Here is a 56,039-nt window from a genome sequence, read left to right as displayed (position 1 = left end):
ATCGCTCGAGGCGATAGCTTTTTCTTATTGCTCAATGATATCGATTGATTCGATGACGATGTCTTCAAGCGGTTTATCATTTGCACCTTTTTCAACAGCAGCGATTTTATCGACGACGTCCATGCCTTCGTCAACCTGGCCAAAGACGGTGTGCATCCCGTCAAGCCAAGGCGTTCCGCCCATTTCTTTGTAAGCGGCAGTGATTTCTTCTGGATAATCGGAGGCGCTGCCTTCTTCAATTTCTTTTGCTTGGACAATAAAGAATTGGCTGCCATTCGTTCCCGGCCCTGCGTTTGCCATCGACAAAGCACCCCGGAAATTGAATAGCCGATCGCTGAATTCGTCTTCGAACGGCTCGCCATAAATGCTTTCGCCTCCGCCCCCTGTGCCGGTCGGATCACCGGTCTGCAACATAAAGTCCTCAATGACTCGGTGGAAAATGACGCCTTCATAATAACCGGATTCGGCGTGCCCAAGGAAATTCTCTACTGCTTTTGGCGCGATTTCCGGGAATAGCCGGATGCGGATCGTGCCTTCGGATGTATTCAAATCCACAACCGTTTCTTCCGTTATGCCTGGTTCCAGCTGTGGATAGCCTTGTGGCTCTTCTTCAGAATTCCCGCAAGCCGCTAATGCAACTGTACAGACTAGAAGTAGTACTAACCATATACTCTTTTTCATTTCGTTTCACCCCGCTTTATTCTAGCACAGAACAATTCAGAATACAGTGGTAATTTATTCTGCTTTTTTCGGGTAACGAACTATTATATAATATAGGAAGAGATTTGGTTTTCAGAAAGAAGGGGTTCCAACTGGATACTCAAAAAAGAAATTTCTACATTATCATGTTCACCAATTTCCTGGTCGCCGGCAGCACGACGATGATCATGCCGTTTTTGTCGCTGTACATTGAATCACTCGGCAATTTTTCGGATGAATATGTGCAGCGTTGGTCAGGGTTGGTGTTTGGCGTGACCTTCGTTGCCGCATTGTTCATGTCCCCGGTATGGGGGCGCATCGCAGACAAATACGGTTTCAAACCGATATTGATCATCAACGGCTTCGGGATTGCCACTAGCATCTTTTTGATGGGGACGGCCGATTCGGTGCTCGGATTATTCATGATCCGTTTGTTCATGGGGGTCGTGACGGGATTCATCCCAACTTCACTAGCTTTCGTCAGTTCCCAGACGTCCAAGGAGACCGCCGGCAAAACGCTCGGCACGCTTCAAATGGGCAGTGTGTCAGGCACTTTATTCGGGCCGGTAATCGGCGGCTTGATGGCGGATGCGTTCGGTTTCACGTACACCTTCCTCATTACCGCAAGCATCATTGGCATCGCCGCCTTGTTCGTCGTCTTCGGGTTGAAAGAAATCCGCAAGCCGAAACGAAAAGGGGCCCATGTCTATGCGCGCAGCACCGTGATCCATGGCATCTTGCACCACCGCCTATTGCTCAATGTCATGATTATCACAGCATTGATCCAAATCGGCAATTTTAGCATCCAGCCTTTATTGTCTTTATATGTAGCGGAATTGACAGAAGGCACCGCTCAAGTGGCCTTTCTTGCAGGCGTCACCTTCAGCGCGACAGGCGTTGGCAATCTGCTGTTCGCTAGGCTTTGGGGACGGCTCGGGGATTCGGTCGGCTATGAGAAAATTCTCGGCTTGCTGTTACTGCTCGCATTTGTGTTCATCATCCCGCAAGCTTTTGTTACCGAACTATGGCAGCTCATCGTTTTGCGCCTATTCTTCGGCGTAGCAGTCGGCGGCATGATCCCGACTACGACTGCCCTGATGCGCCGTGAAGCACCAATCGATATTCAAGGCGAAGTGATGGGTTATAACACCAGCTTCCGGTTCCTCGGCAATATCGTCGGGCCGATGTTTGGCGGCATCATCAGCGGCTTTATCGGAATTTCTTCCGTTTTTATCGTAACCGGCTCATTATTTGTTTTTGCTTTCGCTTTCCTTTGGTATACGAAAAAACAACCAGAACAGGATTTCGAGGATGTTCTCCTGGAACAGGAATTAAAACATTCTTAGCTTCAGTCAAAAAGACCGGTTGAATGAGTGACACTCCTTCAACCGGTCTTTTTTTGTGCATTTTTAAATTCGCAATAGTCAGATTACAGAGTTTCTTCCTATTACAAAACGCTAGAAATCTTCACGCCGCTTCTCTTTGCCGCGAGGGTGTTCGGTGCAAAACCGCTCTAAATGCGTTATACTTTTTAATTAGAAACTCATCACGTACCACTTTGGAAGGAGGATTCATTTGTCTCTTGTATTTCTGATTTTTATACCGATCCTTGCAGCACTGTTTATTCCGCTGCTATTCAAACGACTCGGCCAGATTCACACAGGCTGGTTCGTTTTGCTGGTTCCGGCAGCGCTGTTCTTATACTACGCCACCCGCCTTCCTTCAGTTATGGAAGGTGGCACTTATGTATCTGAACTTTCCTGGATCCCTTCCCTCGATATCGCTTTTGTTGCATATCTAGATGGGTTGAGTTTATTGTTCACTTTGCTGATTACTGGAATCGGCGCGCTCGTCGTGCTCTACTCGATTTTCTATTTGGACAAGCACCGCGAACAATTACATAATTTTTATGTATATCTGTTGATCTTCATGAGCGCCATGCTTGGCGTCGTTCAATCGGATCACCTGATTACGCTGTACTTGTTCTGGGAATTAACTTCAATTTCCTCGTTCCTATTAATCGCCTATTGGTATACGCGTGACCGCTCCAGATTTGGCGCGTTGAAGTCGATGATGATCACCGTCTTCGGCGGGTTGATGATGCTTGGGGGATTTGTGCTGCTCAGCATCATGGGCGGCACGTATTCGATTCGCGAATTGATCGCCCAAGCCCCAGAACTGGCACAGCATGATTTCTTCATCTGGGCTTTGGTTCTCGTGCTGCTCGGCGCATTTACGAAATCAGCACAATTTCCGTTCTACATCTGGCTGCCGGACGCGATGGAAGCACCAACGCCTGTCAGTGCTTATCTCCACTCCGCGACCATGGTTAAAGCGGGCATCTATTTGGTTGCCCGCTTGACGCCTGTCTTCGCCTTGTCCGAAGTATGGATGTGGTTAGTTGCCGGCGTCGGGTTGTTCACTATGGTGTGGGCATCATTCTTCGCCTTGAAGCAGAAAGACTTGAAAGGAATTTTGGCCTTCTCGACTGTATCCCAGCTAGGTCTTATCATGTCTCTGCTTGGTGTCGGCGCAGCAGCCTATCATGTAGAAGGCGCAGCTGATACTTACTTGAAATACGCAGCGTTTGCGGCAATTTTCCATCTGATCAACCACGCAACCTTCAAAGGAAGCCTGTTCATGATTGCCGGCATTATCGATCATGAAACAGGGACGCGCGATATCCGGAAACTCGGCGGTTTGATGAGCTTGATGCCTGTCAGTTTCACGGTCGCCTTGATCGGCTCCTTGTCGATGGCGGGCCTCCCGCCTTTCAACGGCTTCCTCAGTAAAGAGATGTTCTTGACGGCGATGCTGTCGCTGCAGGAATTCAATATGTTCTCGATGGACGTCTGGTGGGTATTGTTCCCGATCATCGCTTGGATTGGCTCGGTCTTCACGTTCATCTATAGCTTGTATTTCGTGTTCCATACATTTGCCGGCAAACATCAGCCGGAAGAATTGCCGAAACAAGCGCACGAAGCACCAATTGGCATGCTCATTTCACCAGTGTTCCTGGCCGCGCTAGTCGTATTGATTTTCTTCATCCCGAACTTAATTGGGGATTGGCTAGTGAAGCCAGCCGTTGCCGCAATCCAGCCGTTTCTTTACGATTCGCCGCAGAATGTGGATATCCACGTTTCTGCATGGCATGGATTCAATACCGAATTGTTCATGACGCTCGGCATTTTTGCAATCGGCGGCTTAATGTTCTGGACGCTTCGCAAATGGCAGCATCTATACGATGTTTATCCAGATTCAATTTCACTGAACCGTCTCTACGATGAAATGATGCTGCTCAGCTACGGAGGGGCCAACCGCTTCTCCCGGATTTATATGACAGGCTTTATCCGGTCCTACCTTGTCTATATGTTCAGCTTTATGACGTTCATCGTTTTGCTGACCTTGTTCTTGAACGAAGCGTTCCAGATCGATTTCAGCAATTTGGCGCCAATTGGCGTTTACGAAATCGTCATCCTGCTGGCATTGGTCGGCGCAACCTTGACGATTCTCGGTTCCAAGTCCCGCTTGACCGCGATTATCGCACTCGGGGCTGTGGGTTATTCGGTGGCACTGCTGTTCGTCATCTTCCGCGCACCTGACTTGGCGTTGACACAACTGGTTATCGAAACCATCTCGGTTGCCTTGTTCTTGCTGGCGTTCTATCATTTGCCGCAGATCAGCCGTAAAGAAGAGCGCATGAAATTCCGTTTCGGCAATGCACTTGTCGCACTTGGCGTCGGTGTCACGATGACCTTAGTTGCCTTGTCGGCACATTCACAAAAATCTTTGCCATCGATTTCTGAATTCTACAAAGAAACCGTGTATAAAGAAGCAGGCGGCGGGAATATCGTCAACGTCATTCTTGTCGATTACCGCGGGTTTGACACCTTGTTCGAGATTGCAGTACTCGGCATTGCGGGCATCGGGATTATTACGATGATCCGCCTTCGCCTCACGAAAAAGGAGGGTCAGCATGAGAACAAATGATGTCATGCTTCAAACCGCCACGAAAGTGGTGACCTTCATCATCTTGATGTTCGCTGTCCATATTTTCTTCGCTGGACATTATACACCAGGCGGAGGATTTGTCGGGGGATTATTAACCGCAAGTGCCATCGTCTTGTTGATGCTTGCGTTCGACATCCCCACCGTCAAGAAAATTATCCCAATCAATTACGTGGTGTTATCCGCTGTCGGCTTGTTGATTGCTATCGCAACCGCCAGCGCATCGATCGTTTTTGATGTCCCATTCTTCACGCACGCCTATGATTATTTCGATTTGCCATTGTTTGGCGAAACTTCCCTGCACTCGGCATTGCTATTTGATATAGGCGTCTATTTGGTTGTTGTAGGAGTAACGATGACCATTATTCAAACGATTGGAGAGGATGAATAATGGAAATAGTCATGTCGGTTGCCATCGGCTTATTGTTCATGGCAGCTGTATATTTAATGCTATCGAAAAGTTTGATTCGCATCATTATCGGCACAGGCCTTTTGAGCCACGGCGCCCACCTATTGCTATTGACAATGGGCGGCCTCGGCGGCACAGCGCCGCCCGTTGTGGCTGATGGGGTAACGGTTAGCGATTATGCCGACCCTCTGCCACAGGCGCTGATCCTGACAGCGATCGTTATTTCGTTCGCCGTCACGTCATTTTTCCTGGTGCTCGCTTACCGCGCCTACCAGGAACTTGGCACAGACAATATGGAGCTATTGAGAGGTACAGAAGATTATGAGTAATTTAGCTTTGTTCCCCGTAGTCATTCCATTGATTTTTGCCGCCATCTTGATGCTGTTCCCGAAAAAGTTGCACATGCAACGCGCAGTGGCGATTGGCGGCGTTGCTGCGACACTCGCCTCAGCGCTTGTGCTATTCTCGAAAGTTTCTAACGACGGCGTCCAAGCTGTCACGCTCGGCAGCTGGCCTGCCCCGTTCGGCATTTCCATGGTATCCGATATGTTCTCGGTACTGTTGGTACTGAGTTCCACCATCGTCACGCTGTTCGTATTGTTTTACAGCATCCCAACGATCGGTGTAAAACGCGAGCAGTCGTTCTATTACCCGGCCGTGTTGTTCTTGATGACCGGAGTGAACGGCGCCTTTACAACAGGTGATATCTTCAACTTATTCGTCTTTATTGAAGTGTTGTTGATGGCTTCTTATGCATTGATCGTTCACGGCGGTGAAAAACCGCAACTGCGCGAATCAATTAAGTACTTGCTGGTGAACATCATTTCATCGGCCTTATTCGTTTCCGCAGTCGCTTATCTATACTCTGTTACCGGTACGCTCAATATGGCTGACTTGGCTGTTAAGATCCCACAGATCGAAGCAGTCGGCATCCTAACGGTCATTGCCGTCTTGTTCCTGGTCGTCTTCGGTTTCAAAGCGGCGATTTTCCCATTGTACTTTTGGCTGCCAGGTTCTTATTTCGCACCGCCCATGGCGATTCTTGCCTTGTTCGGCGCATTGCTGACGAAAGTCGGCGTCTACGCCATCATGAGAACCTATACCTTATTCTTCACAATGAATACAGGTTTTACCCACGAATTGTTGGCGATCATTGCGATTTTGACCATCCTGGCTGGCTGCGTCGGCGCGCTTGCTTATTTTGATGTAAAAAAGATCATCATCTACAACATCATCATCGCGGTCGGCGTTATCCTATTCGGCATTTCGCAAATGAACGCAGCAGGCGTCGAAGGCTCCATTTTCTATTTGGTGCACGATATGCTTATTAAAGCGGCATTGTTCCTTCTGGTCGGTATCTTAACCGTCATTTTCGGAACCAGCGATTTGCGCAAGATGGGCGGGTTAATCAAGAGCTATCCGCTCTTTGGCTGGACCTTCCTTGTTGCAGCATTCGGTCTTGCCGGCATTCCCCCGCTCAGCGGATTCCCCGGCAAATTGTTGATCGTCCAAGGCGGTTTCGAAGGCACCCATTTCTGGGGCAGCCTTGTGATTCTGGCGACTAGCTTGCTCGTGTTGCTAAGCGTTGTCCGTATCTTCATCTATGCATTCTGGGGCGAACCGGTGAAGATTGTCACGATCGACCGAAAACATTATCTATCGATGTTCGTCCCAACAGCTATACTCGTCGCCTTGACTGTATTCCTCGGCGCCGGTGCGGAACTCTTCATGCCGTTCGTTTCGGACGCGGGTGAAGTGCTGCTGAATCCATCGCTCTATATTGATGCGGTATTAAAGGAGTAGGTCTTAATGTCTTTACAAGTTCTATTGAATTTCTTTTTGGCGCTCGTCTGGATGTTCATGACCGTGTCTTTCACTCCTTCCGGATTCGTCATCGGCTTTTTGATCGGCCTCGGCATCATTATCTTGATGCGCCGGTTTTTCTCAAAACGATTGTACATCCTGCGCGTCTGGGCGTTAATCTCACTGTTCCTGTTATTCCTACGTGAACTTTTCATGTCAAGCATCCAGGTGCTGTCGATCGTTGTAAGCCCAAATATGAACATCAAACCGGCCATTTTTGAAATGGAGACGGAACTCGATGACGACTGGCAAGTAACCTTGCTGTCGGCCTTAATTACATTAACTCCAGGCACTTTGGTTATCGGCATTTCTGAAGACCAAAAACGCCTGTATATCCATGCCTTGGATTTCGAAGACATTGACTCGGCCGTTTTATCCATAAAAAATACGTTTGAACGGGCGATATTGGAGGTGAGCCGGTCATGATGATGTTTTACTGGGTTGCCCTGTTCATTGTCAGCATTTCCTTTGCTGGCCTGTTGTTCCGCCTCGTCAAAGGCCCTACAGTCGCAGACCGCGTAGTCGCACTTGATGCGATCGGCGTGACACTGGTGTCGATCGTTGCTTTGTTGTCACTCATCATTGAGACGGAATTTTTCCTGGAGGTCATACTATTGATGAGCATCCTGTCCTTTATCGGAACGGCCGCCTTTGCGAAATTCCTGGAGAGAGGGGAGATTTTCAATCGAGATCCTCGTTGATATCCTAATCATCCTTTTAATCAGCACTGGCGTCCTCTTCAGTGCCGTCACTGCCCTCGGGCTCATCAGGCTACCGGACGTCTACACACGGACACACGCAGCCTCTAAGAGTTCGACACTCGGTGTGTTATCGATTCTGCTCGGTACCTTCGTCCATTTTTGGTTTAATGAAGGCATCTTCAACACGCAGATGGTTATTGCCATCGCCTTCCTGTTCATCACGCAACCCGTCGCTGGCCATTTGATCGGCCGTGCCGCTTATATGACAGGCATTAAAGTCGCGGAAGAAACAGTGCGCGACGACATGGGTCCAGCGATTGAAAAACGCAAAAATAACCAGCAAGAAGAACTTGAAAATGAATAAAAAAACTGCAGCCGATTTGGCTGCAGTTTTTTTTATTCATTGTTACCAAGCTTTTCCACAAATGACGCAAGTGTGCGCACCATGGCGCCAGTGCCTCCCTGTGGGCCCAAATCATGCGCTGCATCGGCGTGTGAAGTTCCGGCGATATCGAGGTGGATCCATGGGGTGTCGCCGACGAATTCGCCGACAAAGCCGCCACCGAAAATCATATGGCCGTCGCGCCCGGGCGAATTGTTCAAATCAGCGACATCGCTTTTGCGCAGGCGTTTTTTGTCGTTTTCGGTAAGCGGCAATTGCCAGACAAACTCACCCGTTTTCTTCGAGACGTCTACCAACTTGCTATAAAACGAGTCATCGTTCGTCAACGCACCGGTTTTGTCTTTGCCGAGTGCGACGATGACGCCGCCCGTTAATGTCGCTACGTCGACCACTTGGCTTGCGCCGAGCTGCTTGGCGTACGTGACAGCATCCGCCAATACCAAACGCCCTTCTGCATCTGTATTGAGGATTTCAATGGTCTTGCCGCTCATTGAGGTGATGACATCGTCCGGCTTGAAGGCATTGCCTGACACCATATTATCAGTGGATGCAATGACAGCTACTACGTCCTTATCCGGCTTTAGCTCCCCAATGACACGCATTGCGCCGAGTACAGCCGCTGCTCCGCCCATATCCCCTTTCATGCCAACAATGCCATCTTTCGGCTTGAGCGAATAACCACCCGTGTCAAAGGTGATGCCTTTACCGACAAGTGCAAGCGGTGCTTCAAAACTGTCTGTCGCTTTGTATTTCATCACGATCAGACGCGGTTCTTCGACAGAACCTTGGTTGACTGCAAGCAATGCACCCATGCCGAGCTCTTCGATTTCATTGCGTCCAAGGATATCCGTTTCAAATCCGTAAGTTTCGCTAAGCTCTTGTGCATATTCAGCCATTGCTGTTGGCGTTAAGATATTTGCCGGCATATTGACGAGCGTTCTTGCTTCATTGACTGCCTCGGCATGGACTGTGCCAACGAAAGCCGCCTGGCGGATGGCATCGGCCGGCTGTTCCGTCAAAAAACTCAGTGATTCGAGCGGATGATCCACTTCATTGGAGTTGGTTTTATAATCGGCAAAGCGGTAAGCGCCCATTTGAATGCCTTCAGCAGCTACGTGCGCAACTTGTTCGCTGTTCACTTCTCCATTTTCGAAAGATGCTGTGTAAATGGCAGCATGGCGAATTTTTTCTTTGACCAATTGCTTTCCAGCGATGCCGAATGAACGGCGCAAATCATCTTCCGTCAGTTTTTTACGGTCACCGATCCCAACAAATAACACACGCGGGATATCGCCTTGCAAAGTAGGATAAATGCTCAGCGAGCTTGAATCGAAGGATAACCCACCTTTAATCCAGTCGGCAAGGCGACCGTCAAAGCGCTGCTCCAAGCCTTTCCAGCCATCCGCGTTTTCGGGATGGCGGCTCAAGCCGACGATTAGAATTTCTGCTTCATTTTGTTGTTCTGGTTTTAATACATTGATTTCCATAAGTATCCTCCTTTTAACTGCATCTCCAGTGTAACATTCCTTCGGCTTCCGGAATAGCTTGACTGAGCGCGTGCCGCCCCAGGCGTATGTTATACTTTCTGTACGGAATTTTAAGTAGAAGGGGCTGCTTGCCAAATGGAACTGTTATCCAATACGCCATTAATGATTGCGCTGTTTGCAATTTTTTTCGCCCAATTCGTTAAAATTCCCATTCAATTTGCAGTCACTCGAGAGTTGAATTGGGGACTTTTCACATCGACCGGCGGAATGCCGAGTTCTCATTCCGCTGCGGTGACTTCATTAACAACCGCAGTAGCCTATGAGGCAGGCATTTCATCTACGGTCTTCGCGGTATCCGCCTTGTTTGCGGTGATTACCATGTACGACGCAACAGGGGTACGTTTTCAGGCTGGGCAACAAGCATTGACGATCAACCGCTTACGCCAGGATTTGAATAATTTTATGGAAGAAACCCGTAAATGGCCATCGAAGAAAGAAGAAGAGAAAATCGAGGAGCTCAAAACATTGCTTGGCCACAAACCGAGCGAAGTGTTCATGGGGGCGCTGACAGGAATCGCGCTGTCTGTCGTCTTCTACAGCATGCTCTAGAAAAAAAGCCGGTCCGCAATTTGCGGTCCGGCTTTTTCGATAATCGGAATCAAAACATTTGATACCCCATCTTGCGCAATATTTTCATGACAAATCCAGAAGTGACTGCCCCGAGGAAACCAGCCGTCAGAACGGCAATATCGCTCCCCGTCAACGAACGGATCGTGTCTCCGAGCATGGCAAAGGATTCACCTGGGGCTGTAAAATAATCAAACACGCCGACATCGTCAATAACCAGCAAAATGACAACCGGGTAGACAATTGCCATCAGCCACGTCATGCGCAACAGCATGTTCAATAGAAAGCCGATACCGAAAAACATCACATAAAAAAGCAACATGGAAATGATCAATTGGACAATGGTAAATGAACTGTTCATGGACTCTAACCTCCGTTATTCCTTTCCTCAGTTTACCCGAAACACAAGGCCCTTTCAATGTGGAGGAACAGTATTCATGACTTTGTCACAGAAGGGATCCCGATATAAAAAAGAGCAGCTGCGATAGCTGCTCTTTTGTGTGTTCACAGTTTATTTGTTTTTTCCGGATCCTGAACAGCAGGAGCACGTTTCGGAGCCACCTAACCGTAATTGGAAATATCCTTGGCCCGCGCAGTATGGGCAATGGTTGCCAGTTGCTCTTTTCTTGAAGACTGTCATTCGAAACACCTCCTCTGTTGTTTTTAATATTCTGATAATTGGTAATATATCACGTATCGCAAATAGCTGCAAATAAAAAAAGATGTTTGTAAACGGATACAAACACCTTTATCTCCATTATTCTCTTTTATTCTTTGCTATTCTACTTTTTTCTAAATTGTCTGTTAATTAGCATTTAGTATTTATGCCTGAAAAATAATTTATAGTCGGTGTAGCCAAAAATATGACCGGGATCAACATCTTCGATTGGTTCGAACCCTTCCTCTACTATGTATGAAGCCATTTCATGGAGCATGACCGAGGCATCTTGATCTTCCGATAAGTCTTGTGGAGTGCGCCATGCAGCTTCATAAAGCTCTTCTTGCTGTGCTAGGACGGGTTGTTCGTCTTCGAGCGGGCGCAGCAGGAATACCGCCATATTGTCGCTGATTCTCTCCTTGATCACTCCCGAGCGAAAACCGATCATGCCAAGCACCGCACAATCGATTCCGGTCTCTTCTTTGACTTCCCTTAAGGCCGCTTGATCGACTGTTTCATCCTTTTCAACAAATCCTGCTGGCAAAGACCATTTGCCGTGCAGCCCGCCGTAGCGCTTCTTGACGACGAGCCATTCGTTCTGCTGGTTTACGACCAGCCCGGCAGCGCCGAGCCAGACATCGCCCCTTTTGCTTCTCGACATGGTTTTCCACTCCTTTCCTTACTATCATGTGAAAAAAAGCCCCCCGCACTGGGAGGCTTTCATTTTTATAGTACCTTGAATTTACCTTTTTTCAAGACCAATCCAGGTCCACCGATCATGTACAATGCTCGGTTATCGATCATTTTCTTCATGAACGACGCGCGCTTGCCAGTCACTTTCTTGCCGAAGACAACGCCAATCGCATCTTCTTCGCCAAGTGAGCAGACAGTTCCTTTCAAATCAGGAACAAACTCTTCTGTCGTCCCGTCGCCTGCAAGTGCTTTGATGTTTTTCGCAATGCGCTCGCCTTGCTGCATCGCAATTTGTGCAGTTGGCGGGTACGGGCGATTTGTTTCTTCATTGATCATCAATGCGCAGTCACCAACGATGAATACATCAGAATAGCCTGGTGCACGCATGTCTTTTTCAACTTTAATGCGCGCGCGCATGCTTTCGATGGATGTTTCTTCAATTAAGCGGTTGCCGCGGACGCCTGCTGCCCAAACGACAGTTCCGGCATAGATGAATTCAAACTCATCATCGTTTTTCTTGATCTTCACGCCTTCAGGAGTCGCTTCGACGACCGGCGTTCCGATAGAAAACTCAATGCCTTTCGCTTGAAGATGGCCGACTGCATAGTCTACCAATTCCGGATCGAATCCTGGCAAGACCATCGGTGCAGCTTCTACACAGATGACACGTACTTTTTCACGCGGCACATCATACTCTTTGCAAAGTTCCGGCACACGGTTTGCAAGTTCCCCAAGGAATTCGATTCCAGTGAAGCCGGCTCCACCGACAACAATTGTCAAGCGGCTGTCGTTCTTCACTTCTTCAGTAGACCAAGTCGCAAATTGGAATTCGATATGCTCGCGGATGTAACGCGCAGCTTTTACATTGGCAATCGACAATGCATATGTGTCGAGTCCTTCGATTCCAAAAGTTTCCCCTTCAAAGCCAAGCCCGATGACAAGGAAGTCATATGTGAATTCCCCATTGTCAGTCGAAACTTTCTTGCTGTCTACGTCGATGCCTTCGACAGTGGCTTGAACAAAGTTCACTTTGCCCGTATCGATGACGTCTGCGATATCATAGCGCACTTGTTCCGGAAGCAAAGTTCCTGCTGCCGCTTCGTGAAGCCATGTGCTTTCATAATGATATTCGTTTTTGTTGATAAGCGTAATGTCCGCAGCGTCTGTCCCAAATTCTTTTTGCAGGTTCACTACAGTAGTCAGTCCACCATAGCCTGCACCTAATACTAATATTGACGGTCTTTTCAACACAATCGCAACCACCTTCAAGTCATTTTATGTACCGGAAATAAATAAACAGATTCCAGTAAACACCTATCCTCTATATTAGCCCTTTTGCAAATGCTTTTCAACAGTTGAATGCCCTTACACGGGATGCGCAGCCAAAACGAAAATTAAAAAAACCCGCTTTTGTCACAAAGCGGGTTGTTACATCAGCAGTTTTCAGGAGTCCCTGCTTTTTTTGCGGTGCGGAAACTCGTCCCGCAGCCACATGAGGCGATAGCGTTCGGATTGTCGATGGTAAATCCGCCGCCCATCAAAGACTGTTTATAGTCCACCACGGTCCCTTTCAGGATTGGGGCATCTTCTTTATTAATCAAGATGCGGATGCCGTGCTGTTCGTATTGATCATCTGTTTCTGCCGCTTCCGGTTCGAAACCCATGCCATACGTCAAACCGCTGCAGCCGCCACCTTTAACAGCCACTCGCAGGAAAGATCCTTCTTCTTCGTTATGACGCATCATTTCTTTCACTTGGAAAGAAGCGGCTTCTGTAATTTCTACAACTTGTGTCATCTACGTTCACCCTTTCTTTTCCACTTTACTACCCATTTAGGGCAGACATAAAAAGGGACCTGTAGAAGGCCCCTGGACATTAAAAGACTTGTTCTACTTCAACGACGCCAGGAACTTCCTCGACAAGCGCGCGTTCGATGCCCGCTTTCAATGTGATGGTCGAACTTGGGCAGCTGCCGCAAGCACCGAGTAGGCGCAATTTCACAATGCCGTCCTCTACATCCACCAATTCACAGTCTCCCCCGTCGCGCAAAAGGAATGGCCGTAATTTATCTAAGACTTCCATTACTTGATCTTCCATCATAGCTTCAGTCATTTCTATCGACTCCTTTCATTACAATCATTATAATGTGAATAAGCATAAAAAGCCAATAATGAATTTTCAGGAGGCCAATATTCATGACAAAAAAACCGAGCATCGAAGTTTATGGAACCGACCAGATCTGTGCCAGCTGTGTAAATGCCCCTTCATCCAAGGATACCTACGAATGGCTCGAGGCAGCCATCTCGAGAAAATACAAAGACCAGCCATTTTCAATAAGCTATATCGATATTGAGAAACCGCTGCAAAATGCCAAGCAGCAAGAATATGCGGAGCGCATCTTGGAAGATGAATTTTTCTATCCACTTGTGCTGATCGAAGGTGAAGTGGTCGGTGAAGGCTATATTCAATTGAAACCTGTTTATCGCGAACTCGAAAAACATGGCTTTGCCGCTGCTGAATAACTAAAAAAAGCGCTCCGGGAGCGCTTTTTTCTTTACCCATTATGCCATTTGTACATCCACAAGACGCCCGATTTCATCAAACGCGCAATGCGCCCAGTGACAGTGCGGTCTGCGAGGTAGGCAAAGCCTTGTTTTTTCCCAAGCGAGCCGAGGAAGCCTTTCAGCTTGATCTCCGGCATCGTTTCAGGCAATTCCTCGCCTTTCCATTTCATGCGCAGCACTTTGACGATTTGTTCGGCTTGCTCTTCTGCAAGCTGTGCAGAAGGCGCCATTGGAAGTGCAGCACAATCGCCGACGACATAAACGTTCTCATCGTTCGGCAATTGATGGTATTGATTGATAATGACACGACCGCTGCTGTCGCTGTCCAAATTCAAGTCGCGTACAGGCTTGACAGGCTGGATGCCCGCCGTCCAGACGACTGCATCAACGGGAATCGTTTCTTCATGGTTGTGGAGCAAGTTCGGTTCTACTTTTGTAATATTCGAATTGGACACGACATCGACGTTGTTGTTATCGAACCATTTCTTGACGAAGTTACTCAGCCGCTCCGGGAAGTCGCGCAAAATTCTCGGGCTGCGGTCAAACAGCTTGATTTGCAGATCTTTGCGGCTTTCGCGTAGTTCACTGGCAAGTTCGATGCCGCTAAGCCCTGCTCCGACCACCCCAACAGTAGCCCCTGATTTCAATCCAAGCAAGGCTTCATAGGTTTTACGGGAGTTGCCGATGGTCTGGATGCTATACGTGAACTCATCCGCTCCCGGGACACCGTGATATTTATCAATGCACCCGAGCCCGATGACCAATTCATCATAAGCGATGCGCTGGCCGTCTTCCAAAAAGATGCATTTTTCTTCCAAACCGATTTCTCGAATTTCGCCATTGACGATTTTCAAGCGTTCGTGCTCAGGAAACGGGACACGCACCTCGTGGTCAGATTCTGTGCCTGCAGCGAGTGCGTAAAATTCTGTTTTCATGCTGTGAAAAGGCGTGCGATCGATGAGGATAATTTCCATGTCCTGCGGGAAATTATTCGGCAAGAGCCGAAGCAAGACCCGCATATTGCCATAGCCGCCACCTAGTAAGACTAGTTTTTTCATATAATTCTCCTTTAGCCCGTCATTCTGCTGTTGATTCCAAATATGAGTATAGCTGATTGTGATAACTTTCACAATCATTTCTCGGCAAAATCAATTAATTGACGGTTGAACGGAAACACGGTAGGATTTTCTAGTAGTGAGGTGAGCTGGAATGAATCCGATAATTGAATTTTGCATGAGCAATCTTGCCAATGGTTCAGAAGAGTCTTTTGCAAAATTAGAACAGGACCCGAATCTGGATGTACTCGAATATGGTTGTTTAAGCTATTGTAGCCAATGTGCTGAATCCTTATTTGCACTTGTGAATGGTGAAATTGTGGAAGCGGACACCCCCGAAGAGCTAACCCAGAAAATATATACATTCATAGAGGAAAACCCGTTGTTTTAAGCCGCCTGTTGAGCGGCTTTTTTAATGCTTCCAAAAGCTGAGGTTTTCTAGCATATGTGTCGCAGGATGGTCTTTTTGTAACACCGCATCCATCGGGGTCACACCGGTATTGACATGCACCGTATCGATGCCAAAGCGGATCCCCGCCTGGATGTCGGTATCGTAATTATCCCCGATCATCACCATCTCCTCTTTTCCAAATCCCCATTCATGCTGGATAGCTTCGAGCATATGGATTTCTGGTTTGCCAATAAACACCGGGTCGATGTCTGTCGCTTTCGACACCACGGCAGTTATAGCCCCGTTGCCCGGAAGAAATCCTTGTTCTGAAGGGAATGCCAAGTCCTGGTTGGTCGACAAGAAGACAGCACCCTTTTGCACCTCAAGACAAGCACGCGACAGCTTGTCATACGAAATCTGCAGATCGAGTCCCATCAGCACGATGTCTGCCTGCTGATCAACGCACTCAATTCCTTCTGCATCAAGTGCCTCCTTCAAGCCATCTGAACCGATCAGGTAAACTGTGCGGCCAGGATACCAGCGCTTGATGTATTTTGCTGCCGCTACTGCTGAAGACATAATACGCGATTTATCGGCATGGACCCCGATTCGTTTTAGTTTCTCGTATAATTGGTCCTGTGTTTTAGAAGCGTTGTTCGTCACATAAAAAGCCTCAATGCCGTCATCTTGTAAGCGACTGACGAATCGGGCAGCCTCTTGTACAGGTGCCTCGCCCCGATAAACCGTGCCATCCAGATCCAGGCAATAGGCCTTGTAGCGCTTAATTTTTTCCATTTTCGTTCTCCGGAATAAACGCAGAGACCGGGCCGAGTTCATGTTCAAGATAATGCGCCACTTTAGGGCCGAATTGTTTCAGGCTGTTCAAATGCACATCCATTACGCGTATGATCTCTCCATGGTCGACCGCAATGAATTCACGCACGAGCATCTTGCGCAGTCCGACGAGCTCTTTTAGGGGGTGGTCCATTTCTTCGGTAATCACCTTTTCATCTACTAGTATATCGATGATATCTTCGTAACTACCCGGGTCGCGCATAATAAAACCATCGATCATGGAATTTCCGACATCGATCACTGCTTCAATCGCCCCGAGTGCGAGACGCTCCAAAGCCAATTGATCTTTTAAGGTTTCCCAGTTGCCGTTCGCTTCATACAATGCGATGAGCGCATCCATATAAGTGATGGCTTGCTTGATTTTTCCGCGGTCGATAAAGTACATATTGAGTCCCTCCATTTTGCTGTTGCTCGCTGTTTTGTTTCTTCTCTATCATATCATATGGGCACAAAAAACCCCCGGTGGCTCAATCTGCCTCGGGGGGTTCTGGTTGTTCCTGTACTTCTGGTCGTTCCTGCACTTCTGGTTCCGGCGCTTTTCCTGCCTTTTTCAAAACAAAATAAGAGCATCCGAAATTGCAGTATTCGTATAAATAATCCTGGAGCGTGCTGATCTTCGTATCATAGCTCGCTTTGTTGTTGCTATCCTCAAAAAAGCCTTTTAAGCGAAGCTGTCCGTATCCCCAGTCGCCCAGGATGTAATCGTATTTAGACAGAATATCGCTGTACCTGTTCTGGAACGCTTCTTCCTGAAATCCTTCGCGATGATCCTCGATCACCTCGTAATTCCATTTCTCAATTGTGATCAATATTCTCACCATCCATACCTAGTAATGACAAAAGCCTAGGCTCGCATCATTCTGCTTTACCTGCTAGAATCCTGCTTCAAATGTATCACACCAAGGCTATGCGGACAAGCTGCGCTCTAGGTGTATGGACAAACAAAAACCTCCGGCAGAGTGATTGCCGGAGGTTTCCCCATTCTATCCTAAATCTTCTGCTTTATTTGCTTTGCTCGATCTCACAGCGTGGAAAATGCTCGCTGCAAGCCCTCCCCATAGGAGGACCATCCCGATGATCATGACTACAATTGCGCTAACTGACATGTCAATCCCTCCTTATTCTTTTTCTCTCGCCGGATGTTCGGAATGCTCGTCGTAATAGCGATAGTTTTTATGCCATTTGCCAAGCGAGAACAAGATGCCGAAGAGCAGGGCTCCTGCTGCGACAGCCACACCGCCGAATAAAGTGAACATATTGGAATAACCTTCATAGTTTCCTGTTTCCGTATCGAATTGCTGGAAGATATTCAAGCGCAGCAAGCCGAACATCATATAGCCAAGAACGAGTGGCGTGATAACGCCAAGGCTGAATTTCCACCAACCGCCAAGGTGGATATCCGAGATTTCGTTTGCATGGTTCTGCAAATCGCCTGCTTTGCGCAAGATCCAGACAACCATGACGACTTCCACAAGACCGACTGCCGCGACACCGAATTGGTTGATGTAGTAATCAGCGATATCCAAGAAGAACAATCCGCCTTGTGTAGCGAATAATATGGAAATTAATGCCGCAAGACCGCCACCGAATGCAACTGCTTTACGGCGTGAAATCCCGAACTTCTCACTAAATCCTGCAACATAAGTTTCTGTGATCGACATGAGTGATGTGAGTCCCGCAAGTGTCAATGACAGGAAGAATAAGAAGCCGAAGAGCCCGTTAAATCCTGGGAATTCATTGATGATCGCCGGGAATACGACGAACGCGAGGCCAACACCGGCAGAAGCAACATCTGCTACTTCCACGCCTGATTGAGTTGCCATGAAACCAAGTACCGCAAATACCCCGATACCGGCAAGCAACTCAAAGCTTGAGTTGGCAAAACCGGTGATGAACGCGTTGTTTGTGATATCCGATTTTTTCGGCAGATAGCTTGAGTATGTGATCATGATCGCAAAGGCGACCGATAAACTGAAGAATATGTGCCCATAGGCCGCAACCCAGACGGTCGGATCCATGATGGCATCAAAGTTCGGCTCGAAGAATGCCTCTAGTCCAAGTGCTGCCCCGTCTAATGTGACCGCACGGATAACGATAACAATGAATATCAATACCAAAGTCGGAATGAAAATGCGATTTGCCATCTCGATCCCTTTTTTGACCCCGGCAAGCAAAATGCCGAGCGTGATGACCCAAACAATCACCAATGGAATGAAAATGCCCCAGACGATTCCCCCTGTCTCACCTGGATTCACTGTCAATTGAAGGAAGTCATTAAATAAGAAGCCTTCTGTATCTTCCCCCCACGCTTGATTGAATGAAAATAATGTATAACGCATCGCCCAAGCGATGATAACCGCGTAATACACCGAGATGACGAACGATACGAACATCGCCCACCATCCGAGCCATTCTGCTTTTTTGCCGCTCATTCTAAAGAATGAAAGTGGTGCGGATCCGCGATAACGATGGCCGATAGTGAACTCCAATATAAGGATTGGAATCCCGGCTGTTAAAAGAGCAAACAAATATGGTATAAAAAATGCGCCCCCACCATTTTCATATGCTACATACGGGAATCGCCAAATATTCCCTAGTCCTATTGCTGAACCGACCGCCGCCATGATAAAACCGGCTCTCGTTCCCCATGTAGAACGTTCCATTTCTCTTCCCCCTTTGTTGGTAACTCCCAATTTTTTAACAGAAAAATAGGAAGTTTGTTTATATTCAGATTATTTTGGAATCTAAATTTAGTATAACTAGGACCCTGTTCAAAGTAAAGATAATTTCTGAAAATTTCTTTAAAAAACTATTATAATAATAATAAAAAGGTGGAGATATAATATCTCCACCTTTCAAATATTAGTTCTGTTCATGCTTTTCCATTAAGGTTGTGCGTTTAGACCATAAAATGAATAGTATTGCCAAGACGATTGCTACCGCTCCAAGAGCCAAAGGCAAGGAGCCGGTAAAGCCTATGACGATATACCCTACTGCTGCAATTGCTGCAGAGGTCAATGCATATGGAAGTTGCGTTACGACATGATCCATATGGTTGCTTCCTGCGCCTGTAGACGAAAGAATCGTCGTATCTGAGATCGGTGAGCAATGATCTCCGAATACCGCTCCTGCCAAAACAGCAGACAAGGAAGCGAGCAATAGTTCCGGTTCTGCCTGGATCATGATTGTACCGGCGATCGGCAGCAAAATCCCGAATGATCCCCAGGAAGTTCCCGTCGAGAATGCCATAACACCAGCAAGCAAGAACAATAAGACCGGCAGGACACTCGTCGGCACATTGCCGCGTGCGACTGCATCGGCAAGATAAGTGCCAGTTTGCAACGCGTCGATCAAATAAGTCAGCGACCACGCAAAGATCAAGATAAACACTGCGCCGGCCATCGATTGAATGCCAGCCCAGATGCCTCTACCGATCCACTGCACTTTTGCCACTTCGTTTCGTCTGATCTGGATGGCGTACAGGATAATCGCAGCAAGCGCGCCGATGAGGCCGCCTGTGATCAAGGATAATGGCACATCCGTGTTTTCAAAAATGAGCCAGATGTCGAATACTCTATCGGCACCTACATAACCCGTCCACATCATCGCCGCGACTGTCCCGACAATCAATAACAGAATCGGCAATAACAAATCGCGGACACGGCCATGAGAGTGGCTCGGGAAATCTTCTTTCATTTCGCCGGGAATTACTTTGTCTGGATTGAACAGCTGGCCTTCAGTGATCGCCAGGCGTTCATGTTTTTTCATTTCCCCAAAATCTACATCACGGATCGCGACGAAGAATACGATGGCGAGTGCCGCGATGACGTAGAAGTTCATCGGTGCCATCCACAGGAACGCTTCCAATGCAGAATAATCCAGGAAGGTCTGCCCAGCGAGGATCGTACCGATGATGCCAATGATCGCTGCTCCCCAGCTAGAGACAGGAGACACGACACAAATCGGCGCGGCAGTAGAATCGATGAAATAAGCTAGTTTTGCACGCGATACCTTATAGCGGTCCGTAATCGGCCGTGCGACTTGCCCAACAGCCAACGCATTAAAGTAATCGTCGATGAAAATCAAGATGCCGAGAAACACCGTAACCAATTTCGCCCCGCGGCGGGTTTTCACACGCGCAGATGCCCAATCGGCAAATGCATGGCTGCCGCCAGACAAGCTGACGAATGCTGTAATCACTCCCAGCAATAACAAGAACAAAATGATGAAGACATTGTAAGCGTTAAAGCCCTCGTTCCAAAAAATGACAGCAAATGAAGTAAATAATTCATTCGCTGCCTCAATAGGCGCAAACGATGTCAAGATCAGCGCAGCCGCTACGATGCCGACGCCGAGCGACAGCAATACGCGGCGCGTCAACAGAACCATCGCAATCGCAATAATCGGCGGCAGTATCGAAAAGATTGTGTTTTCCATAATTAGATTTCCTCCTATTCGTTTTGATGGTAAGGCTTAGACCAAAAAAGCCGGTTTATCCAAGGGATAAACCGGCTTCCTACAATTCGTCTGTGTGCACAAGCATCAAACAACCCTGTAGCTCTCCATCTGCAACTCGCTGCAAATGACAGTGGCATTCCTGTTCGAAATGCCCCCAATCGCCGCTTCCCTGACCCGGAAACGGTAATTTCGGCAAGCTTCCCTTTCGAATGTGGTCAACGCGGTCAAACTCGCACATTCTACTGATGAAGGCTGCAGCCTCTACCCATCGATATCTAATTCATAAAAAGCATAGCCCAAAAAGCACACAAAATCAACTAACAGTCCATTTTGAATGTTCCTTCTATTTAATGGCTTTCATGCGGAAATAATCACCAAAGACATCACGCAGGAATTCGGGCATGAAGTAGCTCTTCGGCGCCCGCTTCAATGTCGGGAAAAAGTAGCCGAATGTAAACAGGTCAAGCGTCGCCAGCCGGTAGATACGGTCCGGGTCGGCAGGTTCGCCCCCGATCATCAGTTGATGTTCGTCCATATCCATGTTGCTATGGATCATCCGGCCGAACACGGCTCCCCGAAAGCCCATGCCTTTAAGCTCGAGCTGCGGCCAGTCTTCGTTCAAGGATTGGAGATAAATTTCCTTTAGCTCCGCGCCACTGAGATCGATGACGCACGGATTGATCGGATGCGGCAGCATGCGGTGGAAATCGTAGCGCGTCATCTCCCCTTGCGGCATATCTTCCATGAAAATGCCGGCATTGAACAATCCGCAATCCGCCGAGGTGAACGAGATCAAGGCATCGCCAAACAACTCTGCCATAGGAGAAGGCTTGAACCATTCAGCTTTTAAATGACGCTCATTATAGAAAACTGTGTCAGCCATTTGCTGCTTGCCGACGCCGACCAAGTATTCATTAAATCCTTCATCGGCTTCTGGCAACTGGTCGGTCTCGATCACTTCCGCTGTCATCTTGCGTGTAGCTATATCGATTTCAATATGGCCGATATAATAGCCGAACTTGCCGGCGGCACCAAGTAAAGTCCCGCCGATTTCTTTTCCTTGGTGGAATAGATGATGGGTATGCGCCCCCAAGATAATATCGAGTTCCGGACATTCTGCTGCCAACAGTTCATCTTCCCTGATGCCAAGATGGGACATGCAGATAAGAAAATCGACCGACTGGTGGATTTCGGCCGCTTCCCGCTTAATCGCTTCCCTGCCGTTCGTCACTTGCCAGCCGAGACGGCGGTAAAACGGGGTGAATTCTGCCGTTGCAGCGATAAGCCCGATTTTCGTGCCATCTTTCGTTTGAATAATTCGGTTCGGGCTTGCCCATTCCGGCTGCTTGCCGTCCAAATCCAATAGATTAGCAACCACGACGGAAAAATCAGCCTGCACATACAATTCGTCCAGTTCCGCTTTGGACAGCGTAATCCCTTCGTTATTGCCAATGGTCACGGCATCGTATCCCGCTTCATTGAGCAGCTGGACATTGCCTTTACCAGCCGTTCCTTCCGTGAAAGGATGTGAACGGTCAGCATGGTCCCCAATATCGAGCACTAAACACACATCGCCCACTTCTTCGTGCCAGCGCCTACGCTCCGTCAGCAAGGATTGGATGCGGGGCCAGTGCACAAAATGGCTATGCAAGTCGTTTGTATGATAAATATGGATGATTTCACTCATGTCAAACACCTCATTATGAACTGAAAATTCCTTCGTAAATCGAGCGGAGCCCGAGTAATAATAATGCGAGCCGCAGCACAACGACCAGTGTCTCGGATTTAATGCTGCGGTTCAGCCGCGCCCCGATTTTCGCACCGATATATGCCGATGGGATGATGGCTAAGGTATAGATCCACGGAACATTGCCGAGTGAAATATGTGTAATGGAATTGACGATGGCCGACAGAAAGACCATCAGCATCGAAGTTCCAACGGCTACATGAGGCGGAAATAAAAATAACAGAATCATGGCGGGAACGAGAATCGAGCCGCCGCCGATGCCAAATAGACCTGATGCAAAACCGATAAAAAAGGTTAATAATAGCGCAAACCATACCGGATAGCCATAAACATATTCCTGATTGGTTTTGCGGTCATGGAAGCTTCGCTTTTTGCCGTTATCGACAAACCAGCTCACCGCCTTTAAGCGATCCCTGAGCAACAGGAGCATCGATAAGAACACCAATAATACGCCAAAATACAATTGAAAGGACGGTACATCTAGACTGCGGTTAACGAATGCGCCTACAATAGTTCCGGGCGCACTACCGAGAAAGAAAATGAACCCGCTCCGGTAATCGACAGTGCCAACCTTCATATACGCAATCGTCGACGACAAACCAGTGAAAATCATCATGACGACCGATAGACCGACAATTTGTTGAGGGGACAAATCTGGAAATGAACTGAACGACGAGCTAAGGAATAACAGCACTGGCACCAAGATTACGCCTCCGCCAAGCCCGATGAGCGCGCCAACAATCCCTGAAGCAAGCCCGGTCAATAGAAGGATCACAAATACCATCAGAAACCGCCTTCGAACAGGTCAAGCTGTTTCGGGGACAAGCCCTCGAAATGCAAACCGTTCAATTCCTCGAACTGTTTCGCATCACCTGCCGCATGCCCGCCTGAATTATTATTGAAGATCACATACACCTGCTCTGCCTGCTGTTCAAGACGTTTTACAGCCAGGCTGATTTCTTCCAATTCATCACGGTTATAATCATAAAGATAGCGCACTTCCCGCCATTTTTCAGCATTGCCGGGATTCAGCCAGCCGTGGACATTACGTCCGTGCAACCGTAGCAGCACTTTATCTTTGCGGCTGGATTCCGGTACAAGAGGAATCCAGCCATCTCCTGCCTGCGGTTCATCGCAGACCGAATGAATCAACCCGTGTTCGCGGAGGAATTCCAGCGTTTTTTCTTTCATGCCGTCCGCATACCAGGATTGATGACGAAATTCGATCGCCAAGTCGAATTCCTGCAATTCGCCAATAATGGCGCGGATTTCATCGACATGATCTTTCTGGCAGTCGAACCACGGCGGAAATTGCAACAACACCATCGCCAGCTTGCCCGCTTCTTTCAGCGGCCGGACAGACAACCTGTAAGCTTCGAACATTTCCTCGCGGGTCTCGAATGGATTTTCCCCGCGCTGATGCCCGGTCATGCCTTGATATGCTTTTACAACGAATTGAAAATTGTCCGGCGTCTCACGTATCCATTTGCTGATATTGCGCTCAGGCTGGACTGCGTAAAATGAAGAATCCAGTTCCACAATCGGAAAATGCGCACTGTAATCGACCAATTTATCTTTTTGTCTCGACCCGGGGCTATACACATCCGGGTGATCTCCCCAGCCCGTCAATCCAACATAAATCATCGCCCTGCCTCCATTTTCGTTATTATTTTATGATAGCATAGAACAAAACAGGCGTCCTTTTTGAGATTCGCTGAAGCAATGCCAGGCGAAGCCCCTCTACCTCGCACATGGTTACAATCGTATATCAATCCATTTTTTAGGAGGTTTTTGTAAATGAAAAACCCATGGAACACAGATGCCCTTATCGCACGCTTTAAGGACCATCGCAACCCGGAGCTTGCCGCTCCAATGGCCGCTTATATGAAACACAACTTCCCATTTTTAGAAATCCAGAAACCTCTACGCACCATGTTATGAAAGAACAGCTATCAAACTATTCCCTCCTGATAAAGAACAATTGAAACCTATTGTCCAAGCGTTGTACGAAATGCCGGAACGCGAATATCATTACGCAGCTATTGAACTGCTAGAACAAACGAAAGAGCAATTGAGTCCAGAAGATTTGCCGTTTTTGCGCCAGCTAATCGAAGTCAATTCCTGGTGGGATAGTGTCGATATCCTTGCGCCGAAAATTGTCGGCCATATCGTATTGCGCGACCGAAAAACCACATCCCCGATCATGCGAGAATGGACGCAAGCAGAAAATTTTTGGACCAACCGGGCAGCTATCCTGCACCAATTGAAGTTTAAACAACAAACCGACACAGAAATGCTTGGCTTCATCATCGCGTTACATGCCGAATCCCATGAATTCTTCATCCAAAAATCTATCGGTTGGGCATTGCGGGAATACGCAAAAACCGATCCTGTTTGGGTCTTGAACTTTACAGCCATTAAGCAGGCGGGAAGCTTTAAAACACATGAAAAAATAAGCTTCAGCATCCTTTAAAGGTCGCCAAAGCTTATTTTTTCAATTGGGCTGCGGGCTCTTAAAATAACCCGCCGATCCCACCACCGCCGATTTTCGACTTTGCAAGATCCAACAATTCGTTCTTTTCATTTTCATCAATCTTGCCGTCATCGTATGCCTGCTTGACTTGAGTGATGATTTCTTTCGCTTCTCCCATGTCAGCGTTGCTGATTTTCTCTTTTAACGCATTAAAAGTTTGGCTCATTAGAAAAAACCCTCCTCAAATTTTGATTCATCCTTTGTTTACCCTGAGGACACGCAGTAAAACGAAGTTCTGGCAAACGGGGAAATCCACTCTTTTAAAACCGCAAAAAAATCCCCGGCATTTTCCATGCCGGGGATTGATTAATTGATTGATTAACCGATTGAACCTTCCATCTCGAACTTGATGAGACGGTTCATTTCGACTGCGTACTCCATCGGCAATTCTTTAGTGAATGGCTCGATGAAGCCCATGACGATCATTTCCGTCGCTTCCTGTTCGGAAACGCCGCGGCTCATTAGGTAGAACAATTGCTCTTCAGAGACTTTCGATACTTTCGCTTCGTGTTCAAGCGAAACGTTGTCGTTCATGATCTCGTTGTAAGGAATTGTATCGGATGTCGACTGGTTGTCCATGATCAACGTATCGCATTCGATATTCGAACGTGCGCCGTCCGCTTTGCGGCCGAAGTGCACGATTCCGCGGTAAGAAACTTTCCCGCCTTGCTTCGAAATCGATTTGGAAACGATGGATGAAGATGTATTCGGCGCCAAGTGGATCATTTTCGCGCCTGCATCCTGGTGCTGGCCTTTGCCGGCAATCGCAATCGACAATGTCATGCCGCGTGCGCCTTCGCCTTTAAGGAAGACTGCAGGATATTTCATCGTCAATTTCGAACCGATGTTGCCATCGATCCATTCCATCGTACCGTTCGCATCAACAAAAGCACGCTTAGTTACTAGGTTGTATACGTTATTCGCCCAGTTTTGAATCGTTGTGTAGCGGCAATAAGCATCTTTTTTCACGATGATTTCAACAACTGCAGAGTGCAATGAGTTTGTCGTGTAAACAGGTGCCGTACAGCCTTCTACGTAATGGACGCTCGCGCCTTCGTCGACGATGATCATCGTACGTTCGAATTGGCCCATGTTTTCCGAGTTGATGCGGAAATAGGCTTGCAGTGGTGATTCCACTTTGATGCCTGGCGGTACGTAGATGAACGAGCCACCCGACCAAACAGCCGTGTTCAATGCAGAGAATTTATTGTCTGCTGCTGGAATGACTGTCTGGAAGTTTTCTCTGAAGAGGTCTTCGTTTTCACGAAGCGCTGCATCTGTATCTTTAAAGATGATGCCCATCTCTTCCAAATCTTCTTTCATGTTGTGGTAAACAACTTCGGATTCGTACTGTGCAGAGACACCTGCAAGGTATTTCTGCTCTGCTTCAGGAATTCCCAGTTTATCAAACGTACGCTTGATTTCTTCAGGAACTTCATCCCAAGAAGTCTGGCTTGCTTCAGAAGGTTTGACGTAATACGTGATTTCGTCAAAATCCAATGAATTCAAATCTCCGCCCCATTGCGGCATTGGCATAGAATAGAATAGTTTCAACGCTTTCAAGCGTGATTCGAGCATCCATTCCGGTTCTTCTTTAATCTTCGAAATTTCTCTGACAATGTCTTCCGTCAGACCGCGTTTGGATCTGAAGATGGAGACATCCTTGTCATGGAACCCATATTTATAATCTCCGATTTCCGGCATTTTTTTCGCCATCGTCGTTCCTCCGTTCTCTGTTACGATTTTTCTTCCTCGTGCACACCTTTTTCCATGGCTTTCCACGCTAAGGTCGCGCATTTGATACGCGCCGGGAATTTGGATACACCTTGTAATGCTTCAATATCCCCAAGGTCCACTGAATCGTCGTACTCTTTGCCAAGCATCATATCTGAAAAGATTCCGGACAATTTCAATGCCGCGTCTATCTCTTTGCCTTTGACGGCTTGCGTCATCATAGAAGCAGATGCCATCGAGATCGAGCAGCCTTCCCCGTCGAATTTGGCGTCTTTGACGATGCCATCTTCCACTTGAAGCGTCAATTGGATCCGATCGCCGCAAGTTGGGTTGTTCATTTCGATATTGACACTGTCCTGTTCAAGCACACCCTTGTTGCGGGGCGTTTTGTAATGATCCATGATCACTTGTCGATATAATTGATCTAAGTTATTAAAAGACATCGCTAAAATACTCCTTTGCAGAACGCAAACCTTCCACTAGGCGATCGATATCCGATTCGTCGTTATAAAGATAGAAGCTTGCGCGTGCTGTCGCTGTCACGTCGAGCCATTTCATTAATGGCTGTGCGCAGTGATGACCTGCGCGGACAGCGATGCCGCTCATATCGAGCACAGTCGCTACATCATGGGGATGGACTTCTTTCAAATTGAAAGTGACAATCCCTGCACGTTTTGCCGGATCTTTCGGACCAAAAATCTCAAGCCCTTCAATCGCCGACATTTTGTCCATCGCGATGGCTGCCATATGGTGTTCGTGTTTTTCGATTTCATCCAACCCGATTTCCTCAAGAAAGTCGATTGCCGCAGCAAGACCGACTGCACCAGCGATAATCGGTGTACCGCCTTCGAATTTCCAAGGCAGTTCTTTCCATGTCGAATCGTATAATCCAACAAAGTCGATCATCTCGCCTCCGAACTCAACAGGCTCCATGGCTTCGAGCAAATGCTTTTTGCCATACAACACGCCGATGCCGGTCGGGCCGACCATTTTGTGGCCGGAAAATGCGAAGAAGTCGCAATCCAAGTCCTGGACATCGATTTTCAAGTGAGGAGCAGCTTGTGCACCATCCACCATCATGACAGCGCCATGTTCGTGGGCGATTTTCGCCACTTCCTTCACCGGGTTCATCGTCCCCAGTACATTGGATACGTAGACCATCGACACGATCTTAGTCCGGTCGGTAATAGCTGCACGGACATTTTCAAGTGAGATGGTGCCGTCTTCTTCGAGCTCGATGTATTTCAAGACAGCGCCGCGTTCTTTTGCCAGCTGCTGCCATGGAATGATGTTCGAGTGATGCTCCATATAGGTGATGACGATTTCGTCGCCTTCTTCTACATTGGCACGTCCATAACTTTGTGCGACTAAGTTAATCGCAGTTGTCGTGCCGCGAAGAAAGACGATTTCCTGCGTCGAACTTGCATTGATGAACTGTTGCACTTTCTCACGGGCGCCTTCATATTTCTCTGTCGCCCGGTTACCGAGCGTATGAACGCCGCGGTGGACATTGGAATTATCAAACTCGTAATATTCTTTCAGCGCTTCGATGACTGGCGTCGGCTTTTGGGAAGTCGCCGCGCTGTCTAAATAGACGAGCGGATGTCCATTGATTTCCTGTTTGAGTATCGGAAAATAGCTCTTGATCTCTGGATTCATTAGCGGACTTTCCTTTCGATAACCTCCGTCAATTGCTTTTTAACGCCTTCGATTGGCAACACGTTTACAACCGGTGCCAGGAAGCCGTGAATAACAAGACGTTCAGCTTCTTGTTTTGTAATGCCTCGGCTCATCAAATAATATAATTGAAGCGGATCTACGCGTCCGACTGATGCCGCATGTCCTGCCGTTACATCATCTTCATCAATCAAGAGAATCGGGTTTGCATCGCCGCGCGCTTTTGGGCTCAACATGAGAACGCGTGATTCCTGTTCTGCGTTGGCTTTTGTCGCTCCGTGTTCAATTTTACCGATGCCATTGAAGATAGCTGATGCAGAATCTTTCATGACGCCGTGCTTCAAGATCTGGCCATCGGAGTTCTTGCCCCAATGGATGACTTGTGTCGTGAAGTTCTGCTTTTGCGTGCCTCTTCCGACTACGACGGTTTTAGTATCGCCGACCGAGTTGTCGCCGATCAAGAACGTCGTGTTATCGGAAATAGTATCACTGTCGTTCATCATGCCAAGTGCCCATTCGATGCGTGCATCGCGCTGTGCAACTCCGCGGCGGTTCACATACGTCGTGAATCCTTCAGCGAGTACATCCACTGCTCCGTAAGTGACAGACGCATTGTCTTCTGCAAATACTTCTGAAACGATATTCGCTTGGCCTTTTGCTTTCGGCACTGTGGAAATATAGTTCTCGACGTAAGTTACCTCACTGCCTTTATCAGCAACAATCAATGCGTGATTAAAGAGAGAAGCTTCCTCATTGTCATGTACAAAGATTGCTTGTACAGGGTTCTTGATGGCCAGATTTTTCGGCACATACAGGAACATCCCGCCATTTAGAAGCGCTGCATGAAGAGCCGTCAATTTATGTTCTTCAGCTTTGACCGCTTCTGTCATGAAATACTTAGCGACCAAATCACCGTGTTCACGGATCGCCGTTTGGATATCCGTCAAAATGACGCCTTGTTGCTGGAGATTTTTATCCAATGAAATGTATGCCGGCGTATTATTGTGCTGAATGTATAGATTTTTTTGATCCGTATCAACAATGGACTTTACTTGCTCCGGCAATTCATCCAACGATGCATACGTAGAGCTTTGCACTGTATGGACCGGGAAGTCCGTGAAGTTCCAGTTGATGATTTTCGTTTTATCGGGTTTTGGGAGCGGCAACGCTTCGGCAGCAGCCAAAGCCTGTACGCGCAAGTTTGTAAATTCTTCTGGTTCTGAGTGCGAAGCCGAGAAGGAGCGTACATCCTGCTCGGTCATCGTTAGTTTTGTTTCAACCGTCACGTTAGTCTCTCCTTCCAATTATGCTTCTTGTCCGACAGTCTCGTCTTCGATGCCGAGTTCTGCCTTGATCCAGTCATAGCCTTCCGCTTCCAATTTATGCGCAAGTTCAGGTCCGCCGGATTTAACGACGCGGCCTTGCATCATAACATGGACGTGATCTGGCGTGATGTAGTTCAACAGGCGCTGATAGTGAGTGATGATCAAGCAGCCGAAGTTCTCGCCCTTCATTTGATTGATGCCGTCAGAAACGACTTTCAATGCATCGATATCAAGACCGGAGTCAATTTCATCGAGTACAGCGAATGTCGGTTTGATCATCATCATTTGGAGGATTTCATTGCGTTTCTTCTCGCCGCCGGAGAATCCTTCGTTCAAGTAGCGCTGTGCCATGTCCTGGTCCATTGCAAGAGTTTCCATTTTGCTGTCAAGTTCACGGATGAATTTCATCAATGAAACTTCGTTGCCTTCTTCGCGGCGTGCGTTCATCGCAGAGCGCATGAAGTCAGCATTTGTGACGCCTGAAATTTCGCTCGGGTACTGCATAGCCAGGAAGAGTCCTGCGCGTGCGCGCTCGTCGACTTCCATCGCCAATACGTCTTCTCCGTCCAATTCGATCGTGCCTTGTGTTACTTCATATTTAGGATGCCCCATGATTGCTGACGCCAAGGTAGATTTCCCTGTACCGTTCGGCCCCATGATGGCATGGATTTCGCTCGTGTTAATTGTGATGTTTACACCTTTTAAAATCTGTTTTCCTTCGATTTCAACGTGTAGATCTTTAATGACCAAAGTTGACATGTAAATACCTCCATAAATGTTATTGAAGAATGCGTCGCACTCTTAATTAGTATCATTCTAATCTTAACTTATATCGACTTCAGTAGCAAATGTTAAAATCGGCGGCAAGCCTCCGCCAAAAACCATTTTGAAATCCGGATTTCCTGCTGTCAGATAGCTATTTCCAGAGAGCTTTGCCTATTTCCTGCATTTTCAATAAAGTTAGGCTAAATGAGAATCCATTTCAATAAACTATGTTCAAAAAACTGGATTCACTATGCTTCGGCATAGAAAAACCGGACAGAGTTGTTCACTCTGTCCGGCAGCTTCATTTGAATGTTTGAATGTATGTGGATCGTGTATCTATTGCTATTCGCGGTGCGCTTGGCGTTCGATTTGTGCCGCAACCGACTGGCCTTGGCGATAATCTTGCTCACGGCGCTGTTCAACTTCAAGGATTTTTTGCGGGTCATTTTGGTATTCGTTCAGTCCGTACCCGTGTACGTCTCTGAATGCCTGTTCCATTTTTTCCGTCTTTTCAATACCTTGAGAATCGATAATAAACCATTCCTTTCGAGTTATCTTATTTTACTTTAACAAGTATACCCGACCGCTCGAAAGTTAAACAAGATTAATAATCTAATTTATCTGAAAATAGACCTATCGTCATAGTTAATGGGAATATATAGAAAAAAGCTGCCCGTTGTACGGACAGCTTTCACAAATTATTGGCTTACTTCGTTGTATAGGTTAGATGCAACCAAGCCGTTTTCTTCCAATATTTCATTGAAAGCAGCATCTGCTTCGGCAAATTTATCGGCAGCTGCTTGAAAATCAGGTGCCTCTGTTGCAAGTTCTTCGATTTTCATCTCGTAAGATGTCTCGATCGAAGTCAATGCCCCATCGATTTCTTCCTGGTAATCATTTAGCGATTCCGGCACTTCAATCGATTCTACCGCTTGTTTCGCTTGTTCAGCAGATGTCGCAGCAGCTTCTTTTAACTCTGAAAGTTCTGCGCCGCTTGGCAGCGTCTCTTCAGCTTGAGCGATTTCAAAATCATTCAATTGTGCATCTTCTTTGTTTATTTCTTTAGAAACGGAAAGATAAAATTGCATCAATTGGCTCTTAACGCTTTCTTTTCCAGATTCCATAGTGGCAGATCCAGAATCCGTTTCAGTTGTGTCAGTAGATTGTTCATTTCCGCATGCTGCAAGCATCAAAGCAGCAGATAGGCTAAGAATTGTCATCTTTTTCATGTTCGTGCCTCCTGAATTTCATATCCAGCATATGATAGCATAGCCAGATTTATCCGTATAGAGAGCATTAAAAAGCCGGAATTCATTGAATTCCGGCACAATTCATACTTTTTGAGATGGAGTGAAACGGTCGACGATATTTGCGAGCGCGCCGTCTCCCGTCACGTTGGCTGCAGTCCCGAAACTGTCCTGCGCCATGTACAACGCGATCATTAAAGCGACCATCGTCTCGTCAAAACCGAGCATCACCTCCAGCAATCCAATAGCTGCCATGACAGCGCCCCCCGGAACGCCGGGAGCTGCGATCATTGTTACCCCAAGCATGAGGATAAATGGGAAGAAGTTGCCGAAGGATGGCGACTGCCCTGTCAATAAAATTACGCCGATTGCACAAGTGACGAGCGTAATAGTACTGCCTGACAAATGAATCGTTGCAAACAATGGGACCGTGAAGTCCGCTACACGTTCTTTCACGCCTGTTTTACGTGCTTGGCGCAAAGTGACGGGAATGGTAGCTGCTGAAGACTGTGTACCGAGCGCTGTGAAGTAAGCCGGCAGCATCGTACGGATTAAAGCGAACGGATTGCTCTTTCTCAATACCCCCGCAGTGGTGTACTGACCCGTAAGCATGACCCAGTGTAGAGCGATAATTAGGATAAAGACTACGGCAAAGAGGGAAAGGATTTCAAACACGGCACCGCCGTATGCCATATTCGCAAAAATACCGAAGATGTGAAAAGGCAATAGCGGGATTATGATGTATGAAATAACTTTTTCGATGATCTCTTGGAATTCCTCAAAAAACGATGCCATTGTCTTGCTTCCTGTAGAAGCCATACCGATCCCGAGCAGAAATGCCAAGATCAAAGCGCTCATGACCCCGAATAATTGAGGAATCTCTAAATCGATGAAACTGGAAGCGAGAGCATTTTCAGGGTCATCCAAATTGCTCAGAGAACCGCCTTCCATCAAATTCGGCAAAATGGAAGAGGCCACGATAAATGCCAGAACACCTGCCACGATGGTGGATAAATACGCAACTGCTGTCGCCAGACCCAATAATTTCCCTGAACCTTTTCCGAGCTTTGCGATACCTGGCGCAATAAAACCAAGAATGATTAGTGGCACAATAAAATTCAAGAACCCGCCAAAAATTCCTGTGAACGTAGCAAATACCCGTACAAGCTCTTCTGGCGCTACAGAACCGATGATTACGCCGAGCACAATGGCCAGCACAATTCGCGGCAGCAAACCGAATTGAATTTTCATGATCTTGTCCTCCCTGTGTAAACAGATGTTTTTTGTTTATTATGTGAAATTACCACATTTTTCGAAAAGCTAATAGCTTTTTACTAAAACACGTAATATTTTTATTATTCCGAAAAAATGTTTGAAATTTTTACCTATTCGCATTTGACTCGGCCACCACTACATTTCACCTATGGCGGATCATGAATGCACATAAAAAAACAGCCTATTCTTTTTTAGAATAGGCTGGCTAAAAAACTTATTGTTCGACTGGAACGATCGATCCGTTCCATTCTTCCAGGATGAAGTCTTGGATTTCTTGCGATGTCAATACTTCAACCAAGGCTTGGATGTCTTCGTTGTTTTCATCTCCCGCTTGTACGGCAATGATGTTAGCGTACGGCGAATCTGAACTTTCAAGAGCGATAGCATCTTCCATTGGGCTCAAGCCAGCATCGATTGCATAGTTCGAGTTGATCAATACCGCATCGCCTTCACCCGCTTCGTACATTTGCGCAAGCAAAGCTGCTTCGTACTCTGTCTCGAATTGCAAATTTTTCTCGTTTTCTACGATATCGCTAGTTTCGGCCGTCGTCTTGTCGATGCCTTCTTCCAAAGTGATCAAGCCTTGCGCTTCGAGCATAGCCAAGATGCGGCCATGGTCAGCGACTGAATTGCTCATGAGGATTGTCGCATCTTGCGGCAAATCTTCAAGAGACGAGTAGTCTTGAGAATAAACGCCGATTGGCTCGATGTGAATGCCGCCAGCACTTACAAAGTCATAGCCATGATCAGCAATTTGCGATTCCAGGTAAGGCGTATGTTGGAAATAGTTTGCATCCAAATCGCCTGACTCCAAGTCTTGGTTTGGAAAGATGTAATCTTGGTATGTCTGAATATCCAACTCGATGCCCTGTTCCTCCAAAATTGGTTTAGCCTGTTCAAGGATTTCAGCATGTGGAACGTTCGAAGCCCCAACTGTCAATGTGCTCGTTTCTCCTTCTGATGCGCCGCTGTTGTTTTCTTCCTCTGCCCCGCAAGCGGATAATGCCAATACTGCTGCAAATGAACCGAATACTAGTTTTTTCATTACAAAATTCCCCTTTTCTTCTATTAAATGTAGTTTTGTATAGCATGGACTAAAAGCCCCGTTATATTCAGTGATTCTGAAACAATGCGAAATTTAACGCTTGTCCGCTTTTCTGGTTAAGTAGTCCCCGATAAACTGGACGATGAATACAATGACCAGAATCGCGATCGTCGCCATTAAGGTAACGTCTTCACGGCTTCTTTGGAAACCGTCCAGGAAGGCAAGTGTCCCTAGTCCCCCCGCGCCGATAATGCCGGCCATTGCGGTGTAGCCCACCAATGCGATAGCTGTCACCGTAATCCCGGAAATCAATGCCGGCTTGGATTCAGGAAGCAATACTTTACGGATGATGGTCCAAGTGGTGGCCCCCATCGAACGGGCGGCTTCAATGACGCCTTTGTCGATTTCTTTTAACGCAATCAGCACCATACGGGCATAAAAAGGCGCTGCCCCGATGATCAATGCCGGTAGTGCGGCGTTCGGCCCGCGAATACTGCCGATCAAGAATTTCGTAAACGGAATCAGCAAAATGATTAAAATGATGAAGGGAATCGAGCGGAAAATATTAACGAAAGCGCCCGTCAGCCAGTTGACGATTTTATTTGCCCATAATTGGTTCGGTGCGGTAAGGAATAAGACGATTCCCAGTACCAATCCAATAATAAATGTGAACAGTGTGGACATGGCCGTCATATAAATGGTTTCGAGTGTCGCTTCCCACATATCCGCCCCATCCACGTTCGGGAATAAGGTCTCAAGCATTGCCCATCACCTCCGTCTGTACATCATGTGCACCGAGGAAAGCTAAAGCTTTGCTTATTTCATCTGTGGTGCCTTTCAGTTGAAGGATGAGCGTTCCATAAGCACCGCGCTGGGTGTGAGAGATATTGCCGTGGACAATATTGACTTCCACTTGGTATTCCCGGATTAACTGAGTCAGGATCGGCTGCTCTGCCTGGTCCCCGACGAAGATCAATTTGACCAATTGCCCTTCCGGGTATTGCTCGCGCAAATGGCGGACGGTCTCTGCTGAATCTTCCGTCTCGGTCACTTGGGCAACAAAACGCTTGGTGATCGTTTCCTTTGGATGCTGGAAGACATGCAGCACTTCGCCCAGTTCGACGACGCGCCCGCCTTCCATGACTGCCACGCGGTGGCAGATCTTCCGGATGACGTGCATCTCATGGGTGATCAACACAATCGTCAAACCAAGGCGCTTGTTGATGTCGACCAATAACTCCAAAATGGCATCGGTCGTCTGTGGATCCAGTGCTGAAGTCGCTTCATCGCAAAGCAAAACTTCTGGGTCGTTGGCCAGCGCACGGGCAATGCCGACACGCTGCTTCTGTCCGCCGGAAAGCTGGGCAGGATATGCGCTTTCACGACCTTCGAGGCCAACCAGTTCGATCAGTTCTGCAGAACGCTTGCGACGCTCTTCTTTCCCTACACCCGCGATCTCAAGCGGAAATTCAATGTTCTCGCGCACGGTCCGCGACCACAGTAAATTGAAATGCTGGAAGATCATGCTGACCTTTTGACGGGCTTTGCGGAGTTTCGGGCCTGAAATCGCCGTAATGTTCTGGCCATTGATCTCAACGGAGCCTTCGCTCGGCTTTTCTAGTCCGTTCAGCAGGCGGATCAATGTACTTTTTCCCGCTCCGCTATAGCCGATAATGCCAAAAATCTCGCCAGCCGGCACCGTTAAGTCGACATGGTCAACAGCCGTCAAGCGCGCTTTGCCAGTATCGAAAACTTTTGTCAATCCTTTTAAATCAATCATGGTTGGGCACTCTCCTAAATCTTTTGCTAATAAAAAAGCCTTCCTGCTCAGATAAGCAGAAAGGCACATGTGTAAACACAATAAACCGTTCTCTCATCTTTCAAAGTTTTCACTTTGAGTGACTTGGCACCATTTCATTTTCATGACGGTTGCCGGGCTTCATCGGGCACTTCCCTCCACCTCTCTTTATAAGAGCTACGCTATTAAGTTAATTTCAGAAATTAAATTTATCATGGCTGGCTGTATTCGTCAACCGTTTTCAATTTCTCATATAAATACGGCACTGATTGGAAAGCGTAAACTTTCTCCGTTACGTCGCCGTCTTTTGAAATCAACAGGCATGGCACGCTTTCCACTTCGTATAATTCTGCCACTTCCTGTACATAATTCAAATTGGCCTTGCCCATCGGAAGGTCTGGCAAGAGTTCCTCCACTACCCCAAGCATCTTGCTGGCCACTTGGCACGTACCGCACATCGGCGTATACAAATAATAGGCTGAAACAGATTGCGTATTTTTTTCCTTCAGCCATTCTTTATGTGTCCATTCGTTCATGCTAGTCATTCCCTGCTACTGGATTTAAGACCCGTACATCGGCTGCGATGAGCACATCAATCAGCTTCCGCAACGGCGTCGTCGCCACTTCTTTATAAGTTCGGTCAATGTGGAAATGGCGAGCTTCCGGAAATTCACGTTTGATGAGCTTGCGCAGTTTATCGCCGGAAGCGTCCGCATCGACCAGGATGATGATATCCTGCCCTTCAAAAGGCAACAACATCTCCTCGAGTCTTGTAGCACTTACTGTACCATTTGTGCAAAGAATCGTCACGGGTTCTGCAATCAATGGCGCTATCCGGGTTTTATCGCTAATCCCTTCAACCAATATTATTTTCTCCATCCGTATCCCCCCCCGAAAAACAATATATGAAAAAAAGCGCCAAAAAGAGGCGCTTTCGGAAATTACTCGTTTGTCATTTCTTTGTATTCGTCAGCTGACATCAATGCATTGACCTCATCTTCGGAAGGGGCTTCCACAACGACCATCCACGCTTTTTCATAAGGTGATTCGTTGACGAATTCTGGGCTATCTTCAAGCTCAGAATTGACTTCGACGATTTTCCCGCTGATCGGCGCATACAATTCAGATACCGTTTTAACGGATTCGACGCTGCCGAATGGCTCGTCCTTTTTCAGCTCGTCGCCGACTTGCGGAAGCTCGACAAATACGATGTCTCCAAGTTCATCTTGCGCGAAATGAGTGATGCCGATACGTGCTTTGCCGTCTTCGACTTTGACCCATTCGTGTTCTTTTGAATAGCGAAGCTCTTGTGGTGTGCTCATCCAAACCCCTCCAAATATGTAATTGACTCAATTTCAGTTTGCCACAACCAAGGCTGAAAAACAAGATGACAAACTTGTCAGCTCCAGGTATTTGCGTATGCTTCTTCTTTAAAGCCGAGTGTTGCTTGCGTCCCGTCCCAAGCGAGCGGGCGTTTGATCAACATGCCGTCTGAGGCGAGCAATTCGTACTGCTCATCTACGGGCATTTCCGGTAGCTTTTCCTTCAGTTCGAGCTCGCGGTATTTCTTGCCGCTCGTATTGAAGAACTTTTTCAATTCGATGCCGCTCGCTTCGTGGATTTCTTTTAGCTGCGTCGTGGAGGGCGGATTTTGCGAGATATCGATATAGTCGAACTCTGCGCCATTCGCCTCAAGCCATTTCTTGCCTTTTTGGCAAGTTGAACATTTCGGGTAAGCATAATACTGGATCATTCAATCTCCTCCTGTCTTGTCAATTAAGCATATCAAATTGCCCTGGAGCAGTCGACTGGAAGGAAATTAGTGAAAATTGAATTGAAAATGTGACTTTCTTGTATGAAAAATCGGATGTCCATTTCGACGGACGCTTTCGGGCCCACAGGATGTGGGTCATGCAGCTGGCGCGACAGGACGTCGCGGTGCCAGCTGCCAGGACACGGCTTCAGCCGCTTCCTTCGCTGCGCTCAGTCCAGGGTCTTCAGCTCGTGCTATATTTCCGCAGGAGTCGGCGTCTCCATTCCCATCCGGTATTGTGTATTGAACGAAGGAAAAACCTTAAATGCTAATTAAGTCTCACCGTTTCTGTTGCTCTCAGAAGAAACACTTTATACAAAAATTATAAAACTCCTCTTCTTGCATGTCTTAAACAAAAAAAGGAAAAGGTTTTTCCTTCCCATTCTCAGAGTGTTGAAGAAGTTTAATAAGTCGGTATGAATTAAAATCGGACCATCTTTTCGACATTCAAAAATCAAAGACCTATTTAAGTATTTAGAAAAGCGTTCGCTCGTAACCCCTTCTGCTCACTAATGTTGCGCATTACTTTCGCAAAGATAATGTCTCCTGTAGATCGACCTTATCTTTCCAGTGGAGCAGCGTAAGCGACGAGACGACCGAGCCCCCGCAAGGAATGAATGAGCGAAGCTTAGCTGAGAACATTCATTTGCGACGCATCTGCTAGGTAGATGTTAGAGCAAGCGGGTTTTCTGCGATGCTCGAACGCAGTGAGAGTTGAGCACAAAGGTTTCGTAGCGACTGAGGAGGCTTAGGTGCGAGCCCACGGAAAGCGAGCAATAAGCTTCGGAAAATACGACTTCCCAATTATCTCGACAACCTTAAAAAAACAGGAAGGGTTTCCCCTTCCTGTTTGGCACAATCTATTACACGACGTATTTTTCTACATTGATCAATTTTTCGGATGCTTCGCGTTTTTTCGCAATCAAGTTGTACGGCGTAGAGCGCGTCAATTTGCGAAGTGCAGATAGCATCATGCGCTGGTTATCGCCATCGATTGCTGCGATGAGCGTTTCTTTCGCATCTTTTTCGATAGCTTCTAACGCTTCCTGGCAGAAAATCTGCGTGTAGAGAAGTTTCTGATTCGCCTTTTCTTCGCCGCTTGCCGCAATGGCTTTTTCTGTACGAAGGACGACGGATTCCATTGCAAAGACATTGCTGACGATATCCGCAATGTTTACCAATACTTCTTGCTCGGCTTCTAATTTCTTGCCGTAAGTTTGCGCGGCAAGTCCGGCTGCAAGGATGGCAATTTTCTTGGCGTTTTTCACCAATACTTTTTCCTGCGCCAAAGCTTCTGTGCCGACTTCTTCCGGCATCATCATCAACAATTCTTCTTGCAAAGCTTGTGCATGCTCTAAAAGCGGCAATTCGCCTTTCATCGCTTTACGAAGCAGTGTGCCTGGCACGAGCAAGCGGTTAATTTCGTTAGTTCCTTCAAAAATCCGGTTGATGCGGGAATCGCGGTAGATGCGCTCGATTTCATATTCCTGCATAAAGCCGTAACCGCCGTGCAGCTGAACGCCTTCATCGACGATATAATCCAAAGTTTCTGTTCCGAAGAATTTATTCAACGAACATTCGATGGCAAATTCCGCGATGGAATCCGCAACCAGTTTGCCGTCTGCTTGTTGCTCATCCGTGAAGCCGCTCATGCGGTCTTCGAACAAGCCGACTGTACGGTAAACAGAACTCTCAACCGCATACAATTTGGATGCCATTGTCGCCAATTTCTCTTTTGTCAGGTTGAAAGAAGAGATTGGCGTCTTGAATTGCTGGCGCTGGTTCGTGTAAGGAATCGTCAATTCCATCGCACGCTTGGATGCGCCGATTGTGCCGACACCCAGTTTATAGCGCCCAATGTTCAAAATGTTAAAGGCGATGATATGCCCGCGTCCTGCTTCGCCGAGAAGGTTTTCGACCGGCACTTCCGCATCTTCCAAAATCAATGTACGCGTAGAAGATGATTTGATGCCCATTTTCTTTTCTTCCGGGCCAACTGATACGCCGCCGAAATCACGCTCAACGATAAAGGCTGAGAACTGTTCGCCGTCGATTTTTGCATAAACAACGAAGACATCCGCAAATCCTGCGTTTGTGATCCATTGCTTTTCACCATTCAAGACGTAATGTGTGCCTGCTTCGTTTAGTTTCGCGACTGTTTTCGCACCCAACGCATCCGATCCTGAGCTCGGCTCAGTCAATGCGTAAGCAGCAATTTTCTCACCCGTTGCAAGAACCGGCAAGTATTTCTTTTTCTGTTCTTCGTTGCCGAATAGGACGATCGGCAGCGATCCGATGCCTACGTGCGCGCCGTGCGTAATAGAGAATCCGCCAGCTTTGGACATCTTCTCAGCAATCAAAGCAGATGCGATTTTGTCGAGCCCGAGACCATCGTATTGCTCCGGAACGTCTGCGCCAAGCAATCCAAGTTCCCCTGCTTTTTTCAAGAGGTTTACGGAATGCTCGAATTCATGGTTCTCCAGATTTTCGACTAACGGCATAACTTCTGTGTTAACGTAATCCTCTGTCGTCTTAGCGATCATTTTATGCTCTTCTGTGAAATCTTCCGGCGTGAACACACGCGATAAGTCTGCATCTTCGATCAAGAAGCTTCCGCCTTTGATCAATGTTTTTTGTTGTTCCATTTTCCATTCCTCCCAATTTATCTTTTGATTGACCCCTTCTAGAAAACGCTAACTTTAGAAAGATTTGTAGTACCTATAGTTTTCCGAAGCTTACCGCTCGCTTTCCGTGGGCTCGCGTCCAAGCCTCCTCAGTCGCTTCGCGCCTTGCGGGGTCTCGGCCGTCTCGCTTTCCCACAGGAGTCGAGCGGACTCTTCTCCAAACTACTAGATATCTCTCCGTTTTATGCATTGAATATTATGTTTGTATGACTGAAAAAGCTTCCATTACTTTCACGCTCTGTAAAATTCTTCTTACAACATTTCGAAGACGCCAGCTGCGCCCATTCCGCCGCCAATGCACATCGTGACGACGCCGAATTGTTTGTTCTGGCGCTTTAACTCACTAAGCATGCGTAGAGTCAAAATCGAACCTGTTGCCCCGAGCGGATGGCCAAGTGCGATGGCGCCGCCGTTCAAATTGATCTTGTCCATATCCAAGCCGAGCTCACGGATGACGCCAAGTGACTGGGAAGCGAAGGCTTCGTTCAGTTCCCACACGTCGATATCGTCTTTCGTCAGGCCTGCGAGTTTCAAGGCTTTCGGAATCGCAACGACCGGGCCGATGCCCATGACTTCCGGTGGAACGCCGCCTGTTGCGAATGAACGGAATTTGGCGATCGGCTTGAGGCCTAGCGCTTCCGCTTTTTCACGATCCATGACGAGCACGGCACCCGCTCCGTCTGAAGTTTGGGAAGAGTTCCCCGCCGTCACCGTACCGCGTGCTGAGAATGCTGCGCGCAACTTATTGAGTGTTTGGATGGATGTGCCGTGGCGCACCCCTTCATCCATTTCAAACATGAATGATTTTTCCTGGTATTTGTTCTGGCTATCGACATAGCGCTGGATCACTTCGACCGGAACGATCTCATCGACGAAATGGCCGTTTTCAATAGCCTTCGCTGCATTTTCATGCGAACGGACCGCAAATGCATCCTGGTCTTCGCGGCTGACGCCGTATTGCGTCGCCACTTGTTCTGCCGTATGGCCCATGCTCATGTAATATTGTGGAGCCGTTTCGGCAATTTTAGCGTTCGGCCGCAGCACATTGCCCATCATCGGCACCATGCTCATCGATTCGACACCTCCGGCAACGATCGCTTCTGCATGCCCAATCATGATACGTTCAGCTGCATAGGCAATAGACTGCAAGCCTGATGAACAAAAGCGGTTGACTGTCACTGCTGGCGTCGTATCTGGAAGTCCTGCAAGCGCCCCGATATTACGGGCGATGTTCATCCCCTGTTCTGCTTCTGGCATCGCGCAACCCATAATCAAGTCATCGATAGGTCCGTCATAACCTGCCCGCTTCAATGTTTCCCGTACGACGAGTGCCCCGAAATCGTCCGGGCGCACCGAGGCAAGAGATCCTTTTTTTGCTTTTCCGACCGGCGTTCTGGCTCCGGCCACAATTACTGCTTCGCGCATATCATTTCCTCCTCTATCTAATCGGCGATCAATTGCGTAATGGTTTTCCTTTAACGAGCATATGCTGCATGCGCTGTTGTGATTTCGGTTCAGCAACCAAACTTAGGAATGCTTCGCGTTCTAAATCAAGCAAATACTGCTCATCGACTTTCGTGCCATACGGCAATTTGCCACCCGATAATACATACGCCAACTTTTTAGCAATTTTCATATCATGTTCGCTAATATAACCCGACAATAGCATGCCTTCTGCACCAAGCAACATTGCTGCATAACCTGCTTCCCCTGCAACCGGTACTTTTTCTCTTCTCGGCGCCTGATATCCAGCGTCATAAAGCGATAAGGCCAATTGCTTCGCATCGTAGATCAAATGATCGCTATTGACGCTGATGTGGTCAACGAAATTCAGGAAGTTGTTTTCACGTGCTTCATCAGCCGAAGTGGAGACTTTCGCTGTAGCGATCGATTCGAATACGCCAGCTGCTACATTGACATAGTCTGCTGGCACATGATTCGGCAAACCTTTCAATTGCTTCATATACAATTCTTTGTTTCCGCCGCCGCCAGGAATAAGCCCGACGCCTGCCTCCACTAAGCCCATATAAGTTTCCATGGATGCTTGTACACGTGCTGCCGGCAGGATGACTTCTGCCCCGCCGCCGAGTGTCATGCCGAATGGTGCCGCAACGACCGGCTTTGAGCTATATTTCAATTTCAGCATGGCGCTTTGGAAGGTGCGGATCGTCAAATCGAGTTCAAAGATATTGTCATCTTGCGCTTCCATTAAAATCATGCCGAGATTGGCACCTACACAGAAGTTCTTGCCTTGGTTACCGATTACTAGCCCTTTAAAGTTCTTCTCGACTTCGTCCACAGCAAAATTAATCATTTGCATGATATCGAGCCCGATCGCATTCGACCGCGAATGGAATTCGAGCAATGCGATGCCGTCTCCAAGGTCGATCAAGCTTGCGCCGGAATTCGATTTGATGACGCCATGCTTTTTCTTGTAGCGCTTCAAGTCGATCACTTTTTCATTGACTGGAACGGGCTGGTAATCTGTCCCATCGAAATAATACAGATCGCCGTTCTCTTCTTTATAGAAGGAATCGAAGCCTTTATCCAATAGCGCTTGTGCAAATGCCGGCACTTCCAAGCCTTGTGCGGCCATCTTTTCGGTCGACTTCTTGACGCCGATTGCGTCCCATACTTCAAACGGCCCCTGTTCCCATCCGAAGCCCCATTTCATGGCATTGTCGATGGCGACGATGTCGTCAGCGATTTCACCATGAAGCTGTGCAGAATAGACGAGTGTTGGAGCGAGGATGCTCCACAGCAATTCACCGGTGCGGTCGTCAGCATAGACCAGCGTCTTCATTTTCGCGGGCAAGCCTTTTTGCTGCTTGGCCACTTCCTGTGAAGGCGTTTTCAATTTTTGCGCTGGGCGGTATTCCATCGTTTCCGGATTGAGCTCCAGAATTTCTTTGTCTTTCTTCTGGAAAAAGCCTTGTTTGGCTTTTGCACCAATCCAGCCGTTTTCGACCATGTTCTTCATGAAATCAGGCATTTTGAACACTTGCTGTTCTTCGCCTTCGGTTTGATCGTAGACGTTTTTCGACACATGCATGAAGGTATCCAGCCCCACGACGTCCAGCGTGCGGAATGTAGCAGATTTCGGGCGGCCGATCAACGGACCGGTAACGGAATCGACTTCACCGATCGAATAGCCACGGTTTTGCATTTCGCGCACCGTAACGAGCAAGCCATAAGTACCGATACGGTTGGCAATGAAGTTCGGCGTATCTTTCGCCAGGACGACGCCTTTTCCTAAACGGTCTTCACCGAATTGCTGCATAAATTCAACGACTTCCGGAGCTGTCGTATCCGCCGGAATGACTTCAAGCAGTTTCAAATAGCGCGGCGGGTTGAAAAAGTGAGTGCCGAGGAAATGTTTCTGGAAATCTTCCGAACGCCCTTCTGCCATAGCATTGATGCTGATGCCCGATGTATTGGATGAAATGATGGTGCCGGGTTTTCTGACCGCATCGATTTTTTCATATAATGATTTTTTAATATCCAAGTTTTCTACGATGACTTCGATAATCCAATCCACTTCAGACAGTTTCTCGAGATCATCTTCCAAATTACCCGGCGCGATCAGCTGCAAATTCTTTTTGGCTGTCAACGGAGCAGGTTTTTGCTTCAATAATTTTTGAGTTGACGTTGCTGCAATTCGGTTGCGCACGGCCTTGTCTTCTAATGTCAGGCCCTTTGCTTGCTCTTCTTTCGTCGCTTCTTTTGGGACGATGTCGAGCAGCATGACCGGAATTCCGATATTGGCTAAATGCGCTGCGATGCCAGATCCCATAACACCTGAACCGAGCACAGCAGCTTTTTTGATTTTGTATGACACGGGCAAACCCTCCTGTTTTTGAATGAACCCTCATTCATTTTCTAGGTAAAAAAAAGAAATGCTTTCGTTCTTGTTCTTACTATAAATTAAATTGCTTATTTTCGCAATATTTAATCGGAAGATTTTTCTTGCTCTTTACTTCAAGTGCTTGGAGAGAAAGGAAAAAAAGGGTAAACTGATAAAGATTATATTTAAGGAGGCAATTTTATGAAATCCCTGAAAACTACTGAACAATTCAACGATACAATCAACAATGATGCTCCCGTTATCGTGAAATTCCAAGCTGGCTGGTGCCCGGACTGCACGCGCATGGACATGTTCATCGATCCGATCATCGAGCAGTATGACAACTACCAATGGTTTGACGTCAACCGGGACGAACTTCCGGAAATCGCTGAGCAATACGAAGTAATGGGCATCCCGAGCTTGTTGATATTTAAAGATGGCGTGAAACAAGCGCACCTCCATAGTGCTAATGCCAAAACTCCTGCTTCTGTCATTCACTTCCTAGAAGAACAAAAAGCTTAAAGACAGATGCCTGAAACATTTACGAATACTATTAAGCAGAGGTGCCAAAATGGATCCACAACAAGAAATTAAGGAATTGCAAGAACTCGTGGCGTATTACCAAGACGTCATTTACAATATGTCGGCACCAATCATTCCCTCGATTGTCCCGAATACCATTCTTGTACCGATTGCCGGGTACATTTTCCGCGACCGCTTCGAGACCATTCGGACGAAAGTGCTCGATTATGCCGATAGCCACCGCGACACAGAAAAAGTGGTCTTCGACTTCACTGGTGTGACGATGCAAGACGTTCAATCGTTTGACTTCAATGAACTCGCACTTGAATTGACTCAATTGAACAGCGCATTGAAACTGATGGGCTTGCGCGGCATCTACGTCGGCTTTAACCCTCGTTTTGTCAGAGAAATTGTCCATGCCGGCATTCACGTCGACTTGGAAGTCTATACGACATTCCGCAGTGCCTTGCAAACTTTGCTCGATGAACGAGAAACCAAGCTGCGCTGAACCTTTTAGAAGGAGGATGCATCATGAAAGTGCTGCTGCCTTTTCAAGCAATGAACCAATACGGTGAACATGTGCCTGCCGCCTACCGTGCTTCTGCATGCGGGCCGGTCACAGCTGCTTCTATCCTTCGCTACCACGAAGGCGTGGCGCCGGGTATCGGTCCGCTTTACAACTTGCTCGGAGCGACACCGATCGGCTTGAGCGCATTTTGCTTGATCCGGCGACTGAAAAAGCTGACCGGGCCACGGTATGACATCAAGCGGATTCGCTCGACCGAACAGATCAAACAGCAGCTCGATGCCGGCTATCCGCTCGCCGTGAAATTCGATCGTTATTTTTCGTTGCGCTGGTACCAAAAAACCACCTTCGCTTATCACTGGGCCCCGCTCATCGGCTATGAAGAGACCTTGGATGATTTACTGCTTTACATTCACGATAACGGACAAAAAAACCGCCCGAGCAAGCTGCGGGCGGTTTCGTTCCGGGAAAACCAGGGCATATTGAGTTTCGTCCAGATTTCTCCGATAGCAAAGTCAGATGAATGATTTTTCCAAAAGTCTTGCAAGCAGGCGGAATTCCCGCTCATCGCATATCCTTACCAAATCAGAAGAATATTCCGGCACCGCAATTTCTTCGAGTGCCACATCGAGCTGGAGGTCATCTTTGATGACCGCCAGCTTTTTCGATAGCGCGAGCATGTCCTGATGCTCTTCGATTTTCTTCTTCTGTGCTGGCTTCAGTTCCTCAATATGTTCCAGGACGCCCTCGACCGAACCGTAACGCTGGATCAACTGAAGTGCCGTCTTCGGGCCAATGCCCTTGACGCCTGGATAGCCATCGCTCGGGTCGCCCATGAACGCTTTCATATCAGCGAACTGTTCCGGCAAGATGCCATATTCTTCCCCGAATCGCGTTTCGGTGTAAAGATCATAGATGTGGAAGCCTTTTTTCATAAAGGCGATCTTGACAGACGGGTTCAGTAGCTGAAGCATGTCTTTATCTCCGGTGATGATTGTATAGTCCGCCTCGTCCGGCCATTTTTTCGTAAACGAGCCAATAAAATCATCCGCCTCGATGCCCTTTTCACCGTAATTTTTCCATCCGAGAAGCTCGGACACTTCACGCGCCTGGTCGAATTGATGCACCATATCCTCAGGGGGCGCAGGCCGGTTAGCTTTATAACCGTCGAACATCTCGGTGCGGAACGTATGAGCGCCCATGTCCCAGCATACAGCGATATGGGTCGGCTTCATCAATGATTTCGCGGTGAGTACGTGGCGCGCGAATCCTTGTACACCGTTTGTGGCAAGGCCACTTTCTGTGCGGAAAAACTGCCCGACACCTGCTGTCGCAAAATACGAACGGAACAAGACCGCCATTCCATCTACAAGCATAATATGTGGTTTCTCCAAAAAATACTCCTCCATTCAAGACGATTTCTATTATCCATTATACGCAACTTTCCATAGAAAAAGGGTGCCGGACTTTCCGGCACCCTTTCCATTTGTTCTATCGTTTGCGCTTGATTGCTTTGTATTCAAGAGTCAAGGCTTTGTAGAACGAAGCCATCATCAATAGCATGATGAACGAGAACGGGAAGGCAGCGATGATCAATGCCGTCTGCAAGGACCCAAGCCCGCCTGCGAAGAGCAAGATGACCGCGATGGTCGACTGCGCAATTCCCCATGTCAACTTCACAGCGTTCGCTGGATCGAGCGATCCGTTGGAAGTCTGCATGCCGAGCACGAAAGTCGCTGAGTCGGCAGAAGTAATGAAGAAAGTCGAAATGAGCAACACTGCGACGATCGACAACAACATGCCCAGTGGCAATTCATTGAATACGGCGAACAATGTTTCTTCCGTCAACAATCCTGTCAAATCAACGCCGCTGCTTTGCACATCGATAGCCGTTGTACCAAATGCAGCGAACCAGATGAAGCTGATGAACGTCGGAATGAGCAAGACGCCAAACAGGAATTCACGAATAGTCCGACCTTTGGAAACGCGGGCAATGAAAATCCCGACAAATGGTGACCAAGAAATCCACCAAGCCCAATAGAAGATCGTCCAGCCGTCAATCCATGAACGGTTTTCACCATCGATTGGTGCTGCACGGAAACTCATATTGATCAAGTTCTGGAAGTAGTTCCCGAGTGAATCGGTAAACATATTGAAAATCAGCAAGGTCGGCCCAAGAACGATGACCAACACCAGCAATGTAATGGCGAGCACCATATTGGTATTCGACAAGTACTTGATCCCTTTACTAATGCCTGACCAAGAGGAAATCATAAACAGCACAGTGACCACTGCGATGATGACGATTTGTGTCATGAGGCTATCGCCTGGGATACCATCGAATAAATATGCGAGTCCTCCATTAATCTGGATAGCACCAAAGCCGAGCGTCGTTGCGACACCGACCGCCGTTGCGAATACGGCGATTACATCGACAAGAACACCCCATGGCCCTTTCATGCGGTCGCCGAATAATGGGCGCAGCGTCGAGGAAATGAGCCCCGGCTCGCCTTTACGGAACTGAAAGTATGCCAGCGATAACGCAACTACTGCATAGATTGCCCATGCATGGATGCCCCAGTGGAAAAATGTAAAACGCATGGATTCCCGGAACGCTTCCTGAGATCCCGGTTCAGCTGTCGCCGGGTTAATCGCGAAATGCGATAGCGGCTCTGCCGCACCCCAGAATACGAGCCCGATACCCATGCCTGCTGAAAACAGCATCGCAATCCAAGTTGCAAATGAATATTCCGGCTTGTCTGTGTCTTTCCCTAATCTGATTTGTCCCATTGGACTAACAAGGAAGTACAAGCAAAAGATAACCATTACTGAAACGATCAATAAATAATACCAACCGAACGAAGTAGTCAGGAATGATTCCATATTGCCGGTAACTTCCGCAAAATGTTCCGGAGCAAGTGCGCCGTAGCCAACTGCCAAAGCAATTAGGACGATTGAGATCCAAAACACATTTGTTACTTTCTTCATATAGTCTCCTCCTTTTAATTTCTTCACAAGATATAACGCTACGGAACATTGCCTCGCTTGTCAACTGTCTGAATTATGTATCAACTAAAGCGCTTAGGTTCAATATCAAATACCCATCACCTTGTGGAATGAAACAATGGAAATTAAGCCCAATTACCTACGAGAATGGACTAGAACGACTTGGATGACTGTAGGCTTTACTTCTTTTAATTTATTCTTTTCATTATAAAGAAGTGAAGCTCACTCAAGCTACTCCTGCGCTTTGACGGCAGGGAATTTAGTGGTGCTCAAGTATCGTTTGTTTAGAAAAGCTATTGATGTGGGTAAGGAAAGTAAGATGTCTTTATTTCAGGACATTTTCATCATCACTTAAAACAGAACTGGAGCTGAATAGATATGACACAGAAAAATACCGCAATCATTACAGGGGCAAGCAGTGGTATCGGTCAAGCTACTGCAAAGGAACTGGCAGCAAAAGGCTACCACGTCATGCTCGCTGCACGACGCGAAGAGCGTCTGGTGGACCTGAAAAAGGAAATCGAAGCTGAAGGCGGAAGTGCGGATTATAAAGTAACCGACGTCACCTCAGCTGACGAAATGAAATCACTGGCACAAGCGGCATTAGAAAAAACCGGAAAAATTGACATCCTTGTCAATAACGCCGGGCTTATGCCATTGTCCTATATGAATAAGTTGAAACTCGATGAATGGGACCAGATGGTCGACGTTAACATTAAAGGCGTCCTTTACGGCATCGCGGCTGTGCTTCCGATCATGGAAGAGCAGAAATCCGGCCACATCTTGAATGTTTCCTCTGTGGCAGGCCATCAAGTCATGAAAGGCAGCGCCGTATACAGCGGCACGAAATACGCCGTACGCGCCATTTCAGACGGGCTGCGCCAAGAAATTGACCCATCGCATGAAATCCGCGTGACTATCGTATCGCCGGGTGCAGTCGCAACCGAATTGACGAATACCATTACCGACGATGATGTACTAGACAGCTTCAAGAGCATGTCCGAGTCAATGGAACCGTTGCAGGCGGAAGATATCGCGAATGCTATCGGCTATGCGGTGGAACAACCATCACACGTCGACGTTAACGAAATCTTGATACGCCCAAGACAACAGCCTTAAGAAAAAGAATGGAGACGATTTAAATGAAAACCGATTTTTCCAAGATTTTTATAAACGGCGAATGGACTTCAGGATCCAGCGAGAGCCAAATGAAAAACACCAATCCGTTCACCGGCGAAGAACTGGTTACGACACAAGCAGCCGATAAGAACGATTTGGACGCCGCTTACAAAGCGGCAGAAACCGCCCAACTTGAGTGGGCGAAGGAATTGCCGCAAGCGAAACAAGCAGTCATGGAAAAAGCCATTGAAGTGATGAAGGAAAACAAAGAATTGATCATCGAATGGCTTATCAAAGAAGCCGGCAGCACGAAGATCAAAGCGACCGTCGAATTCGGAGCAGCGATGAATATCCTAAAAGAAGCAGCAACTTTCCCATTCCGTATGGAAGGAAAAATCATGCCTTCCCAGCAACCGGGCAAAGAAAACCGCGTCTACCGCAACCCGCTTGGTGTCATCGGCATCATCAGCCCGTGGAACTTCCCGTTCCACTTAGCGATCCGCTCTATCGCGCCGGCACTTGCCACTGGCAATGCCGTCGTCATCAAACCGGCAACCGATACGCCTGTCACTGGCGGGCTATTGTTCGCGAGCCTGTTCGAAGCAGCTGGCTTGCCTAAAGGCTTGCTCAACGTTGTTGTTGGACGCGGGTCTGAAATTGGCGATGATATCGTCACGCACCCAACGCCACGTTTGATTTCGTTCACAGGCTCGACGCCTGTCGGCAAACACATCGGCGAACTTGCTGGTGGCGCGTTGAAGAAAACCGCTTTGGAACTTGGGGGCAATAACAATTTCATCGTTCTTGAAGATGCTGATGTTGACCAGGCAGTCGAGTCTGCCCTGTTCGGGAAGTTCTATCACCAAGGCCAGATTTGCATGTCGATTAACCGCATTTTCGTCCATAAGGACATTTACGACAAATTTGCTGAACAGTTCATTGAACGTGCCGGCAACTTGAAATACGGCAACCCTGCAGAAGCAGATACACAAGTCGGGCCGCTTATTAACCGCGAACAAGTCGACCGCATCCTAAAAGACATCGATGCGACTGTCGAACAAGGCGCGAAGATCCGCCTTGGCGGCAAAGCAGACGGCAATGTCCTCCAGCCGACAGTCTTAACCGGCGTCACGAATGACATGCCGCTTGCGGAAAACGAAATCTTCGGTCCTGTCGCGATCCTCATCCCGTTTGAAAGCGACGAGGAAGTGGTCGAACAGGCCAATAAATACCCGTTCGGTTTGAGCGGCGCTGTGCATTCAGCGAATCTCGAACACGGCACGAACATCGCCCAGCAAATCGAGACAGGCATGATCCACGTCAACGACCAATCGGTCAACGACGAAGCGCATATGCCATTCGGCGGCGAAAAAGACTCCGGCCTCGGCCGCTTTAACGGCGAATGGGTGCTAGAGGAATTCACTACCTTGAAATGGCTGTCCGTGCAACATCAGCGCAGACAGTATGGTGCATTTGTGGATAATACGAAGAAATAAAACGCGAAACCGGCAGCTCCTTGAAAGGGGCTGCCGGTTTTTTATATTAAGTTACTGGATTTCGAACTGAGTACAGGCGGGAGAATAACGGCACTTATTGAAAAATCAAACCCCATAACGAAGAATGGCCGACATGGGCACTATGAGACACCGAACTCATGCCAACCAATCAGTTACCTGAACTAAAACTCTAACTTGAAGACGTCACTACCACCTAAAGAATATAGAGTTTTTATGCGCAGTTTTTTATCGGAGCTACATTGAATTTTGCTTTCACTACCAATTAAAGATTCTTATCTCATTCTTGATAAAAGACTTCTTTCTATCTCTTTCAACTTTTGATAAGTATGGTCATTTTCTTGAGAATATCCATTTTTTTTAAGCTCATTTTTAATAACCTGTTCAATATCATTATCAGTGACGGTATTTAATGTTTTCACCTCAATCTCTTTTACCCTAGAGTTTTCATTGCGACCAATTGATATTTTTTTCACATTCCTTCTAGTAGACTGAGTAGACTGGGAGTGTCTCATTATAATCACCTCACGTATATTAATTACAATGCAATTATAATACTAAAACTGTTTATTTACTATTTAAATGTCTAATCAGTTCCAGGATATTTTTCATACCATTTTAAATCAACAAATGTTTCTATTATTTTTAAACAGGTCTGCAAAAAATCGATGTCAGTTTGAGTAAATTTAACAGAATCAGCTGTAATACTAATAACATAGTATGATTCATTGTTTATCCCAAAAGGTGTATGTACAATTGCTACTGAATTTTTCCAAATACTCGACTTAGTTGTCTGTATAGCCGCTAAACTTACTTGCTTCATTTCTTCTGATAAATCTCTTGAAATTCTTTCTTTTGAACTTTCTACCTCATCAAGAAAGACAGCTTCTATATGATAAAGCAACTTTATATTTGATTCACTTTCTTCAAATACATACGATAGGTTCTTTAAAAAGTCATTGTACAAATTATCAACTTCAATTATTCCACCATCTTTAATATTCGGTATTATATAATTGAAAACATATGCATCTTCAATTATTATATTTATCATATTTTCCCTTAACCGCTCCATTGAGCTATTCAAACCATCTTCTTTTCTAATTTTCTCAACTTTTTCAAGAGTATCTTTTAATTCTGCTGTAAATCCAAATCCTGAAAAACTTTTTAGTCCACTAAAGCTAATTAATGTAGTGCCAAGAACCCATATGATTACTAAACACAAAATTAATAAAATATACTTGCCGAGTATTGTTGCCAACTCAACTTCAAGAAAAGAAAATAATATACCTTTATCCTGATCAAATTGTAACGAATTTAGTGATGAAAAATTTAAAGCGATTATTAATAATGCAGCACCCACTAACAAAATAGGTAAATAGAATCGAATAGAACTTACTTTCATTAATACCTCTTTATCTAACGCTTCATTTACTTTATTCGGAAAAAAAGTTTGAACCAAAGACAGTATTAAACTAGTTATTATAATGCCCAATGTCATACCTATCAGTACTAAAACCATAAGCCACCTCTTTGTTTTTATCACTAACAGGAGCTTCCTGTGCATATTTATTATAACTGATTTTTCATTATATTTCGCCGATTGTAAAATTAAGCTAGACAAGTAAAAAAGCCATTCGTGGTACACTCTCCATGTATTTTCCGACCAAAGAAAAACAGAGGAGTGACCACGAATGACCTACACCCATCTTACCACGGATGAACTAGTGATGATAGAAGCCTACTTCCACCAAGAGACACCTGTGGCGATCATCGCTGCACGCCTGAAGCGTTCCAGACAGCCGATTTACAATGTCATCCATTTCTTGAAATTGGGACATACGGCGCTCGATTATTACACTCGATATCAACAGAACAAGAAGCGCTGCGGACGGCGAAAGATTGTCTTGCCGCAGAAACAACTCGCTTATATTCAAGACAAAGTGGCTCAAGGTTGGACGCCGGATGTCATTGTGGGCCGTGCGGAAACCGTGATCGATTGTTCGGTGCGCACCCTCTATCGCCTGTTCAAAAACCACGTCTTCGATGTCGCCACACTCCCGATGAAAGGGAAGCGAAAACCCAATGGCCACCAGGAACGCCGCGGAAAGCAGGCGTTCAAACGGCATATCTCGGAAAGAGAAGTCGATTATCCTTCTTTCCAACAAGAGTTCGGGCATATCGAAGGCGATACCATTGTGGGTGCTCGCCACAAAAGTGCGGTGATCACGCTGGTCGAACGGTTGACGAAAGTCATTATCGCCTTGAAGCCTTCGGGGCGCAAAGCGCGTGATATTGAAATCGCTTTAGACCAATGGTTTCAAGGCATTCCGAGACACCTGTTTAAGTCCATCACGTTTGATTGCGGGAAGGAATTCTCCAACTGGAAGCCGCTGTGCAACCAACACGACGTCTCCATTTACTTTGCGGATCCCGGCACCCCTTCCCAGCGTGCCTTGAATGAACATTCCAACGGGCTCCTTCGAAAAGACGGTCTGCCTAAGGAAATGGACTTTAACCGAGTGGATCAACCGTTCATCTCCACGGTGGCTGACAAACGGAATCACATCCCACGCAAGTCACTGGATTACCGCACACCCTTGGAAGTATTTTTGAGTCACCTGAATGGCATCGATCTGTCTAGCTTAAATTGACAAACGGAATCTTTAAAAATTTTCTGTTGATGTTTCAATCGATGGCTCTCATTGTTCATATGGATGACTTCTACTCGGTGTAATAGACGATCCAAAATTGCCGTCATCATTCCCTCATTTCCTACAATCTCCGTCCACTCCTCAGGACTTCGGTTAGATGTCAAAATCAATGAACACTGCTCATAAAGTTGATGAATCAGTTGGAAGAAAAGGGTAGCTTCTCGCTGATCCATAGCCATGTACATGATGTCATCAATAATGACAAGATTGGAAGCGCGCAAGCGCTTCAATTGGATTTTCGATTTATTTACATACTCTTCGGTCTTGAGTAACTGAATTAATTCTCCCATCGTGATGAAATATACTTGAAACCCTCTGTTGATGGCTTCGATACCAAGTCCTACCGATAGTAGTGTCTTTCCTGCACCTGGCGGTCCAAGCAGGATGAGATTCTAGTTTTGTTCAAGCCACTCATATTCAAGCAACTGTTTTAATTGCCGTTCGGTGATAGCTTCCTGTTCTTCAATCCGAAAGAGATCGAGTGGCCGATGATACGGGAACCTTGCCCAGTTCAGTCGTTTCTCAATGCTTTTCTTTTCTCGCTTTTCAAGTTCGGAAGCTGTCAATTGTTCTAGAAACTCTAAGTAGGTCCATGATTTCTGTTCCGCCTTCCGGAGAAGGTCCGGAAGGGCCGTGGCCGTCTCAGCCAACCTCAATTGGCGAAAGGACTGCTGAATATCTGTAACACTCTTACTCAATACGTTTCCCTCCCATCAATTGGAGGTATTCATCCATGTCCCGGGTCTGTATGGCTATATCGACCTTGAGTTTCCTGTTCTCCTCAAGTTTCATTGGCTGGTCTGACTTCGTCCGACGAAGAAAGTCGACGACATCTCGAAAGGCATTTGCGCTAAAAAGATTTTCATTTATACACTTTTCAAGCGCCAAATGAGCCCATTCGGCATTCTCTTGCGTCACTTTCTTGATCAGCGCAAACTGGTCTCGCCGATACCGCCCATAGTCTGCACTGATCTTTTCTATGTAGTCTTTCGCCTTGTCATGGGCAAGGAGTGTGATCAATTCCTGTTTCATCCCTTCGAGCGACGTGGAACGCTCACGGGAATGGTTTCTATTTTTAATCAGACGACCTTTCTCTAGGGAAATGGTGTGATCAGCGATCACCTCACCTGTAGACGGATCGCAGATTTTGAGTAAGTTATCCGCCATGTGTAAACGGACATTTGCTAGTTTCGTATAGGTGCCGAGTGGTACAGAATACCGATTAGAACGGAAATGCACCGTATTGTCCTTACGGACATTCCTTGTTATACTTTCTGTATAGTTGCTTTCGAAAGAAAGTGGGTCAGAGATCTTGCGTAAGTGTTGCTTTTCCAGGAGGAACACTTCGTAAGGTCTCTTTTTTGTCGTGTTATGAACCTTGTAATTTCCGGTTCGCTCCAGCCAGTTCAGGCTGCGGTCGTTCCAATCCTCCAGCGTCGAATACACGCGATTTTTTGCGAAGTTGTTCTTGACGTATTTTACAACATTCTCGATTTTTCCTTTGGATTCCGGATCTGCCTTCCTACACAAATACACGCGGAACTTTCTTTGTTGGATATATTGTTGGAACGCTGCAGTTAAGATCAGGTCTCCTGCATTTTCACTGACAGCGATGAGATTGTCTTGGTCATAGACGATTTCTTCTGCTATACCGCCATAGTACTTAAACGCCAGCTCATGGCAACGTATCGTATCCGCTGTGGTAAATGGTCGATTGAACCACCAAGTATATTTCTGACGAGAATGTGCTAGCACAAAGGCGATAAAGTAAAGGCGGACTTCTTTTCCGTGTGTATCCTTTTGAATCGTCTGTCCCCAATCTACCTGCAGTTGTTTTCCTGGCGGCAGTTCATCGACTGACTCGTATTCACGTGGCTCTTCTTTCTTTTCAATCTGATACAGCTCTCTTACCTCATTGACATAACGGCGCACTGTACTCTCTCCAACATTGATATCGGGAAACTTTTCTTGCAGCCAATCATATACTTGAGCTCCGCTTAGGGAAGGGAATTCCTTCAACCAATTCACGATCCAATCCCGGTAGGGATCCAACTTCTTCTTTCGGTCACCTGGTTCAAATTCTTCTACTGCCTCTTCAAACGTCATCTCCAGATATTTGTACACCGTGGTGCGTGAAATCTTTAATCTTTTGGCGATCTGTGCCACCCTCAATCTTTGCTTTTTCAATTGATGAACTTCTAGATATACCATTAACTTTTCCTCCATGATGTTCCTCCTACAAGCTGATAAAATCAGTTTACAGGAAAGAATTGATTGGGC

The 56,039-nt window shown here is 47.1% G+C and carries 60 protein-coding genes, 2 pseudogenes and 2 riboswitches; of the genes and pseudogenes, 19 read left to right on the top strand and 43 right to left on the bottom strand.

The window, feature by feature from the left end; genetic code table 11:
- Positions 1 to 24 precede the first annotated feature (24 nt).
- Positions 25 to 681 carry a peptidylprolyl isomerase gene (locus KTG14_RS11155; protein ID WP_216971014.1) on the bottom strand — a complete coding sequence of 219 codons (657 nt, stop codon included), beginning with the start codon at positions 679 to 681 and terminating at the stop codon, positions 25 to 27.
- Positions 682 to 812: 131 nt separating this feature from the next.
- Here KTG14_RS11155 and KTG14_RS11150 point away from each other — a divergent pair, with 131 nt between their 5' ends.
- The 8 genes from KTG14_RS11150 (at position 813) to mnhG (ending at position 8,044) form a co-directional block, all read left to right on the top strand.
- Positions 813 to 2,045, top strand: coding sequence for an MFS transporter (locus tag KTG14_RS11150; RefSeq protein ID WP_216971032.1), 1,233 nt, complete (start codon positions 813 to 815; stop codon positions 2,043 to 2,045).
- 229 nt (positions 2,046 to 2,274) lie between these two features.
- Complete coding sequence (locus tag KTG14_RS11145) at positions 2,275 to 4,689, top strand: Na+/H+ antiporter subunit A (RefSeq protein ID WP_216971013.1); 2,415 nt, start codon at positions 2,275 to 2,277, stop codon at positions 4,687 to 4,689.
- Positions 4,676 to 5,098 (top strand): Na(+)/H(+) antiporter subunit B, encoded by a 423-nt coding sequence (locus tag KTG14_RS11140; RefSeq protein WP_216971012.1) that lies wholly within the window; start codon positions 4,676 to 4,678, stop codon positions 5,096 to 5,098. Before KTG14_RS11145 ends, KTG14_RS11140 begins: the two co-directional genes overlap by 14 nt.
- Positions 5,098 to 5,445 carry a Na(+)/H(+) antiporter subunit C gene (locus tag KTG14_RS11135; protein WP_121301099.1) on the top strand — a complete coding sequence of 116 codons (348 nt, stop codon included), beginning with the start codon at positions 5,098 to 5,100 and terminating at the stop codon, positions 5,443 to 5,445. Before KTG14_RS11140 ends, KTG14_RS11135 begins: the two co-directional genes overlap by 1 nt.
- Complete coding sequence (locus KTG14_RS11130) at positions 5,438 to 6,919, top strand: Na+/H+ antiporter subunit D (RefSeq protein WP_216971011.1); 1,482 nt, start codon at positions 5,438 to 5,440, stop codon at positions 6,917 to 6,919. The genes KTG14_RS11135 and KTG14_RS11130 overlap by 8 nt, the downstream gene beginning before the upstream one ends.
- A gap of 6 nt (positions 6,920 to 6,925) precedes the next feature.
- The gene (locus KTG14_RS11125) at positions 6,926 to 7,405 is read left to right on the top strand and encodes a Na+/H+ antiporter subunit E (protein ID WP_216971010.1); all 480 of its coding nucleotides are present in this window, start codon (positions 6,926 to 6,928) and stop codon (positions 7,403 to 7,405) included.
- The gene (locus KTG14_RS11120; RefSeq protein ID WP_216971009.1) at positions 7,402 to 7,680 is read left to right on the top strand and encodes a Na(+)/H(+) antiporter subunit F1; all 279 of its coding nucleotides are present in this window, start codon (positions 7,402 to 7,404) and stop codon (positions 7,678 to 7,680) included. Before KTG14_RS11125 ends, KTG14_RS11120 begins: the two co-directional genes overlap by 4 nt.
- On the top strand, positions 7,631 to 8,044 hold the full coding sequence (mnhG, locus tag KTG14_RS11115) for a monovalent cation/H(+) antiporter subunit G (RefSeq protein ID WP_254178115.1): 414 nt from the start codon (positions 7,631 to 7,633) through the stop codon (positions 8,042 to 8,044). The genes KTG14_RS11120 and mnhG overlap by 50 nt, the downstream gene beginning before the upstream one ends.
- Positions 8,045 to 8,076: 32 nt before the next feature.
- On the opposite strand, the gene KTG14_RS11110 is transcribed toward mnhG, so the two are convergent.
- Positions 8,077 to 9,570, bottom strand: a complete 1,494-nt coding sequence (locus KTG14_RS11110) for a leucyl aminopeptidase (protein ID WP_216971008.1) — start codon at positions 9,568 to 9,570, stop codon at positions 8,077 to 8,079.
- A gap of 135 nt (positions 9,571 to 9,705) precedes the next feature.
- Between KTG14_RS11110 and KTG14_RS11105 the strand changes: the two genes are divergently transcribed.
- On the top strand, positions 9,706 to 10,179 hold the full coding sequence (locus tag KTG14_RS11105) for a divergent PAP2 family protein (protein ID WP_211653763.1): 474 nt from the start codon (positions 9,706 to 9,708) through the stop codon (positions 10,177 to 10,179).
- Between the two features lie 49 nt (positions 10,180 to 10,228).
- Here KTG14_RS11105 and KTG14_RS11100 read toward each other — a convergent pair whose 3' ends face one another.
- The 6 genes and pseudogenes from KTG14_RS11100 to KTG14_RS11075 all read right to left on the bottom strand — a co-directional run bounded on the left by KTG14_RS11100 (position 10,229) and on the right by KTG14_RS11075 (position 13,773).
- Positions 10,229 to 10,558: a YuiB family protein gene (locus KTG14_RS11100; protein ID WP_216971007.1), complete on the bottom strand. Its 330-nt coding sequence runs from the start codon at positions 10,556 to 10,558 to the stop codon at positions 10,229 to 10,231.
- Positions 10,559 to 10,708: 150 nt separating this feature from the next.
- Entirely contained in the window at positions 10,709 to 10,837 is a 129-nt protein-coding gene (locus tag KTG14_RS11095) for a YuiA family protein (RefSeq protein ID WP_167358030.1), read from the bottom strand.
- A 175-nt stretch (positions 10,838 to 11,012) separates the two neighbouring features.
- Positions 11,013 to 11,516: an NUDIX domain-containing protein gene (locus KTG14_RS11090; protein WP_216971006.1), complete on the bottom strand. Its 504-nt coding sequence runs from the start codon at positions 11,514 to 11,516 to the stop codon at positions 11,013 to 11,015.
- 65 nt (positions 11,517 to 11,581) lie between these two features.
- Entirely contained in the window at positions 11,582 to 12,796 is a 1,215-nt protein-coding gene (locus KTG14_RS11085) for an NAD(P)/FAD-dependent oxidoreductase (protein ID WP_216971030.1), read from the bottom strand.
- Between the two features lie 185 nt (positions 12,797 to 12,981).
- Positions 12,982 to 13,344, bottom strand: coding sequence for a HesB/IscA family protein (locus KTG14_RS11080; protein ID WP_216971005.1), 363 nt, complete (start codon positions 13,342 to 13,344; stop codon positions 12,982 to 12,984).
- A gap of 79 nt (positions 13,345 to 13,423) precedes the next feature.
- Positions 13,424 to 13,773, bottom strand: a pseudogene (locus tag KTG14_RS11075) (NifU family protein).
- Here KTG14_RS11075 and KTG14_RS11070 point away from each other — a divergent pair.
- Positions 13,744 to 14,070 (top strand): YuzD family protein, encoded by a 327-nt coding sequence (locus KTG14_RS11070; RefSeq protein ID WP_216971004.1) that lies wholly within the window; start codon positions 13,744 to 13,746, stop codon positions 14,068 to 14,070. The pseudogene KTG14_RS11075 and the gene KTG14_RS11070 overlap by 30 nt on opposite strands.
- A 32-nt stretch (positions 14,071 to 14,102) precedes the next feature.
- Here KTG14_RS11070 and KTG14_RS11065 read toward each other — a convergent pair whose 3' ends face one another.
- Positions 14,103 to 15,170 (bottom strand): NAD(P)/FAD-dependent oxidoreductase, encoded by a 1,068-nt coding sequence (locus KTG14_RS11065; RefSeq protein WP_216971003.1) that lies wholly within the window; start codon positions 15,168 to 15,170, stop codon positions 14,103 to 14,105.
- A 151-nt stretch (positions 15,171 to 15,321) separates the two neighbouring features.
- Here KTG14_RS11065 and KTG14_RS11060 point away from each other — a divergent pair, with 151 nt between their 5' ends.
- The gene (locus tag KTG14_RS11060) at positions 15,322 to 15,558 is read left to right on the top strand and encodes a YuzB family protein (RefSeq protein WP_068461450.1); all 237 of its coding nucleotides are present in this window, start codon (positions 15,322 to 15,324) and stop codon (positions 15,556 to 15,558) included.
- A gap of 21 nt (positions 15,559 to 15,579) precedes the next feature.
- Here KTG14_RS11060 and KTG14_RS11055 read toward each other — a convergent pair whose 3' ends face one another.
- From KTG14_RS11055 to KTG14_RS11015, 9 genes are all read right to left on the bottom strand, one after another.
- Positions 15,580 to 16,353: a TIGR01457 family HAD-type hydrolase gene (locus KTG14_RS11055; RefSeq protein WP_216971002.1), complete on the bottom strand. Its 774-nt coding sequence runs from the start codon at positions 16,351 to 16,353 to the stop codon at positions 15,580 to 15,582.
- A complete protein-coding gene (locus KTG14_RS11050; protein ID WP_216971001.1) occupies positions 16,340 to 16,798 on the bottom strand; it encodes a DUF86 domain-containing protein in 459 nt (152 codons plus the stop codon). The genes KTG14_RS11055 and KTG14_RS11050 overlap by 14 nt, the downstream gene beginning before the upstream one ends.
- Before the next feature lie 82 nt (positions 16,799 to 16,880).
- A complete protein-coding gene (locus tag KTG14_RS11045; protein ID WP_216971000.1) occupies positions 16,881 to 17,222 on the bottom strand; it encodes a YutD family protein in 342 nt (113 codons plus the stop codon).
- Between the two features lie 174 nt (positions 17,223 to 17,396).
- Complete coding sequence (locus tag KTG14_RS11040; protein WP_157073458.1) at positions 17,397 to 17,519, bottom strand: methionine/alanine import family NSS transporter small subunit; 123 nt, start codon at positions 17,517 to 17,519, stop codon at positions 17,397 to 17,399.
- 12 nt (positions 17,520 to 17,531) lie between these two features.
- Complete coding sequence (locus KTG14_RS11035) at positions 17,532 to 19,076, bottom strand: sodium-dependent transporter (protein WP_216970999.1); 1,545 nt, start codon at positions 19,074 to 19,076, stop codon at positions 17,532 to 17,534.
- 199 nt (positions 19,077 to 19,275) lie between these two features.
- Positions 19,276 to 20,850 carry a Na+/H+ antiporter NhaC family protein gene (locus KTG14_RS11030; RefSeq protein WP_216970998.1) on the bottom strand — a complete coding sequence of 525 codons (1,575 nt, stop codon included), beginning with the start codon at positions 20,848 to 20,850 and terminating at the stop codon, positions 19,276 to 19,278.
- Positions 20,851 to 20,960: 110 nt separating this feature from the next.
- A riboswitch (Lysine riboswitch) is annotated at positions 20,961 to 21,143 on the bottom strand.
- Between the two features lie 71 nt (positions 21,144 to 21,214).
- Positions 21,215 to 22,558 (bottom strand): bifunctional metallophosphatase/5'-nucleotidase, encoded by a 1,344-nt coding sequence (locus tag KTG14_RS11025; RefSeq protein ID WP_216970997.1) that lies wholly within the window; start codon positions 22,556 to 22,558, stop codon positions 21,215 to 21,217.
- A gap of 13 nt (positions 22,559 to 22,571) precedes the next feature.
- Complete coding sequence (locus KTG14_RS11020) at positions 22,572 to 23,402, bottom strand: sulfite exporter TauE/SafE family protein (protein ID WP_216970996.1); 831 nt, start codon at positions 23,400 to 23,402, stop codon at positions 22,572 to 22,574.
- A complete protein-coding gene (locus tag KTG14_RS11015) occupies positions 23,402 to 24,262 on the bottom strand; it encodes a DUF72 domain-containing protein (protein ID WP_216970995.1) in 861 nt (286 codons plus the stop codon). Before KTG14_RS11015 ends, KTG14_RS11020 begins: the two co-directional genes overlap by 1 nt.
- A gap of 153 nt (positions 24,263 to 24,415) precedes the next feature.
- Between KTG14_RS11015 and KTG14_RS18100 the strand changes: the two genes are divergently transcribed.
- Both KTG14_RS18100 and KTG14_RS11010 read left to right on the top strand, forming a co-directional pair.
- Positions 24,416 to 24,559 (top strand): DNA alkylation repair protein, encoded by a 144-nt coding sequence (locus KTG14_RS18100; protein WP_374939900.1) that lies wholly within the window; start codon positions 24,416 to 24,418, stop codon positions 24,557 to 24,559.
- 70 nt (positions 24,560 to 24,629) lie between these two features.
- Positions 24,630 to 25,091, top strand: a complete 462-nt coding sequence (locus KTG14_RS11010) for a DNA alkylation repair protein (RefSeq protein WP_374939901.1) — start codon at positions 24,630 to 24,632, stop codon at positions 25,089 to 25,091.
- Between the two features lie 40 nt (positions 25,092 to 25,131).
- On the opposite strand, the gene KTG14_RS11005 is transcribed toward KTG14_RS11010, so the two are convergent.
- The 19 genes from KTG14_RS11005 to KTG14_RS10915 form a co-directional block, all read right to left on the bottom strand.
- Entirely contained in the window at positions 25,132 to 25,317 is a 186-nt protein-coding gene (locus tag KTG14_RS11005) for a hypothetical protein (protein WP_216970994.1), read from the bottom strand.
- Between the two features lie 152 nt (positions 25,318 to 25,469).
- Positions 25,470 to 26,867, bottom strand: a complete 1,398-nt coding sequence (sufB, locus tag KTG14_RS11000; RefSeq protein WP_101190002.1) for a Fe-S cluster assembly protein SufB — start codon at positions 26,865 to 26,867, stop codon at positions 25,470 to 25,472.
- Positions 26,868 to 26,887: 20 nt separating this feature from the next.
- Entirely contained in the window at positions 26,888 to 27,328 is a 441-nt protein-coding gene (sufU, locus tag KTG14_RS10995; RefSeq protein WP_216970993.1) for a Fe-S cluster assembly sulfur transfer protein SufU, read from the bottom strand.
- Positions 27,318 to 28,544: a cysteine desulfurase gene (locus KTG14_RS10990; protein ID WP_216970992.1), complete on the bottom strand. Its 1,227-nt coding sequence runs from the start codon at positions 28,542 to 28,544 to the stop codon at positions 27,318 to 27,320. Before KTG14_RS10990 ends, sufU begins: the two co-directional genes overlap by 11 nt.
- Positions 28,544 to 29,848 carry a Fe-S cluster assembly protein SufD gene (sufD, locus tag KTG14_RS10985; RefSeq protein WP_216970991.1) on the bottom strand — a complete coding sequence of 435 codons (1,305 nt, stop codon included), beginning with the start codon at positions 29,846 to 29,848 and terminating at the stop codon, positions 28,544 to 28,546. The genes KTG14_RS10990 and sufD overlap by 1 nt, the downstream gene beginning before the upstream one ends.
- A gap of 18 nt (positions 29,849 to 29,866) precedes the next feature.
- Positions 29,867 to 30,646 carry a Fe-S cluster assembly ATPase SufC gene (gene sufC / locus KTG14_RS10980; protein ID WP_058381212.1) on the bottom strand — a complete coding sequence of 260 codons (780 nt, stop codon included), beginning with the start codon at positions 30,644 to 30,646 and terminating at the stop codon, positions 29,867 to 29,869.
- Positions 30,647 to 30,994: 348 nt separating this feature from the next.
- A complete protein-coding gene (locus KTG14_RS10975) occupies positions 30,995 to 31,150 on the bottom strand; it encodes a YuzK family famiily protein (protein WP_167399234.1) in 156 nt (51 codons plus the stop codon).
- 200 nt (positions 31,151 to 31,350) lie between these two features.
- A complete protein-coding gene (locus KTG14_RS10970; RefSeq protein WP_254178114.1) occupies positions 31,351 to 31,881 on the bottom strand; it encodes a hypothetical protein in 531 nt (176 codons plus the stop codon).
- A 102-nt stretch (positions 31,882 to 31,983) separates the two neighbouring features.
- On the bottom strand, positions 31,984 to 33,150 hold the full coding sequence (locus KTG14_RS10965) for a dicarboxylate/amino acid:cation symporter (protein ID WP_216970990.1): 1,167 nt from the start codon (positions 33,148 to 33,150) through the stop codon (positions 31,984 to 31,986).
- A gap of 238 nt (positions 33,151 to 33,388) precedes the next feature.
- On the bottom strand, positions 33,389 to 34,219 hold the full coding sequence (locus KTG14_RS10960) for a MetQ/NlpA family ABC transporter substrate-binding protein (RefSeq protein ID WP_216970989.1): 831 nt from the start codon (positions 34,217 to 34,219) through the stop codon (positions 33,389 to 33,391).
- 93 nt (positions 34,220 to 34,312) lie between these two features.
- A complete protein-coding gene (locus tag KTG14_RS10955) occupies positions 34,313 to 34,981 on the bottom strand; it encodes a methionine ABC transporter permease (RefSeq protein WP_216970988.1) in 669 nt (222 codons plus the stop codon).
- Positions 34,974 to 35,999: a methionine ABC transporter ATP-binding protein gene (locus tag KTG14_RS10950; protein ID WP_216970987.1), complete on the bottom strand. Its 1,026-nt coding sequence runs from the start codon at positions 35,997 to 35,999 to the stop codon at positions 34,974 to 34,976. The genes KTG14_RS10955 and KTG14_RS10950 overlap by 8 nt, the downstream gene beginning before the upstream one ends.
- A 90-nt stretch (positions 36,000 to 36,089) precedes the next feature.
- A riboswitch (SAM riboswitch) is annotated at positions 36,090 to 36,194 on the bottom strand.
- A 35-nt stretch (positions 36,195 to 36,229) separates the two neighbouring features.
- Positions 36,230 to 36,553 carry a thioredoxin family protein gene (locus tag KTG14_RS10945; RefSeq protein ID WP_216970986.1) on the bottom strand — a complete coding sequence of 108 codons (324 nt, stop codon included), beginning with the start codon at positions 36,551 to 36,553 and terminating at the stop codon, positions 36,230 to 36,232.
- A 1-nt stretch (position 36,554) separates the two neighbouring features.
- Positions 36,555 to 36,896: a toprim domain-containing protein gene (locus KTG14_RS10940; protein WP_216970985.1), complete on the bottom strand. Its 342-nt coding sequence runs from the start codon at positions 36,894 to 36,896 to the stop codon at positions 36,555 to 36,557.
- Between the two features lie 62 nt (positions 36,897 to 36,958).
- Positions 36,959 to 37,339: a glycine cleavage system protein GcvH gene (gcvH, locus tag KTG14_RS10935; protein WP_058381220.1), complete on the bottom strand. Its 381-nt coding sequence runs from the start codon at positions 37,337 to 37,339 to the stop codon at positions 36,959 to 36,961.
- Between the two features lie 77 nt (positions 37,340 to 37,416).
- Positions 37,417 to 37,770, bottom strand: a complete 354-nt coding sequence (locus KTG14_RS10930) for an arsenate reductase family protein (RefSeq protein ID WP_216970984.1) — start codon at positions 37,768 to 37,770, stop codon at positions 37,417 to 37,419.
- A 923-nt stretch (positions 37,771 to 38,693) separates the two neighbouring features.
- Complete coding sequence (locus KTG14_RS10925) at positions 38,694 to 40,475, bottom strand: acyl-CoA dehydrogenase family protein (protein ID WP_216970983.1); 1,782 nt, start codon at positions 40,473 to 40,475, stop codon at positions 38,694 to 38,696.
- Between the two features lie 291 nt (positions 40,476 to 40,766).
- On the bottom strand, positions 40,767 to 41,939 hold the full coding sequence (locus KTG14_RS10920) for an acetyl-CoA C-acetyltransferase (RefSeq protein WP_216970982.1): 1,173 nt from the start codon (positions 41,937 to 41,939) through the stop codon (positions 40,767 to 40,769).
- 28 nt (positions 41,940 to 41,967) lie between these two features.
- The gene (locus KTG14_RS10915; protein WP_216970981.1) at positions 41,968 to 44,352 is read right to left on the bottom strand and encodes a 3-hydroxyacyl-CoA dehydrogenase/enoyl-CoA hydratase family protein; all 2,385 of its coding nucleotides are present in this window, start codon (positions 44,350 to 44,352) and stop codon (positions 41,968 to 41,970) included.
- Between the two features lie 207 nt (positions 44,353 to 44,559).
- Here KTG14_RS10915 and KTG14_RS10910 point away from each other — a divergent pair, with 207 nt between their 5' ends.
- The 3 genes from KTG14_RS10910 to KTG14_RS10900 are packed head-to-tail and all read left to right on the top strand — an operon-like array spanning position 44,560 to position 45,933.
- Positions 44,560 to 44,880: a thioredoxin family protein gene (locus tag KTG14_RS10910; RefSeq protein WP_216970980.1), complete on the top strand. Its 321-nt coding sequence runs from the start codon at positions 44,560 to 44,562 to the stop codon at positions 44,878 to 44,880.
- A 49-nt stretch (positions 44,881 to 44,929) separates the two neighbouring features.
- On the top strand, positions 44,930 to 45,388 hold the full coding sequence (locus tag KTG14_RS10905) for an STAS domain-containing protein (RefSeq protein WP_216970979.1): 459 nt from the start codon (positions 44,930 to 44,932) through the stop codon (positions 45,386 to 45,388).
- Positions 45,389 to 45,411: 23 nt separating this feature from the next.
- Positions 45,412 to 45,933, top strand: coding sequence for a cysteine peptidase family C39 domain-containing protein (locus tag KTG14_RS10900; protein WP_216970978.1), 522 nt, complete (start codon positions 45,412 to 45,414; stop codon positions 45,931 to 45,933).
- Here KTG14_RS10900 and KTG14_RS10895 read toward each other — a convergent pair.
- Together KTG14_RS10895 and KTG14_RS10890 are read right to left on the bottom strand one after the other, a co-directional pair.
- Positions 45,922 to 46,800 carry a 5'-3' exonuclease gene (locus KTG14_RS10895; protein WP_254178113.1) on the bottom strand — a complete coding sequence of 293 codons (879 nt, stop codon included), beginning with the start codon at positions 46,798 to 46,800 and terminating at the stop codon, positions 45,922 to 45,924. The genes KTG14_RS10900 and KTG14_RS10895 overlap by 12 nt on opposite strands.
- Positions 46,801 to 46,897: 97 nt before the next feature.
- Entirely contained in the window at positions 46,898 to 48,394 is a 1,497-nt protein-coding gene (locus tag KTG14_RS10890; protein WP_216970976.1) for a glycine betaine uptake BCCT transporter, read from the bottom strand.
- Positions 48,395 to 48,790: 396 nt separating this feature from the next.
- Here KTG14_RS10890 and KTG14_RS10885 point away from each other — a divergent pair, with 396 nt between their 5' ends.
- Both KTG14_RS10885 and KTG14_RS10880 read left to right on the top strand, forming a co-directional pair.
- The gene (locus KTG14_RS10885; RefSeq protein WP_216970975.1) at positions 48,791 to 49,531 is read left to right on the top strand and encodes an SDR family oxidoreductase; all 741 of its coding nucleotides are present in this window, start codon (positions 48,791 to 48,793) and stop codon (positions 49,529 to 49,531) included.
- 23 nt (positions 49,532 to 49,554) lie between these two features.
- A complete protein-coding gene (locus KTG14_RS10880; RefSeq protein ID WP_216970974.1) occupies positions 49,555 to 51,027 on the top strand; it encodes an aldehyde dehydrogenase family protein in 1,473 nt (490 codons plus the stop codon).
- A gap of 293 nt (positions 51,028 to 51,320) precedes the next feature.
- Here the strand turns inward: KTG14_RS10880 and KTG14_RS10875 are convergent, their stop codons facing one another.
- Entirely contained in the window at positions 51,321 to 51,560 is a 240-nt protein-coding gene (locus tag KTG14_RS10875; protein ID WP_216970973.1) for a hypothetical protein, read from the bottom strand.
- Between the two features lie 71 nt (positions 51,561 to 51,631).
- Positions 51,632 to 52,567 (bottom strand): hypothetical protein, encoded by a 936-nt coding sequence (locus tag KTG14_RS10870; protein ID WP_216970972.1) that lies wholly within the window; start codon positions 52,565 to 52,567, stop codon positions 51,632 to 51,634.
- 172 nt (positions 52,568 to 52,739) lie between these two features.
- Between KTG14_RS10870 and KTG14_RS10865 the strand changes: the two genes are divergently transcribed.
- Positions 52,740 to 53,699 (top strand): IS30 family transposase, encoded by a 960-nt coding sequence (locus KTG14_RS10865; protein ID WP_216970971.1) that lies wholly within the window; start codon positions 52,740 to 52,742, stop codon positions 53,697 to 53,699.
- Here the strand turns inward: KTG14_RS10865 and istB are convergent.
- Together istB and istA are read right to left on the bottom strand one after the other, a co-directional pair.
- Positions 53,663 to 54,457: pseudogene (gene istB, locus KTG14_RS10860) on the bottom strand (IS21-like element helper ATPase IstB). The gene KTG14_RS10865 and the pseudogene istB sit on opposite strands and share 37 nt — an antisense overlap.
- Positions 54,450 to 55,970 carry an IS21 family transposase gene (gene istA / locus KTG14_RS10855; protein ID WP_308462045.1) on the bottom strand — a complete coding sequence of 507 codons (1,521 nt, stop codon included), beginning with the start codon at positions 55,968 to 55,970 and terminating at the stop codon, positions 54,450 to 54,452. The pseudogene istB and the gene istA overlap by 8 nt, the downstream one beginning before the upstream one ends.
- Between the last annotated feature and the right edge of the window lie 69 nt (positions 55,971 to 56,039).

The sequence above is a fragment of the Planococcus sp. CP5-4_YE genome (assembly GCF_019042655.1).
In the GTDB taxonomy this organism is placed as follows: Bacteria; Bacillota; Bacilli; order Bacillales_A; family Planococcaceae; genus Planococcus.
The sequence above is the reverse complement of the archived record's forward strand: the minus strand, read 5'-3'. Positions and strand labels throughout refer to the sequence as shown.

Bases quoted from the DNA above. Each gene is read 5' to 3' on its own strand.
- KTG14_RS10920 (WP_216970982.1), bottom strand. From the start codon at position 41,939: ATGCGCGAAGCAGTAATTGTGGCCGGAGCCAGAACGCCGGTCGGAAAA.
- KTG14_RS11015 (WP_216970995.1), bottom strand. From the start codon at position 24,262: ATGATTTATGTTGGATTGACGGGCTGGGGAGATCACCCGGATGTGTAT.
- KTG14_RS10865 (WP_216970971.1), top strand. From the start codon at position 52,740: ATGACCTACACCCATCTTACCACGGATGAACTAGTGATGATAGAAGCC.
- KTG14_RS11130 (WP_216971011.1), top strand. From the start codon at position 5,438: ATGAGTAATTTAGCTTTGTTCCCCGTAGTCATTCCATTGATTTTTGCC.
- KTG14_RS11050 (WP_216971001.1), bottom strand. From the start codon at position 16,798: ATGTACTTTATCGACCGCGGAAAAATCAAGCAAGCCATCACTTATATG.
- KTG14_RS11025 (WP_216970997.1), bottom strand. From the start codon at position 22,558: ATGAGTGAAATCATCCATATTTATCATACAAACGACTTGCATAGCCAT.
- KTG14_RS11060 (WP_068461450.1), top strand. From the start codon at position 15,322: ATGAATCCGATAATTGAATTTTGCATGAGCAATCTTGCCAATGGTTCA.
- KTG14_RS11120 (WP_216971009.1), top strand. From the start codon at position 7,402: ATGATGATGTTTTACTGGGTTGCCCTGTTCATTGTCAGCATTTCCTTT.
- KTG14_RS11135 (WP_121301099.1), top strand. From the start codon at position 5,098: ATGGAAATAGTCATGTCGGTTGCCATCGGCTTATTGTTCATGGCAGCT.
- KTG14_RS11065 (WP_216971003.1), bottom strand. From the start codon at position 15,170: ATGAAAAAACTAGTCTTACTAGGTGGCGGCTATGGCAATATGCGGGTC.
- KTG14_RS10880 (WP_216970974.1), top strand. From the start codon at position 49,555: ATGAAAACCGATTTTTCCAAGATTTTTATAAACGGCGAATGGACTTCA.
- KTG14_RS10975 (WP_167399234.1), bottom strand. From the start codon at position 31,150: ATGGAACAGGCATTCAGAGACGTACACGGGTACGGACTGAACGAATAC.
- KTG14_RS10955 (WP_216970988.1), bottom strand. From the start codon at position 34,981: ATGCTTGAGACCTTATTCCCGAACGTGGATGGGGCGGATATGTGGGAA.
- KTG14_RS11010 (WP_374939901.1), top strand. From the start codon at position 24,630: ATGCCGGAACGCGAATATCATTACGCAGCTATTGAACTGCTAGAACAA.
- KTG14_RS11105 (WP_211653763.1), top strand. From the start codon at position 9,706: ATGGAACTGTTATCCAATACGCCATTAATGATTGCGCTGTTTGCAATT.
- KTG14_RS10940 (WP_216970985.1), bottom strand. From the start codon at position 36,896: ATGGAGAAAATAATATTGGTTGAAGGGATTAGCGATAAAACCCGGATA.
- KTG14_RS10960 (WP_216970989.1), bottom strand. From the start codon at position 34,219: ATGAAAAAACTAGTATTCGGTTCATTTGCAGCAGTATTGGCATTATCC.
- KTG14_RS10925 (WP_216970983.1), bottom strand. From the start codon at position 40,475: ATGGAACAACAAAAAACATTGATCAAAGGCGGAAGCTTCTTGATCGAA.
- KTG14_RS11100 (WP_216971007.1), bottom strand. From the start codon at position 10,558: ATGAACAGTTCATTTACCATTGTCCAATTGATCATTTCCATGTTGCTT.
- KTG14_RS10970 (WP_254178114.1), bottom strand. From the start codon at position 31,881: ATGAAAAAGATGACAATTCTTAGCCTATCTGCTGCTTTGATGCTTGCA.
- KTG14_RS10875 (WP_216970973.1), bottom strand. From the start codon at position 51,560: ATGAGACACTCCCAGTCTACTCAGTCTACTAGAAGGAATGTGAAAAAA.
- KTG14_RS10990 (WP_216970992.1), bottom strand. From the start codon at position 28,544: ATGAATCCAGAGATCAAGAGCTATTTTCCGATACTCAAACAGGAAATC.
- KTG14_RS11005 (WP_216970994.1), bottom strand. From the start codon at position 25,317: ATGAGCCAAACTTTTAATGCGTTAAAAGAGAAAATCAGCAACGCTGAC.
- KTG14_RS11095 (WP_167358030.1), bottom strand. From the start codon at position 10,837: ATGACAGTCTTCAAGAAAAGAGCAACTGGCAACCATTGCCCATACTGC.
- KTG14_RS10905 (WP_216970979.1), top strand. From the start codon at position 44,930: ATGGATCCACAACAAGAAATTAAGGAATTGCAAGAACTCGTGGCGTAT.
- KTG14_RS10950 (WP_216970987.1), bottom strand. From the start codon at position 35,999: ATGATTGATTTAAAAGGATTGACAAAAGTTTTCGATACTGGCAAAGCG.
- KTG14_RS10890 (WP_216970976.1), bottom strand. From the start codon at position 48,394: ATGAAGAAAGTAACAAATGTGTTTTGGATCTCAATCGTCCTAATTGCT.
- KTG14_RS11020 (WP_216970996.1), bottom strand. From the start codon at position 23,402: ATGGTATTTGTGATCCTTCTATTGACCGGGCTTGCTTCAGGGATTGTT.
- KTG14_RS10945 (WP_216970986.1), bottom strand. From the start codon at position 36,553: ATGAACGAATGGACACATAAAGAATGGCTGAAGGAAAAAAATACGCAA.
- KTG14_RS11080 (WP_216971005.1), bottom strand. From the start codon at position 13,344: ATGACACAAGTTGTAGAAATTACAGAAGCCGCTTCTTTCCAAGTGAAA.
- KTG14_RS11110 (WP_216971008.1), bottom strand. From the start codon at position 9,570: ATGGAAATCAATGTATTAAAACCAGAACAACAAAATGAAGCAGAAATT.
- KTG14_RS11055 (WP_216971002.1), bottom strand. From the start codon at position 16,353: ATGGAAAAAATTAAGCGCTACAAGGCCTATTGCCTGGATCTGGATGGC.
- KTG14_RS11140 (WP_216971012.1), top strand. From the start codon at position 4,676: ATGAGAACAAATGATGTCATGCTTCAAACCGCCACGAAAGTGGTGACC.
- KTG14_RS11040 (WP_157073458.1), bottom strand. From the start codon at position 17,519: ATGTCAGTTAGCGCAATTGTAGTCATGATCATCGGGATGGTCCTCCTA.
- gcvH (WP_058381220.1), bottom strand. From the start codon at position 37,339: ATGAGCACACCACAAGAGCTTCGCTATTCAAAAGAACACGAATGGGTC.
- istA (WP_308462045.1), bottom strand. From the start codon at position 55,970: ATGGTATATCTAGAAGTTCATCAATTGAAAAAGCAAAGATTGAGGGTG.
- KTG14_RS11125 (WP_216971010.1), top strand. From the start codon at position 6,926: ATGTCTTTACAAGTTCTATTGAATTTCTTTTTGGCGCTCGTCTGGATG.
- KTG14_RS11035 (WP_216970999.1), bottom strand. From the start codon at position 19,076: ATGGAACGTTCTACATGGGGAACGAGAGCCGGTTTTATCATGGCGGCG.
- KTG14_RS11090 (WP_216971006.1), bottom strand. From the start codon at position 11,516: ATGTCGAGAAGCAAAAGGGGCGATGTCTGGCTCGGCGCTGCCGGGCTG.
- sufB (WP_101190002.1), bottom strand. From the start codon at position 26,867: ATGGCGAAAAAAATGCCGGAAATCGGAGATTATAAATATGGGTTCCAT.
- KTG14_RS10910 (WP_216970980.1), top strand. From the start codon at position 44,560: ATGAAATCCCTGAAAACTACTGAACAATTCAACGATACAATCAACAAT.
- KTG14_RS11030 (WP_216970998.1), bottom strand. From the start codon at position 20,850: ATGGAAAACACAATCTTTTCGATACTGCCGCCGATTATTGCGATTGCG.
- KTG14_RS10885 (WP_216970975.1), top strand. From the start codon at position 48,791: ATGACACAGAAAAATACCGCAATCATTACAGGGGCAAGCAGTGGTATC.
- KTG14_RS10870 (WP_216970972.1), bottom strand. From the start codon at position 52,567: ATGGTTTTAGTACTGATAGGTATGACATTGGGCATTATAATAACTAGT.
- sufU (WP_216970993.1), bottom strand. From the start codon at position 27,328: ATGTCTTTTAATAACTTAGATCAATTATATCGACAAGTGATCATGGAT.
- KTG14_RS11070 (WP_216971004.1), top strand. From the start codon at position 13,744: ATGACAAAAAAACCGAGCATCGAAGTTTATGGAACCGACCAGATCTGT.
- KTG14_RS10965 (WP_216970990.1), bottom strand. From the start codon at position 33,150: ATGAAAATTCAATTCGGTTTGCTGCCGCGAATTGTGCTGGCCATTGTG.
- KTG14_RS10930 (WP_216970984.1), bottom strand. From the start codon at position 37,770: ATGATCCAGTATTATGCTTACCCGAAATGTTCAACTTGCCAAAAAGGC.
- KTG14_RS11155 (WP_216971014.1), bottom strand. From the start codon at position 681: ATGAAAAAGAGTATATGGTTAGTACTACTTCTAGTCTGTACAGTTGCA.
- KTG14_RS10900 (WP_216970978.1), top strand. From the start codon at position 45,412: ATGAAAGTGCTGCTGCCTTTTCAAGCAATGAACCAATACGGTGAACAT.
- KTG14_RS18100 (WP_374939900.1), top strand. From the start codon at position 24,416: ATGAAAAACCCATGGAACACAGATGCCCTTATCGCACGCTTTAAGGAC.
- sufC (WP_058381212.1), bottom strand. From the start codon at position 30,646: ATGTCAACTTTGGTCATTAAAGATCTACACGTTGAAATCGAAGGAAAA.